The 55,470-nt window shown below is 64.8% G+C and carries 55 protein-coding genes (2 of these 55 cut by a window edge); 30 read left to right on the plus strand and 25 right to left on the minus strand.

The window, feature by feature from the left end:
* The 4 genes in view from ACE10X_RS07095 to uca are tightly spaced (at most 3 nt apart) and all read left to right on the plus strand, a layout consistent with a single transcriptional unit that may run on beyond the window.
* A protein-coding gene (locus ACE10X_RS07095) for an ABC transporter ATP-binding protein (RefSeq protein ID WP_038384323.1) crosses the window boundary here: on the plus strand, positions 1–443 show its 3' portion. Its footprint begins 391 nt before the window's first position; only the last 443 of its 834 coding nucleotides appear in the window; the start codon falls outside the window, past its left edge; the stop codon is at positions 441–443.
* Complete coding sequence (locus ACE10X_RS07100; protein WP_038384322.1) at positions 440–1,285, plus strand: urea amidolyase associated protein UAAP1; 846 nt, start codon at positions 440–442, stop codon at positions 1,283–1,285. Before ACE10X_RS07095 ends, ACE10X_RS07100 begins: the two co-directional genes overlap by 4 nt.
* Positions 1,282–1,935: an urea amidolyase associated protein UAAP2 gene (locus tag ACE10X_RS07105; protein WP_038384321.1), complete on the plus strand. Its 654-nt coding sequence runs from the start codon at positions 1,282–1,284 to the stop codon at positions 1,933–1,935. Before ACE10X_RS07100 ends, ACE10X_RS07105 begins: the two co-directional genes overlap by 4 nt.
* A gap of 3 nt (positions 1,936–1,938) precedes the next feature.
* Positions 1,939–5,481, plus strand: coding sequence for an urea carboxylase (uca, locus tag ACE10X_RS07110; protein WP_038384320.1), 3,543 nt, complete (start codon positions 1,939–1,941; stop codon positions 5,479–5,481).
* Here the strand turns inward: uca and ACE10X_RS07115 are convergent.
* Positions 5,478–5,714, minus strand: coding sequence for a hypothetical protein (locus tag ACE10X_RS07115; protein ID WP_038384319.1), 237 nt, complete (start codon positions 5,712–5,714; stop codon positions 5,478–5,480). The two genes, uca and ACE10X_RS07115, sit on opposite strands and share 4 nt — an antisense overlap.
* Before the next feature lie 369 nt (positions 5,715–6,083).
* Here ACE10X_RS07115 and ACE10X_RS07120 point away from each other — a divergent pair, with 369 nt between their 5' ends.
* A complete protein-coding gene (locus ACE10X_RS07120; RefSeq protein WP_244435770.1) occupies positions 6,084–7,139 on the plus strand; it encodes an AraC family transcriptional regulator in 1,056 nt (351 codons plus the stop codon).
* A gap of 282 nt (positions 7,140–7,421) precedes the next feature.
* On the opposite strand, the gene ACE10X_RS07125 is transcribed toward ACE10X_RS07120, so the two are convergent.
* From ACE10X_RS07125 to ACE10X_RS07150, 6 genes are all read right to left on the minus strand, one after another.
* A complete protein-coding gene (locus tag ACE10X_RS07125) occupies positions 7,422–8,117 on the minus strand; it encodes an ABC transporter ATP-binding protein (protein ID WP_038384318.1) in 696 nt (231 codons plus the stop codon).
* Positions 8,117–8,866 (minus strand): ABC transporter ATP-binding protein, encoded by a 750-nt coding sequence (locus ACE10X_RS07130; RefSeq protein ID WP_028332917.1) that lies wholly within the window; start codon positions 8,864–8,866, stop codon positions 8,117–8,119. The genes ACE10X_RS07125 and ACE10X_RS07130 overlap by 1 nt, the downstream gene beginning before the upstream one ends.
* A complete protein-coding gene (locus tag ACE10X_RS07135) occupies positions 8,863–10,155 on the minus strand; it encodes a branched-chain amino acid ABC transporter permease (RefSeq protein ID WP_375764121.1) in 1,293 nt (430 codons plus the stop codon). Before ACE10X_RS07135 ends, ACE10X_RS07130 begins: the two co-directional genes overlap by 4 nt.
* Positions 10,152–11,099: a branched-chain amino acid ABC transporter permease gene (locus tag ACE10X_RS07140; RefSeq protein ID WP_028341315.1), complete on the minus strand. Its 948-nt coding sequence runs from the start codon at positions 11,097–11,099 to the stop codon at positions 10,152–10,154. The genes ACE10X_RS07135 and ACE10X_RS07140 overlap by 4 nt, the downstream gene beginning before the upstream one ends.
* 118 nt (positions 11,100–11,217) lie before the next feature.
* Positions 11,218–12,456, minus strand: a complete 1,239-nt coding sequence (locus tag ACE10X_RS07145) for a branched-chain amino acid ABC transporter substrate-binding protein (protein ID WP_038384316.1) — start codon at positions 12,454–12,456, stop codon at positions 11,218–11,220.
* Positions 12,457–12,862: 406 nt separating this feature from the next.
* Complete coding sequence (locus ACE10X_RS07150; protein ID WP_162136649.1) at positions 12,863–14,089, minus strand: TetR/AcrR family transcriptional regulator; 1,227 nt, start codon at positions 14,087–14,089, stop codon at positions 12,863–12,865.
* Between the two features lie 246 nt (positions 14,090–14,335).
* Here ACE10X_RS07150 and ACE10X_RS07155 point away from each other — a divergent pair, with 246 nt between their 5' ends.
* Entirely contained in the window at positions 14,336–15,400 is a 1,065-nt protein-coding gene (locus ACE10X_RS07155) for a ketopantoate reductase family protein (protein ID WP_016847022.1), read from the plus strand.
* A gap of 139 nt (positions 15,401–15,539) precedes the next feature.
* Positions 15,540–15,734 carry a hypothetical protein gene (locus ACE10X_RS07160; RefSeq protein ID WP_038384315.1) on the plus strand — a complete coding sequence of 65 codons (195 nt, stop codon included), beginning with the start codon at positions 15,540–15,542 and terminating at the stop codon, positions 15,732–15,734.
* Positions 15,735–16,014: 280 nt separating this feature from the next.
* Here the strand turns inward: ACE10X_RS07160 and rnk are convergent, their stop codons facing one another.
* The 3 genes from rnk to ACE10X_RS07175 all read right to left on the minus strand — a co-directional run bounded on the left by rnk (position 16,015) and on the right by ACE10X_RS07175 (position 17,829).
* The gene (rnk, locus tag ACE10X_RS07165; RefSeq protein WP_038384314.1) at positions 16,015–16,434 is read right to left on the minus strand and encodes a nucleoside diphosphate kinase regulator; all 420 of its coding nucleotides are present in this window, start codon (positions 16,432–16,434) and stop codon (positions 16,015–16,017) included.
* Positions 16,435–16,735: 301 nt separating this feature from the next.
* On the minus strand, positions 16,736–17,266 hold the full coding sequence (locus ACE10X_RS07170; RefSeq protein ID WP_038384313.1) for a chromate transporter: 531 nt from the start codon (positions 17,264–17,266) through the stop codon (positions 16,736–16,738).
* A complete protein-coding gene (locus ACE10X_RS07175; RefSeq protein ID WP_028341310.1) occupies positions 17,263–17,829 on the minus strand; it encodes a chromate transporter in 567 nt (188 codons plus the stop codon). The genes ACE10X_RS07170 and ACE10X_RS07175 overlap by 4 nt, the downstream gene beginning before the upstream one ends.
* Positions 17,830–17,942: 113 nt before the next feature.
* On the opposite strand from ACE10X_RS07175, the gene ACE10X_RS07180 reads away from it, so the two are divergent.
* The gene (locus tag ACE10X_RS07180; RefSeq protein ID WP_193375412.1) at positions 17,943–18,860 is read left to right on the plus strand and encodes a LysR family transcriptional regulator; all 918 of its coding nucleotides are present in this window, start codon (positions 17,943–17,945) and stop codon (positions 18,858–18,860) included.
* A 22-nt stretch (positions 18,861–18,882) separates the two neighbouring features.
* Here the strand turns inward: ACE10X_RS07180 and ACE10X_RS07185 are convergent, their stop codons facing one another.
* Positions 18,883–20,853 carry a WD40 repeat domain-containing protein gene (locus tag ACE10X_RS07185; RefSeq protein WP_375764122.1) on the minus strand — a complete coding sequence of 657 codons (1,971 nt, stop codon included), beginning with the start codon at positions 20,851–20,853 and terminating at the stop codon, positions 18,883–18,885.
* A 411-nt stretch (positions 20,854–21,264) separates the two neighbouring features.
* Between ACE10X_RS07185 and ACE10X_RS07190 the strand changes: the two genes are divergently transcribed.
* Entirely contained in the window at positions 21,265–21,813 is a 549-nt protein-coding gene (locus ACE10X_RS07190) for a carboxymuconolactone decarboxylase family protein (protein WP_038384310.1), read from the plus strand.
* A 52-nt stretch (positions 21,814–21,865) separates the two neighbouring features.
* Here the strand turns inward: ACE10X_RS07190 and ACE10X_RS07195 are convergent, their stop codons facing one another.
* A complete protein-coding gene (locus tag ACE10X_RS07195) occupies positions 21,866–22,861 on the minus strand; it encodes a GlxA family transcriptional regulator (RefSeq protein ID WP_051002952.1) in 996 nt (331 codons plus the stop codon).
* A gap of 64 nt (positions 22,862–22,925) precedes the next feature.
* Here ACE10X_RS07195 and ACE10X_RS07200 point away from each other — a divergent pair, with 64 nt between their 5' ends.
* A complete protein-coding gene (locus ACE10X_RS07200; RefSeq protein WP_038384309.1) occupies positions 22,926–23,639 on the plus strand; it encodes a DJ-1/PfpI family protein in 714 nt (237 codons plus the stop codon).
* 7 nt (positions 23,640–23,646) lie between these two features.
* On the opposite strand, the gene ACE10X_RS07205 is transcribed toward ACE10X_RS07200, so the two are convergent.
* Positions 23,647–24,126 carry a hypothetical protein gene (locus tag ACE10X_RS07205; RefSeq protein WP_038384308.1) on the minus strand — a complete coding sequence of 160 codons (480 nt, stop codon included), beginning with the start codon at positions 24,124–24,126 and terminating at the stop codon, positions 23,647–23,649.
* 222 nt (positions 24,127–24,348) lie between these two features.
* On the opposite strand from ACE10X_RS07205, the gene ACE10X_RS07210 reads away from it, so the two are divergent.
* The 5 genes from ACE10X_RS07210 to ACE10X_RS07230 all read left to right on the plus strand — a co-directional run bounded on the left by ACE10X_RS07210 (position 24,349) and on the right by ACE10X_RS07230 (position 30,194).
* Positions 24,349–25,413: an amidohydrolase family protein gene (locus tag ACE10X_RS07210; RefSeq protein WP_304557898.1), complete on the plus strand. Its 1,065-nt coding sequence runs from the start codon at positions 24,349–24,351 to the stop codon at positions 25,411–25,413.
* A 67-nt stretch (positions 25,414–25,480) separates the two neighbouring features.
* Positions 25,481–26,593, plus strand: a complete 1,113-nt coding sequence (locus tag ACE10X_RS07215; RefSeq protein WP_016845317.1) for an amidohydrolase family protein — start codon at positions 25,481–25,483, stop codon at positions 26,591–26,593.
* A 231-nt stretch (positions 26,594–26,824) separates the two neighbouring features.
* Positions 26,825–27,238, plus strand: coding sequence for a Rieske (2Fe-2S) protein (locus ACE10X_RS07220; RefSeq protein ID WP_173638671.1), 414 nt, complete (start codon positions 26,825–26,827; stop codon positions 27,236–27,238).
* A 205-nt stretch (positions 27,239–27,443) separates the two neighbouring features.
* Positions 27,444–28,058 (plus strand): glutathione S-transferase family protein, encoded by a 615-nt coding sequence (locus ACE10X_RS07225; RefSeq protein ID WP_038384302.1) that lies wholly within the window; start codon positions 27,444–27,446, stop codon positions 28,056–28,058.
* A 60-nt stretch (positions 28,059–28,118) separates the two neighbouring features.
* Positions 28,119–30,194, plus strand: coding sequence for a pyridoxamine 5'-phosphate oxidase family protein (locus ACE10X_RS07230; RefSeq protein WP_038384301.1), 2,076 nt, complete (start codon positions 28,119–28,121; stop codon positions 30,192–30,194).
* 264 nt (positions 30,195–30,458) lie between these two features.
* Here ACE10X_RS07230 and ACE10X_RS07235 read toward each other — a convergent pair whose 3' ends face one another.
* A complete protein-coding gene (locus ACE10X_RS07235; protein ID WP_038384300.1) occupies positions 30,459–30,815 on the minus strand; it encodes a hypothetical protein in 357 nt (118 codons plus the stop codon).
* Between the two features lie 143 nt (positions 30,816–30,958).
* Positions 30,959–31,534 (minus strand): TetR/AcrR family transcriptional regulator, encoded by a 576-nt coding sequence (locus ACE10X_RS07240; protein WP_038384299.1) that lies wholly within the window; start codon positions 31,532–31,534, stop codon positions 30,959–30,961.
* A 125-nt stretch (positions 31,535–31,659) separates the two neighbouring features.
* On the opposite strand from ACE10X_RS07240, the gene ACE10X_RS07245 reads away from it, so the two are divergent.
* Positions 31,660–32,637: a zinc-dependent alcohol dehydrogenase family protein gene (locus tag ACE10X_RS07245; RefSeq protein WP_038384298.1), complete on the plus strand. Its 978-nt coding sequence runs from the start codon at positions 31,660–31,662 to the stop codon at positions 32,635–32,637.
* Positions 32,638–32,732: 95 nt separating this feature from the next.
* On the opposite strand, the gene ACE10X_RS07250 is transcribed toward ACE10X_RS07245, so the two are convergent.
* The 3 genes from ACE10X_RS07250 to ACE10X_RS07260 form a co-directional block, all read right to left on the minus strand.
* Positions 32,733–34,733: a hypothetical protein gene (locus ACE10X_RS07250; RefSeq protein ID WP_375764123.1), complete on the minus strand. Its 2,001-nt coding sequence runs from the start codon at positions 34,731–34,733 to the stop codon at positions 32,733–32,735.
* A 328-nt stretch (positions 34,734–35,061) separates the two neighbouring features.
* Entirely contained in the window at positions 35,062–35,802 is a 741-nt protein-coding gene (locus tag ACE10X_RS07255; RefSeq protein ID WP_038384297.1) for a sulfite exporter TauE/SafE family protein, read from the minus strand.
* 138 nt (positions 35,803–35,940) lie between these two features.
* On the minus strand, positions 35,941–36,225 hold the full coding sequence (locus ACE10X_RS07260) for a hypothetical protein (RefSeq protein WP_038384305.1): 285 nt from the start codon (positions 36,223–36,225) through the stop codon (positions 35,941–35,943).
* A 304-nt stretch (positions 36,226–36,529) separates the two neighbouring features.
* On the opposite strand from ACE10X_RS07260, the gene ACE10X_RS07265 reads away from it, so the two are divergent.
* Positions 36,530–36,901: a cupin domain-containing protein gene (locus ACE10X_RS07265; RefSeq protein WP_038384296.1), complete on the plus strand. Its 372-nt coding sequence runs from the start codon at positions 36,530–36,532 to the stop codon at positions 36,899–36,901.
* Between the two features lie 27 nt (positions 36,902–36,928).
* Here the strand turns inward: ACE10X_RS07265 and ACE10X_RS07270 are convergent, their stop codons facing one another.
* The 3 genes from ACE10X_RS07270 to ACE10X_RS07280 form a co-directional block, all read right to left on the minus strand.
* A complete protein-coding gene (locus tag ACE10X_RS07270; protein WP_085970584.1) occupies positions 36,929–38,062 on the minus strand; it encodes an acyl-CoA desaturase in 1,134 nt (377 codons plus the stop codon).
* Between the two features lie 232 nt (positions 38,063–38,294).
* A complete protein-coding gene (locus ACE10X_RS07275; RefSeq protein WP_028341292.1) occupies positions 38,295–38,504 on the minus strand; it encodes a cold-shock protein in 210 nt (69 codons plus the stop codon).
* A gap of 299 nt (positions 38,505–38,803) precedes the next feature.
* A complete protein-coding gene (locus tag ACE10X_RS07280) occupies positions 38,804–39,406 on the minus strand; it encodes a TetR/AcrR family transcriptional regulator (protein WP_038384294.1) in 603 nt (200 codons plus the stop codon).
* Positions 39,407–39,518: 112 nt separating this feature from the next.
* On the opposite strand from ACE10X_RS07280, the gene ACE10X_RS07285 reads away from it, so the two are divergent.
* The 8 genes from ACE10X_RS07285 (at position 39,519) to ACE10X_RS07320 (ending at position 46,258) form a co-directional block, all read left to right on the plus strand.
* Complete coding sequence (locus ACE10X_RS07285) at positions 39,519–40,214, plus strand: PspA/IM30 family protein (RefSeq protein WP_028341290.1); 696 nt, start codon at positions 39,519–39,521, stop codon at positions 40,212–40,214.
* A 56-nt stretch (positions 40,215–40,270) separates the two neighbouring features.
* Positions 40,271–40,546 (plus strand): YiaA/YiaB family inner membrane protein, encoded by a 276-nt coding sequence (locus ACE10X_RS07290; RefSeq protein ID WP_038384293.1) that lies wholly within the window; start codon positions 40,271–40,273, stop codon positions 40,544–40,546.
* A 177-nt stretch (positions 40,547–40,723) separates the two neighbouring features.
* On the plus strand, positions 40,724–41,791 hold the full coding sequence (locus ACE10X_RS07295; RefSeq protein WP_375764124.1) for a hypothetical protein: 1,068 nt from the start codon (positions 40,724–40,726) through the stop codon (positions 41,789–41,791).
* Entirely contained in the window at positions 41,788–42,663 is an 876-nt protein-coding gene (locus ACE10X_RS07300; protein ID WP_375764125.1) for a ThiF family adenylyltransferase, read from the plus strand. Before ACE10X_RS07295 ends, ACE10X_RS07300 begins: the two co-directional genes overlap by 4 nt.
* Positions 42,660–43,859 (plus strand): hypothetical protein, encoded by a 1,200-nt coding sequence (locus ACE10X_RS07305; RefSeq protein WP_038384290.1) that lies wholly within the window; start codon positions 42,660–42,662, stop codon positions 43,857–43,859. Before ACE10X_RS07300 ends, ACE10X_RS07305 begins: the two co-directional genes overlap by 4 nt.
* Positions 43,856–44,977 carry a hypothetical protein gene (locus ACE10X_RS07310; protein WP_038384289.1) on the plus strand — a complete coding sequence of 374 codons (1,122 nt, stop codon included), beginning with the start codon at positions 43,856–43,858 and terminating at the stop codon, positions 44,975–44,977. The genes ACE10X_RS07305 and ACE10X_RS07310 overlap by 4 nt, the downstream gene beginning before the upstream one ends.
* Complete coding sequence (locus tag ACE10X_RS07315) at positions 44,974–45,969, plus strand: hypothetical protein (protein ID WP_304557492.1); 996 nt, start codon at positions 44,974–44,976, stop codon at positions 45,967–45,969. The genes ACE10X_RS07310 and ACE10X_RS07315 overlap by 4 nt, the downstream gene beginning before the upstream one ends.
* An 82-nt stretch (positions 45,970–46,051) precedes the next feature.
* Complete coding sequence (locus tag ACE10X_RS07320) at positions 46,052–46,258, plus strand: hypothetical protein (RefSeq protein ID WP_038376311.1); 207 nt, start codon at positions 46,052–46,054, stop codon at positions 46,256–46,258.
* A gap of 313 nt (positions 46,259–46,571) precedes the next feature.
* On the opposite strand, the gene ACE10X_RS07325 is transcribed toward ACE10X_RS07320, so the two are convergent.
* Positions 46,572–47,147, minus strand: a complete 576-nt coding sequence (locus tag ACE10X_RS07325) for a DUF2478 domain-containing protein (protein ID WP_304557493.1) — start codon at positions 47,145–47,147, stop codon at positions 46,572–46,574.
* A 75-nt stretch (positions 47,148–47,222) separates the two neighbouring features.
* Positions 47,223–48,632 (minus strand): aldehyde dehydrogenase family protein, encoded by a 1,410-nt coding sequence (locus ACE10X_RS07330; protein WP_038384283.1) that lies wholly within the window; start codon positions 48,630–48,632, stop codon positions 47,223–47,225.
* Between the two features lie 414 nt (positions 48,633–49,046).
* On the opposite strand from ACE10X_RS07330, the gene ACE10X_RS07335 reads away from it, so the two are divergent.
* Positions 49,047–49,355, plus strand: a complete 309-nt coding sequence (locus tag ACE10X_RS07335; RefSeq protein WP_338132071.1) for a hypothetical protein — start codon at positions 49,047–49,049, stop codon at positions 49,353–49,355.
* Between the two features lie 262 nt (positions 49,356–49,617).
* Here the strand turns inward: ACE10X_RS07335 and ACE10X_RS07340 are convergent, their stop codons facing one another.
* Positions 49,618–50,469, minus strand: coding sequence for an SDR family oxidoreductase (locus tag ACE10X_RS07340; RefSeq protein ID WP_051002950.1), 852 nt, complete (start codon positions 50,467–50,469; stop codon positions 49,618–49,620).
* 349 nt (positions 50,470–50,818) lie between these two features.
* Here ACE10X_RS07340 and ACE10X_RS07345 point away from each other — a divergent pair, with 349 nt between their 5' ends.
* Positions 50,819–52,315 (plus strand): aldehyde dehydrogenase family protein, encoded by a 1,497-nt coding sequence (locus ACE10X_RS07345; protein ID WP_038384280.1) that lies wholly within the window; start codon positions 50,819–50,821, stop codon positions 52,313–52,315.
* A gap of 547 nt (positions 52,316–52,862) precedes the next feature.
* On the opposite strand, the gene ACE10X_RS07350 is transcribed toward ACE10X_RS07345, so the two are convergent.
* Complete coding sequence (locus ACE10X_RS07350) at positions 52,863–53,246, minus strand: winged helix-turn-helix domain-containing protein (RefSeq protein WP_038384279.1); 384 nt, start codon at positions 53,244–53,246, stop codon at positions 52,863–52,865.
* Positions 53,247–53,406: 160 nt separating this feature from the next.
* Here ACE10X_RS07350 and ACE10X_RS07355 point away from each other — a divergent pair, with 160 nt between their 5' ends.
* The 3 genes from ACE10X_RS07355 to ACE10X_RS07365 all read left to right on the plus strand — a co-directional run.
* Positions 53,407–54,534: an alkene reductase gene (locus tag ACE10X_RS07355; protein ID WP_038384278.1), complete on the plus strand. Its 1,128-nt coding sequence runs from the start codon at positions 53,407–53,409 to the stop codon at positions 54,532–54,534.
* 126 nt (positions 54,535–54,660) lie between these two features.
* A complete protein-coding gene (locus ACE10X_RS07360; protein ID WP_051002949.1) occupies positions 54,661–55,176 on the plus strand; it encodes a GFA family protein in 516 nt (171 codons plus the stop codon).
* 130 nt (positions 55,177–55,306) lie between these two features.
* Positions 55,307–55,470, plus strand: partial view of a thiamine pyrophosphate-binding protein gene (locus ACE10X_RS07365; RefSeq protein WP_304557494.1) — the 5' end (the start) only. Its footprint extends 1,501 nt past the window's final position; 164 of the gene's 1,665 nt are visible here — the first part of the coding sequence; the start codon lies at positions 55,307–55,309; the stop codon falls past the right edge of the window.

Genomic DNA, 55,470 nt, shown 5'->3' on the forward strand with positions numbered 1-55,470 from the left:
CCGGCCAGGAGAGCAAATATCCGTCGGCGCTGTCGGGCGGCATGCAGCAGCGGCTCGCGCTGGCGCAGGCGATCATGCGCGGCCCGAAGATCCTGCTGCTCGACGAGCCGTTCGGTGCGCTCGATCCGGGTATTCGTGCCGACATTCACCTCCTGATGAAGCGGCTCTGGAACGAGACCCATCTCACCGTCGTGATGGTGACGCATGACCTCAGTGAAGCCTTCGGACTCGCGACGCGTGTGATCGCGCTGGAGCGGCAGCGCAACCGGCCGGAGGAGCGCGACCGCTACGGCGCCACGGTGTCGCGCGACCTCGAGATATTCCCACGCCGCAGCGCAGAGCTGCGGTCGTCAGTTCAACCAGCTCCGACCGGGACGACCCGGTCAGGCAAGGAGCATCAGCCGGGACGGCCCGGCGCTCTCGTCTTGAAGGAGCAACCATGATCCTCACAGAGGAACAGAAGGCCGAGATCGCGGCGCATACCCGGCGGTATAACGAGCTGAAGGCGGCGGGGCAGGAGCACGCGCCGCGGGCACTGCCGGCGCCGACCGCGCGCAACGCCGCGCCGATCGATGCCGACGCGGTCATTCACCGTGAGACGATCCCGTCCGGCTGGTACTGGACCACGCGGCTGAACCGCGGCGATACGCTGCGTATCGTCAACACGTCGGGGGCGTCGACCGTCAGCCTGCTCGCCTGGAACAGCGCCGACACCACCGAGCGGCTCAACCACGCCGACACCATCAAGGTGCAGTGGGCGGCGCGGCTGCAGAAGGGACGGGTGCTGCTGTCCGACATGGGGCGCGCGCTGCTTGGGATCACCGAGGACAGCAGCGCCGCGCATGATGCCGTCGTCGGCGGCTCGACCGCGGCGACCAACCTGGCCAAATACGGCGAAGGCAATTTCCGCAACACACGTGACAATTTCATTCTCGCCGCGGCCAAGCTTGGCCTTGATCGCCGCGACGTCCATCCCTGCGTCAGCTTCTTCGCACCGGTCGCGATCGACGCCGACGGCAAGTTTGTCTGGTCGGAGCAGCGGCGGCAGCAGGGCGATTTCGTCGATCTGCGTGCGGAGATGAGCCTTCTGATCGCGCTGTCGAACTGCCCGCATCCGCTCGATCCCGCCAAAGCCTATCCGCAAGCGAGCGTGGAAATCGTGCGTTATCGCGCCGACGCGCCCGCGGCCGACGATCTGTGCCGGACCGCGACCGCGGAAGCGGTCCGCGCCTATGACAACAACGCGCTGTATCTCGGCGAAACCCTGGAAGGAGCAGTGCGATGACCGTTCAATCTGTTCGCACCGGCGGCCGCATCGTCCTCGATGTCGAAATTCCCGCGCGCAAACCGTGGTCGGCGATCATCCGCAAGGGACAGACGTTGCGGATCACCGATAGCCATGGCCAGCAGGCGGTCGACACGCTGTTCTATTGCGCCAGTGATTTCGGCGAGCGCTACAGCGGCCAGGATACGCTGCGCGCGCAGGGCTCGGCCTATGTCGGGCTGGGCACCAGGATCATGTCCAACGAAGGCCGCGTGATGCTGCGCGTGACGGCAGACAGCTGCGGCCTGCACGACACGTCGGCGGGCGCCTGCTCCTGCGAGAGCAACACCGTGCGGTTCGGGCACCAGACCCGCTATCAGCACGCCTGCCGCGAGAATTTCGTGATCGAAGCCGCGAAATACGGCATGTCGAAGCGCGACATCGTGCCGAATCTCAACTTCTTCATGAACGTGCCGATCGATCCCGCCGGCAATTTCACCGTGGTCGATGGCGTCTCCAGGCCCGGCGACGCCATCGAGCTGGTGGCCGAGATGGACGTGCTGTGCCTGATCTCGAACTGTCCGCAGATCAACAATCCCTGCAACGGATTCTTCCCGACGCCGGTGCAAGTCACGATCTTCGACGCGACGATCGTCGATCCGGAGGCGTGAGGCATGTTCAGCAAGGTCCTGATTGCCAACCGCGGCGAGATCGCCGGGCGGATCGGCAGAACATTGCGCCGCATGGGCATCGGCTCGGTCGCGGTCTATTCCGACGCCGACCGCTTCACCCGGCCGGTGCTCGACACCGACGAGGCGGTGCGGATCGGTCCTGCGCCCGCCGCGGAGAGCTACCTCAATGTCGATGCGATCATGGCGGCGTGCCTTGCCACCGGTGCGCAGGCGGTGCATCCAGGTTACGGCTTCCTGTCGGAGAACCGACGTTTCGCTGAACGGCTCGCCGAGCACGGCATCAAATTCATCGGGCCGCGGCCGGAGCATCTCGACGCCTTCGGTCTCAAGCACCGCGCGCGTGAGATTGCCGAGCGCAGCGGCGTGCCATTGTTGCCGGGCTCCGGCCTGCTGGAGACCATCGACGAGGCGGTGCAGCAGGCCGAAACGATCGGCTTCCCGGTGATGCTGAAGAGCACGGCGGGCGGCGGCGGCATCGGCATGCAGCTGTGCCACGACATGGCGACGCTGCGCGAGCGCTTCGAATCGGTGCAGCGCACCGCGCGGGCAAGCTTCGGCGATGCCCGGGTCTATCTCGAACGGTTCGTCGCCCGGGCCCGCCATATCGAGGTGCAGATCTTCGGCAATGGCAAGGGTGACGTGGTTGCGCTCGGCGAACGCGATTGCTCGCTGCAGCGGCGCAACCAGAAGGTTCTTGAGGAGACGCCTGCGCCGGGGCTGTCCGCCGGCATCCGCCGGCGGCTGCATGCGGCCGCGGTGTCGCTTGGCAAGGCCGTGTCTTATGAATCTGCCGGCACGGTGGAGTTCATCTACGACGTCGAGCGCGAGGATTTCTACTTCCTCGAGGTGAACACTCGCCTGCAGGTCGAGCATCCCGTCACCGAGCAGGTCACCGGCGTCGATCTCGTCGAATGGATGATCCGGCAGGCGGCCGGAGAGGACGTGCTCGGCCAGGCGGGCGCGCTCGCGCCAAAGGGAGCTGCGATCGAGGTGCGGCTCTATGCCGAGAATCCGGGTGCCGGCTTTCGCCCGAGCGCGGGCCGGCTGACGCAGGTCAGCTTTTCGCCGGATGCGCGGATCGACGGATGGATCGAGACCGGCACCGAAGTGTCGCCGTTCTACGATCCGATGCTGGCCAAGATCATCGTTTCAGCCGAGACGCGCGAGGCCGCGATCGCGCGGCTTTCGAAGGCGCTGGACGATACGGTCGTAGCCGGCATCGAGACCAATCTGGACTATCTGCGCGCCATTGCAGCCTCCGACGTGTTCCGCGGCGGCCAGGTGGCAACCAGTGTGCTCGGCGCGTTCGCCTACCGCCCGCGCACCATCGATGTCGTCGCGCCGGGGGCGCAGAGCGGGGTGCAGGAATTGCCCGGCCGGCTGCATCTCTGGCATGTCGGCGTGCCGCCGAGCGGCCCGATGGACGAACGGTCGTTTCGCCTCGCCAACCGCTTGGTCGGCAACCCGGAAGTAACGACGGCGCTGGAGCTGACGGTCAACGGACCGACCTTGCGCTTCAACACCGACGTGATCGTCGCGCTCTCCGGCGCGCGGATGAAGGCGTCGCTCGACGGTGCCGATGTCGCGTATGACGAGCCGCTCGCCGTGCGCGCGGGCCAGACGCTTGCGATCGGCAGCATCAAGGGGCCGGGCCAGCGCAGCTATCTCGCGGTGCGCGGCGGCATCGACGTGCCCGAGATTCTCGGGTCGCGGGCGGTGTTTGCGCTCGGCGCCTTCGGCGGCCATGCGACGGGCTCGCTGAAGGCCGGCGACGTCTTGCATATCGGCGCCGAGCGGCCGGGCCTTGTCGCGCCGCGGCGCGCCACGGAGGACGAGCGGCCACAGCTCACATCGGCATGGCAGGTCGGAGTCGTCTACGGCCCGCACGGCGCGCCGGACTTCTTCCTCGACGAGGATATCGAGACGCTGTTCGCGTCGAGCTATGAGGTGCATTTCAACAGCGCCCGCACCGGCGTGCGGCTGATCGGGCCGAAGCCGCGCTGGGCCCGCGCCGATGGCGGCGAAGCTGGGCTTCATCCGTCGAACATCCACGACAACGCCTACGCCGTCGGCTCGATCGACTTCACCGGCGACATGCCGATCATCCTGGGGCCCGACGGACCGAGCCTCGGCGGCTTCGTCTGTCCGGCCGTCGTCGCGCGCGAAGATCTCTGGAAGGTTGGCCAGCTCCGGCCCGGCGACACCGTCCGCTTCGTGCCGGTCAAACGCGACGATCCGGTTGCCGGCCCCACGGTGCTGCGCGCGCCTGAACTCGGCTCGGCCGTGGTCGGACGCAACGAGGACGGCCCGATCCCGGTGGTCTATCGGCGCGCCGGCGACGACAATCTCCTGGTCGAATATGGCCCGATGGAGCTCGACATCGCGCTACGGCTGCGCGTGCATGTGCTAGCGCAGGCGCTGGAAGAGGCGAAGGTCGCCGGCCTGATCGATCTCACGCCCGGCATCCGCTCGCTGCAGATCCATTATGACGGCACAGCGTTGTCGCGAACGAAGCTGCTCGACGTGCTCAAGCGGATCGAGCGCGAATTGCCGCCGGTCGACGCGATGCGGGTGCCGAGCCGCACCGTGCATCTACCGCTGTCGTGGCGCGATCCGGAGGCCGAGCTTGCGATGCGCAAGTATCAGGAGCTGGTGCGCGCCGATGCGCCGTGGTGTCCGTCGAATGTCGAGTTCATCCGGCGCATCAATGGCCTCGCCGGCGAGGACGATGTCCGCCGCATCGTGTTCGACGCCGACTATTTCGTGCTCGGCCTCGGCGACGTCTATCTCGGCGCGCCGGTGGCAACCCCGCTCGACCCGCGGCATCGGCTGGTGACCACGAAATACAACCCGGCGCGGACCTGGACGCCGGAGAACGCGGTCGGGATCGGCGGCGCCTATATGTGCATCTACGGCATGGAGGGGCCGGGCGGCTACCAGTTGTTCGGCCGCACCATCCAAGTCTGGAACACCTGGCGCACCACGCGGGTGTTTGCAAAAGGTCATCCCTGGCTGCTGCGGTTCTTCGACAGGATCCGCTTCTTCCCGGTCGGTGCAGACGAGCTCCTGGACGCACGCGCCGCATTCCCGCACGGGCAGTACGACATCAGGATCGAAGAGGGCGAATTCTCCTACGCCGACTACGCGAAGTCGCTGGCCGATGCGCAGCCGTCGATCGCCGCGTTCAAGGCAACGCAGCAGGCCGCGTTCGACGCCGAGCGGCAGCGCTGGCGCGAGATGAAGCTCGACGAGGCGCCGGCGGAATCGGTCGATGCGAGCGTCGCCGCGACCGGTATTCCCGATGGTCAGCTAGGGGCCTTCTCGGAAGTGCCCGGCAACATCTGGAAGATCCTGGTCGAGGAGGGCGCCGAGGTCGCAGCCGGCGACACTCTCGCGATCATCGAGTCCATGAAGATGGAGATTTCGGTGCTCTCGCCCGCGGCAGGCCGCATCGCGTCGGTGCCGGTGAAGCCCGGCCAGACGCTGCGCGCGGGGGATGTCGTGGCGTTGCTCCGGCCGCGCTAGTCCTTGGGATCGGCCGGCGGGACGAGTGGAGAGGGCGTCTCGCCCTCTTTCTCCGGCCGCTGCCGACCTTGATGATCAATTGACGCGTTTTGCCTTAACATTCGATCGATCTTCATTCTTACGCGGCGTGCCGCCAGCAATCCCAGGACCGCCTGAACCGTTCCCGAGAAGTTGCGATCGCCGATGGAAAACGAGTAACGCCAGGTGCCCGCAGCCTCGCCTTCAATGATCATGTAATGAATTGAACGATGAATGCCGCTATGCTGGGCACGTGTTTCTCCAACCACGACCTAGCTCATATGGCTGTTCGCTTCGGCGCCAATCGCCTGTCCCAGCGAGTTTGCATGCTTGACCAAGCCCATGACGAGTTCGCCCCCGCTCGGGCCCATTGGAAGCCGACTGCCGTCGTTTAAGGCAGAACTGGAGTGGCCGCGAAGCAATCGGCTAGATGATTTGCGTCCGTTGCGTCTTGTGATCCTGGGTCTTTAACTTGCGAGATGGTGTCAGACCGGATGCCTCGAACCCATGAGCTCGTTTGACATAGGTCAAAATACGATTCCGGAAGCTCCCGACGCTGAGCCACGAACACAGTTCGGTGCCGAATGAAAACCGCCACACGCCTTGCAAGCGCCTTGCCGTCGATACCGAGCTCTGCCGGGGGGATCGCGCGTCTCACATGTGCCCGGCTGCGGGATGCGCAGGTTGATCCGGCCCCGATCGTGTCAGCTGCAGGCCTGGCAATCGACGACGTCGAGGACCGCAAGCGCCGCATCGATGCGCGAGCGCAGGTCAGGCTGCTCGAACTCGCCGCAAGGGAATTGCAGGACGAGTGCTTCGGACTCCATCTGGCTCAAGGCTTCGAGCTGGGCGAGATCGGGCTTCTGTACTACGTCATGGCTTCATCGGAGCATCTGGTTGACGCCTTGCGAATCGGCGGACGCTACTGCGCGATTAACAACGAGGGTGTGCGGTTGCGGAGCTCTCTGGATCGCGGCTTCGCCATCGGGTTCGAATATGTCAACATCGATCGGTCGTCGGATCGTCACCATGCGGAATTCTGGCTGGTTACGTTGATCCGTATTTGCCGCGCACTGACCGACGGCAGGCTGGTCCCGAAGCAAATCAAGTTGAGGCACGCCAGACGAGAAACGCCGTTGGATGTGAGATCTCTTCTCGGATGCGAGATCGAATTTGCAGCGGACAGGGACGAACTCTTGTTTCCGTCCCGGATCGGCGTATTGCCTGTCGTGGGTGCGGATCTGCATCTCAACAGGATGCTGCTCCAATATGCCGACGAAGCGCTTCGGAACCGGGCATCACGACGAAGCAGCGTGCGGTCTCGCGTCGAAGGACACATCGCCCAGTTGCTTCCGCACGGCAAAGCCAATGCCGAGGCGGTCGCGCGTCGTCTTGGCATGAGCCGGAGGACTCTCGCTCGATCATTGTCGTCGGAGGGGGTAGGCTTTTCAGACGTTCTCGAGGCGTTTCGAACCGCACTTGCCCGCCATTACCTCGAAGATGAGGAACTGCCGATTTCCAAGATCGCATGGCTGTTGGGCTACAGCGAGGTCTCTTCCTTCACACATGCGTTCGTCCGTTGGACCGGCCTGACGCCGAGGGGCCTATCGCAGTTCGAATGGCGATCGGTGATCGGCTGACACGAGGTATCAAGTAGCTGGCACAGACTAGCAAGACCTGGCGGATCGTCCTCCGCTAGGGCAGTTCCATGCGGTCGAACCTCCTTTCCCAGCTCGCGCGTCGCTGTCGCCGCGCTTCGGCCGAGGTCTTCGGCCCGATGACCAGAGACGACTGGCTATTCCTGGCTTCGATAATTTGTTTCCACAGTCTCTTGGTCGCGCTGGTCTGGATCGTGTTCGCGAACTGACTGATGGCGCTACTAGGCCGACGTTCGATTGCTTTGTCGATCCGCCGCTGCCCGCCTACACCTCGAGCCATTCCTCGCGAACGGCGGCATTCGCCTTGAGCTGGTCGGGGGTGCCTTCGAACACGACGCGGCCGTGGCCCATGATGTAGACCCGGTTCGAGATCTTCATCGCGATCGACAGCTTCTGTTCGACCAAGAGGATGGCGACGCCGGCCTTGGCGATCCGTGCGATCAGCTCGCCGACCTGCTGCACGATCAGCGGCGCCAGGCCTTCGGTCGGCTCGTCGATCATCATCAATTCGGGGTCGCCGAGCAGCGTGCGGCAGGTGGTCAGCATCTGCTTCTCGCCGCCCGACAGCACGCCCGCCGGCGTGTCGGCGCGCGCGGCGAGGTTGGGAAACATGTCGAGCATCTCCTGCAGCCGCCACTTGCCTGGGCGGCGCGGGTCCTTGATGCCGAGGATCAGGTTCTGGCGCACCGTCAGTCCGGGGAAGATGTCGCGATGCTCCGGCACGTAGCCGAGCCCGAGGCGGGCGATCTTGTGGCTCGGCAGGCCTGCGATGTCCTGGCCCTTGAAGCGGATGGTGCCCTGCGGCGGCACCTCGCCCATGATCGCCTTGACGGTGGTGGAGCGGCCGACGCCGTTGCGGCCGAGCAGGCTGACCACCTCGCCGGCCGCGATGTCGAGATCGACGCCTTGCAGGATGTGGCTCTTGCCGTAATAGGCGTGAAGATTCCTGACCTCGAGCATCAGTCGACCTCCTCGCCGAGATAGGCTTCCTTGACCTTCGGGTTGCCGCGGATCTCCTCGGGCGTGCCGGAGGCGATGATGTGGCCGTAGACCAAGACCGAGATGCGGTCGGCGAGGCCGAACACCACGCTCATGTCGTGCTCGACGATGACGAGCGTGCGCCCTTCGGTGAGGCGGCGGATCAGCGCGACGGCGCGCTCGGTCTCGGCGTGGCTCATGCCCGCGGTCGGCTCGTCCAGCATGATGACGCTGGCGCCGCCCGCGATCGTGATGCCGATCTCGAGCTCGCGCTGCTCGGCATAGGTCAAGAGGCCCGCCGGCACGTCGCGGCGGTGGCTGAGATGGATGTCGTCGAGGATCTGCGCGGTGCGCTGCTTCACCTCGGGCAAATTGTCGACGTTCTTCCAGAACGCGTAGCGGTGGCCGGTCGCCCACAGCACGGCGCAGCGGACGTTCTCCCACACCGTCATGCGGGCGAACACGTTGGTGACCTGGAACGAGCGCGACAGCCCGCGCCGGTTGATCTCGAAGGGCCGCAAGCCCGAGGTCACCTCGCCGTTGAGGCGGATCTCGCCCGAGGTCGGCTTGATGTGGCCGCTGATCAGGTTGAACGTCGTCGACTTGCCGGCGCCGTTGGGGCCGATGATGGCGTGGCGCTCGCCCTTGGCGACGCTCAGGTTGAGGTCGCGGATGATGGCGACATTGCCGAAGCTCTTCTCGACGGCGTTGACTTGGATGGCTGCGGTCATGCGAGATACCCCCGGTCACGGGCCACCGTCGCGGCACGATCCCAGGCTTCCGCAACGCGCCGCCAGGTGATGCGCGCGACCAGGAAGCCGCCGACGAGCAGGACTGCCGCAGCGACCCAGGTCGTCGGCGCCGTGGCGATGAACGGGATGCCGAGCAGATTGATCGCGTCGCCGCCCGAGAAGCGCGCGACGGTCTCGATGGTCAGGATGATGCCGAGCGCCAGCGCCAGCGTCGGGATCGCCGCGACCAGATAGGACGGGATCACGGAACGAAGCGTTCCGGCGCGGATCAGCGGACGGTGCTTCATCAGGATGCCGGCGATGCCGCCGGGCGCGAACATCACGATCCCGATGAAGATGATGCCGAAATAGAGCTGCCAGACCGAGGTGACGCTGGTTAGCCCAAGCTGCAGATAGGTCACCAGGATGGCGCCGAGGATCGGACCGAAGAAATAGGCGGTGCCGCCGATGAACGCGGAGAACAGCACGAGGCCCGATTGCGTCGCGCCGAGATAGGCGGAATTGGCGATCTCGAAATTGATCGCGGTCAGCCCGCCGGCGATGCCGGCGAAGAAGCCCGCGAACATGTAGGCGAGATAGCGCACCACATGCGGATCGTAGCCGATGAACTCGACGCGCTCCGGATTGTCGCGCACCGCGTTGCAGATCCGCCCGAGCGGCGTGCGGGTCAGCGCGTACATCGCGATCGCTGAGACCATCACCCAGAACGCGATCAGGTAATAGACCTGGATTTGCGGCCCGAAGGTCCAGCCGAACATCGGCATCAGCGAGGTGCGGTCGGTGGTGATGCCGGACTCGCCGCCGAACACGCTGCGCAGGATCAGCGACGACGAGGCGACCAGTTCGCCGATGCCGAGCGAGATCATCGCGAACACGGTGCCGGCGCGCTTGGTCATCACCCAGCCGACGAGGACGGCGAACGCCATGCCGCCGATGCCGCCGACCAGCGGGATCACCGGCAGCGGGATCGGCCAGTTGTGGCTTGCGACTGCGTTCATGACGTGCACGGCGAGGAAGCCGCCGAGGCCGTACTGCACCGCGTGTCCGAACGACAGCAGCCCGGTCTGACCAAGCAGGATGTTGTAGGACAGCGCGAAGATGATCGCGATGCCGATCAGGCAGAACGAGGTCAGCGAGCCGCCGGCGCCGAAAACCAGCGGCAGCGCGACCAGCGCGACCGCGGCGAGCAGCCAGACGGCATAGAAGCTCAGGGCGCTGCCGGGCTCCTGCTTGGCCGCAGCGATGGAGGGCGTGGAAGCGTTGGTCATGACTCGCGCGTCCCCAGCAGGCCCATGGGGCGGAAGATCAGGACCAGCACCAGCAGCACATAAGGCAGGATCGGCGCGATCTGCGCGATCGTCACGTTCCAGATGTCGGTGAGCGGCGAGGGGCCAAGGCTCGGATCGAGCGGGCCGAATACGCTGGCGAGCGACCCGTTCAGCGCGACCGCGAAGGTCTGGATCAGTCCGATCAGGAGCGAAGCGATGAAGGCGCCGGGCAGCGAGCCGAGGCCGCCGAACACGATGACAACGAACAGGATCGGGCCGAGCAGCGCGGCCATGTCGGACTGCGTCACCAGCGAGGGACCGGCGATGACGCCGGCAAGGCCGGCGAGCGCGCTGCCGACGCCGAACACCAGCATGAACACGCGTCCGACATTGTGGCCGAGATGGCCGACCATGCTTGGATGGGTCAGCGCGGCCTGCACGATCAGGCCGACGCGCGTCCTCTTCAAGGTGACCAGCAGCGCGATGAAGATCACGACCGACACGACAAGCATGAAGATCTTGTAGGCGGGGTAGTTGGTCGAGAACACGGTGAAGGCGGGGAAGTCGAGCGCCGCCGGGACGCGGTAGTCGACCGGGCTCTTGCCCCAGATCATCGAGACGATCTCTTCGATCGCGAACGCAAGTCCGAAGGTCAGCAGCAGTTCGGCGACATGGCCGTGCTTGTGGGTGTTGCGCAGGCCGTAGCGCTCGACCGCCATGCCGACCGCGCCGACCAGCAGCGGCGCCAGCACCAGGGCCGGCCAGAATCCGATCCAGCGGGTGAGCTGAAAGCCGAAAAACGCGCCGAGCATGTAGAAGCTGGCATGCGCGAAGTTCAGCACGCCCATCATGCTGAAGATGACGGTGAGCCCACTGGACAACAGGAACAGCAGCATGCCGAACAGGACGCCGTTGAGCGTCGAGATGACGATCAGCTCAGCCACGGCGCACTCGCTTGAGACTGGAACGGTTCACGTGATCAAAACCTGTCGAACGAAAGGAACTTACCCGTCATTCCGGGTTCGATGCTACGCATCGCCCCGGAATGACTGAGACGGCCGATCAGGGCCGCTTCATGTTGCAGGTGGTCGGAAGCATCGTCTGCGCGGTGTCGATCTTGGACACTATGCGCCAGCCCCAGCCGGTGTTTTCCTCGTCGAACGGCTCCTTGGTCTTGTCGGCCAGCGAGCCGAACGAGGAGATGTAGATCGGCTGGAAGAACTGGTGGTCGTCCTTGCGGATGAAGCCTTCGCCGCCGTCGAACACTTCGAACTTCATGCCTTCGAGCGCGGCCGCGACCTTCACCGGATCGATCGAATTGGCCTTCTCGGCGGCCGCCTTGAACATCCGCATCTCGTTGACCGCGCGCGGATACCAGACGGAAATGCCGGTCTTGGCGCGGAAGTCCTTCTCGAAATCCATCGCCGCCTTGTTGCCGGAGTTCGGGACGCCTTCGCTGATCTGGAACACCTGGCTTTCGAGGCCGGCCTGCTTGATCGCGGTCGGTCCACCGGCGCCGCCGGCATAGTAGGTGTACCAGTTGACCTTGAGGCCAGCGTCGGCCGCCGCCTTCAGCAGCAGCGCGAAGTCCTGGCCCCAATTGCCGGTCACGACGGTGTCGGCGCCGGACGCCTTGATCTTGGCGATGTAGGGCGAGAAGTCGGTGACCTTGAGCATCGGGTGCAGCTCGTCGCCGACGACCTGGATATCCGGCCGCTTTTCGCCCAGCATCTTACGCGCCGTGGTGCGCACCGACTGGCCGAACGAATAGTCCATGTTGATCAGGTAGACCTTCTTGATGGACGGATGGCCCTTCATGTAGTTGGTCAGCGCTTCCATCTTGATGTCCGAGTTCGCATCCCAGCGGAAATGCCAGTAGCTGCACTTCTCGTTGGTCATCGCCGGATCGACCGCGGCGTAGTTGAAGTAGAGCACTTCCTTGCCGGGGTTGCGCGAATTGTGCTTGGTGACGAAGTCTTCCAGCGCCGCGCCGACTGACGAGCCGTTGCCCTGGGTGATGTAGTGGACGCCGGCGTCGACCGCCTTCTGCGCCTGCACCAGGCTTTCCTGCGGATTGGTCTTGTTGTCGAGCGGGACGATCTCGACCTTGTGGCCGAGGATGCCGCCCTTGGCGTTCAACTCGTCGGCGAGATACTGAAACGTCTTCAGGCCGCCTTCGCCAACGCTGGCACCGCCGCCGGAGAGCGGATCGATATAGCCGATCTTGATGGATTCCTGCGCGGACGCCGCGCCTCCCAACACCGTCAGCGCTGCCGCGGCGGCAACGATCAGCCTATGCATCCTGCGTTCTCCCTTGCTCGTGTTTCTTGATCTTTAGCGATCGAGGCCGTCTCATAACCCCAATCGCCGAGCCTTCGCAACTTTCGCTTTGAATACTGCGTCAAGTTTTAGCGGAAGGTATCATGATGTTATAGGCTATCTATCGTCGAAATCGGGCGCTGTTTTGAATTGCAGGTAAACTTTTGGATGAAGCGCGGCCGCTCTCGCGCCGGTTCACCTTTGGAACTGACGTCGGCCGGGACCTGCCTCGAAACCTCCCCTTGAAAAGGGGGAGGTCGCTTCGCTCGTCAGAGCGAAGCGGGCGGGGATCGGCTCTCTCCGCATCCATCATAGCCTGCCGCTGACCCCCATCCCGACCTTCCCCCTTTCAGGGGGAAGGAGAAAACTGGATCGCTACCGTGGCGTTCTAGCCCGGATGTCGGCGCGGCTTGAGGCCCGCGAGGAAGAGCCGCGCGAAATGATCGGCGATCTCGGCTGGAGACCAGTCACGCCTGGTCTTGAACCAGATCGGATACCAGTGGCCCATCCCGGTGAGAATGCGCTCCGCGAAATAGGTATCGATGCGGCGGAAACGGCCCTCGTCGATCCAGCGCTGATAGCTGTTCTGGTCTTGCCGGATCGTCGCCAGCACGTCTCCGACATAGGCTTTTCGGTCTGCGTCGTTGAGATAGTTGATGTTGTGGTAGGTCGCCTTTGGGCCGCAGGGCGTGTCGTGCAGCATCAACAGCAGGCGGATTCGCTGAACGATGTGATCGAATGCCCCAAGGCTGTGCTCTTGCAGATGCTCGCGAATGGCGACCTCGCCGGCGAGCCCGCGTCGCAGGCAGGCCAGCAGCAGGCTCTCCTTTTCGCTGAAGTGATAGTAGATGCCGGCGCGGGTCATGCCCGCATCCACGGCGATGCTCTCGAGCGACGTGCCCGACGCGCCCCTGCGATTGAAACTGTCCGAGGCAATCGACAGCATCCGGTCGAACTTTGCGGCCCGCTTGTTCAGCGCTGTGCGAGCCTCGAGGAACGGGGCGAGGCTGAGCGCCTCGGGCATTTTGGGAAGCGCGATCTCGCGGCGGTAGACTCCGTGCGTGATGATGTCGTCGATGGCATCGATCGCCTGTTGCCGCGTGTAGTAGTCGCGTTCGGACAGCCAGAACGGAACCCAATCCAGGATGGAGATCAGCGCCACCGCCGTGAGCAGCGGCTCGTCGCAGGCGATCGAGCCGTCCGCCATGCCCCGATCGAGGATGTCCGCGAGCAGCGCGGCGTTCTGCCAGCGCCTGGCATGAACCTCGCTGCTGTAGGGCGCGGCCAGTGCATCGATATCGCTGAACAGGATCATGCGCTGGCCTTCGGGCCGCAGCCTGCCGCGCACGAAGCGCCTGATGATCTCGAGCCCGTCGATGCCGGGTTCGGCGGCCGCCTCGATCTCGTGCCGATAGATTGCAAGGCCGCGCAGATAGCAGTGGAAGATGAGATCTTCCTTGTCGCGGAAATAGTGGTACAGCGCGCCCGGTACGGCCTGCACCGATGCTGCGACCTGCTCCATCGTCACGTTGGCATAGGAGTGACGGGCAAACAGCCGGGAAGCTGAGACGAGGATTTCTTCAGCCCGATCCGTCGGGTCGGCGGCGACTTGCAAGCTCGAATGCCCTTCCTGATCGCGGAACGAAAATCCGCACGCGAGATAATCCCCTTGGCAGCCGCTTGTCGATCTGCGATAGACGGTGGCATACCATACACCAGCGGTTCTTGATTGTCTGGTGATGTGGCGACCGTCGGCCCGTGGATGCGGGACGGCCAATATCGACCGGGCATCGGTTCGGCAGCAGCTTCGGACAGGATTTTGGAGAGCAAGCCTTTCGTGAGGAGGGCTATTGGAGAGAGCATGGCGCGCAACATTCTGATTTTGGGAGCTTCCTACGGCTCCCTGCTGGGGACCAAGCTGCTGATGGCGGGTCACAACGTGTCCCTGGTGTGCCGCAAGAACACCGCCGACCTGATCAACCGCGAAGGCACCGAGGTGCGGATCAAGCTGCGCGACGAGAAGGAGCACCGCTCGATCTTCTCGCGCGATCTGCCGGGCAAGCTCGATGCCGTCACGCCCGCCGATGTCGACGTGTCGCGCTACGACATGGTCGGCCTTGCGATGCAGGAGCCGCAATACACCAACCACACGGTTCGCGTACTGATGATCAAGATCGCGGCGGCGAAGCTGCCCTGCCTGTCGATCATGAACATGCCGCCGCTGCCGTATCTGAAGCGGATCCCGGCACTCGCCGGCATGGACCTCGAGGAGGCCTACACCAACGCGCAGGTGTGGGAGCGCTTCGAACCGGGCCTCGTCACGCTGTGCTCGCCCGATCCGCAGGCCTTCCGTCCGCCGGAGGAGAAGGCCAACGTGCTGCATGTCGGCCTGCCGACCAACTTCAAGGCCTCCGCCTTCGCCGACGACAAGCACAACAAGGTGCTGCGCGAGCTCGAAGCCGACATCGACGCGGTGACGCTCGACGGCCAGGACGTTCCGGTGAAGCTGAAGGTGTTCGACTCGCTGTTCGTGCCGCTGGCGAAGTGGTCGATGCTGCTGACCGGCAATTATCGCTGCATCACGCCGACCGAGCCCCAGTCGATCCGCGACGCCGTGCACGGCGACCTCAAGCGCTCGCAGGCGATCTATGATCACGTCGACGCCATCGCGCGCAAGCTCGGCGCCGACCCCGCGGATCAGGTGCCGTTCGCGAAATACGCCAAGGCCGCGGAAAGCCTGCTCAAGCCGTCATCGGCGGCCCGCGCGGTCGCCGCCGGCGCGCCCTTCATCGAACGCGTCGACCTGCTGGTGAAGCTGATCTCGCACCAGCTCGGCACGCCGAGCACCGAGATCGACCGCACGGTCGAGACCGTCGATCAGAAGCTGAACGAGAAGATCGTGCAGGGCGGCTCCGGCGCGGAGTGACGGAATGGGGCTGGCGAGGGCATGCGTGCCCTCGCCATGCATCGGCGATCTGCAATGTGCGCAATCGCGGTTGCCGGACGCATGGCTCGACCTGTCCAGATGAGATAGACTCGCCCAGCTGCGGTTGGGAGCAACGGACATGCCGAGCAAATCGCTTCCTCTCCTTGCAATCTACGGCGACCTCGATCGCGCGCGCGACATCATGCGCGCCTGGCAGCCGCTCGATCATCTCTCTCCTGAAGACGCCGAGATCGTCGTGAAGGCGATCGCCGAGGGCATCGCGCGCGGGCGCCGGCACGGGCTCGAGATGGGGCAGTGTCATCAGGCGGCGTGAGCTACGCTTGCGCGGCGCTCGGATAGCGCATGTGAGGTGAGCACGCCGGACAGGCTCCCTCTCCCCTTGCGGGAGAGGGTGGGGAGAGGGGTGGCTCCGGGCGAGAGGATCGACGTGAAGTCAGCGCTCGTAATCTCGGCTACTCGTCGTGTGTGCTCGACTGAATGGAGAGAGCGTGCCGTGTGGCACCCCTCTCCCCAGCCCTCCCCCGCAAGGGGGGAGGGAGCCCTTCCGCCAGTGACTCCCTTACGAGAGGTTAGTCACCAACGCGAAGCGACCGCTAGCCCTGATGCCCCACGGCCAAAATCGTCACCGAACGGGTCTGGTGGCTCGGCGTCTGAAAATCGATCGTCTGGCCGACCGACAATCCGATCAGCGCGGCGCCGACCGGCGTCAGCACCGAGATGCGCCGCAGCGCGATGTCGGCTTCGTGCGGGTAGACGAGCACGACCTCCCTGACGTCGCCGGTCTCGTCGTCACGGTAGCGCACAAGCGAGCCCATGCGGACCACGTCATGCAAATCGGCGTCGTCGGCAACGAGCTGGGCGCGGTCCGTCTCGCGCGCGAGGAACTGGGCGACGCGGGGAAACACCGCCATGCTGGAATCGGCCAGCGCGCTGAGGCGATGCGCCTCGCTCGCGGTGATCACGATCGGCGGCAATGCCGGGGCGGTAAAGCTGCTCTGAATGGTTCGGGTCATGTCGGTTGATCTTTGTGGTTGATCGGAGGCGCACGAACGCCGGCGCGCGGATATCTCGCGACGCGACGGACTGAAATGATTTGATGGCGTCGAGGAATCCGGACGGCGTGCGATCGCCGGCCGGCTAATTGCCTGCGTGCAAACGTCCGGCGCGCAATTCGCGGCGCGCAATACGGGTGTCGATGCGGAGCGTGTCGATCATGGCACCATCAACATAGCCGCTGGCGACGTCGCATCCATTGCGGCGAAAGCGCGCACGCGGGCCGCGTGGAACGATGCGCCATCGCCGACGGGCCGAGCGTCAGGGCTGTCCGATGCCGGACAGGCCGAGCACTGCGCCGGCAGCAAGCGCGACAAGCGGATGGATGCGGGTCGTGGTGGTGGCGATCGCGACCATTGCTGCGATCAGGATCGTGCCCCAGCTCGAGGCCGATGCGTGGGTGATGACGATGGCGCTGGCGGTGACGAGCCCGGCGGTGACCGGAACCAACCCGGCCTGCACGGTGCGGCGCCAGGGCCGGTCCTTGAAGCGTTCCCAGAGCCGAAGCGCGAAGCCTGTCACCAGCGACGACGGCCCGAACTTGGCGAGCGACGTCACCAACACGCCGGAGAAGCCCGCGACATGCCAGCCGACCAGCGGCACCACCATCATGTTCGGCCCGGGTGCTGCCTGCGCCAGCGCGAACAGCGCACCGAATTCCTGCGCCGTCATCCAGTGATGGACGTCGACCACCTGACGCTGCATCTCCGGCAGGATGGTATTGCCGCCGCCGAAGGCGAGCAGCGAGAGCTCGGCGAAGATCAGCGCGAGCGTGACGAGAGTTGCGCTCATGACGCCTGCCTCGACCTTAGGAAGATGCTGAGCGGCGCCAGCGTCAGCAGGGTCGGCAGCAGCGGCAAGCGGAGCACGGCAATCGCCAGCACGCAGAGCGCGCCGATGAACAGGCCGAGCACATCGCGCCGCAGCGGCCAGGCGATCTTGATCGCGGTGGAAATCAGCAGTCCGGCTGCCGCGGCGGCGAGACCGCCGAACAGATGACGGACGACCGGGTCGTCGGCGAAGCGGCCATAGATCACGCCAAGGCCGATCACGACCGCGGTCGGCACCGCGATCAGGCCGAGGATCGCCGCGAATGCGCCGGGAATGCCGCGAAACTTCAGCCCGACCGCGACCGACATGTTGATGATGTTGCCGCCGGGCAGGAACTGGCACAGCCCGAGCAGGTCGGTGAACTCCGCGCCGGTGAGCCAGCCGCGCTTCTCCACCATCATGTGGCGTGCCAGCGGCAGCACGCCGCCGAAGCCGGTCAGTCCGAGGATGAAGAAGCCCGTGAACAACTCGCCGACATCAGGTGCGTGATGCTTGGTGGTTTGCGCGGCGGGGATGGCGTCCATCGGCGGGGCGGCTCCGGTTCGATTGTTCTTTGCGACGACTCTAGTTGGCCGCGTGCCAAATATCCAATATATGGATATGGGAATTCGCATATCTTTCAGATATGGATTGCCCGATGATCGAACTGCGCCATCTCCGCTATGCCGTCGCGGTGGCCGAGGAAGGCCATATCACCCGCGCCGCCGCGCGGCTCGGCATCCAGCAGCCGCCGCTGAGCCAGCAGATCCGCGCGCTGGAAGCCGCGATCGGTGCGCCGCTGTTTCGCCGGCAGCCGCGCGGGGTCGAGCTGACCGCCGCCGGCCGTGCCTTCGTCGGCAAGGCGCGCGCGATCCTGCGTGACGCCGACCTCGCGGTGGAGGCCGCGCGCCGCGCGAGCCGCGGCCAGGAAGGCCAACTGGCCATCGGCTTCACCTCTTCGGCCGCGTTCCATCCCTTCGTCACCGGCGTGATGCGCGAAATGCGCGAGCGCGCGCCGGCGATCACGCTGTCGCTCGAGGAGGCCTCGACCGGCGAGCTGATCGAAGCCGTCGAGGCCGATCGGCTCGATGCCGCATTCGTGCGCGCGCCAAGCGAGCGGCTGGAGAACCTCACGATCACCCATCTGCTCGACGAGGAGATGGTGGTCGCGTTGCCCGACCATCATCCGCGCGCCCGCAAGGACACGCGGCGGCGGATTTCGCTGGCCTCGCTCGCCGACGAGCCGCTGATCCTGTACCGCCGTCCGACCGGACCGGGCCTCTATGACAGCATCATCGCCGCCTGCCGCGCCGCGGGCTTCAGCCCGAAGGTGGCGCAGGAGGCGACGCGGATGGTGTCGACGCTCAGCCTGGTCGCGGCGGGGCTCGGCATTTCGATCGTGCCGGAATCGATGGCGCGGCTCGAGACCGCCGGCGTGTCCTATCTCCGCCTCGACCGCGCCACGGGCCTCGTCGCGCCGCTCGCGCTGGCGCGCAAGAAGGGCCCCGCCGGCGGCACGCTCGGCCGCCTGCTCGGGATCGTCTCGCGGCGGGTGAAGGACCGCGCCGGCGGTTGAGGCTATCGCGTCATCACTGCGGTCAGAGGTTGACCCGATAGAGCCTCAGCGCATTGCCATAGATTGTCACGGTCATCAGCCAACGACCATCGGAGGACATTTGCAACGGCCGTTGCGCAACCGCGACGATCCGTTGGCGCTCGCGGCCGGTCGCACTGTCGCGCACGACGATCTCACCAGCCTTGCTGTTCTCCTGCCAGAATGCTTCGACGCTCAAGCCGCGATCGGACATCACGCTGTTCGGCCGACCCGGCGACCGGAACGGAGCGCGGCGATCACCGGCGTCGACGCTCCCGATCAGCGAACCCGTTCGTGTGTCGAAGGTCAGCGTTCGGCATATCGACGATGCGGGCGCGGCGCCGGCTGGCACGCGCGGCGGTATGCCGCAGAATTCGTGGCGGATGCTGTTCTCGTCCAGCTGGCAGCTTCCGGCCGTCTGGCTCGTCAGATTGCCGATCAGCTCCAGCGGCATCGACACCGTGACGACCTGGCGACCGTGCGTCAGATCATAGATCCTGAAAGGCTTCCGGCTGTACGGAGATTGGCACGCCCACACGGCATCGCCGATCCGCTTCAGCCCGTGGGCGAGGCCGCTCTCGTTGCCCGCGCCGTAACGCCTGACGTCACGCATGCGCATCGCGGGGACCTCGATCCGGATGGCGATCGGATCGTCAGGCTTCGGAGCCAGATATTGGCTGCAGATCAGCCAGAGGCTGCCGCTGTCGGCGGAGAACATCAGGGATTCGCTTGCGTCAGATTCAAAACAGGTCTGTTCGCTGCCCGCGAATTCTCCGGCCAGGCTCAGATCAGGCAACGCATAGAGCCGCACGCGGCTGTCACGATGCCTGTAGTTGGTGTTTGGAATCGGCGACGCGGCACCGCCACTGCGAAGGGCCAGATAGCGGCCATCCGGGCTCCAGGCGATGGCGTAACGATCGTACGGGTCCAATGGACCGGCCAGTTGGCGCAAGCTGCGGCCGGTGGCGATATCGACCTGCACCAAAGCGTTGTCCGCGGTGCGAACGATCGCGCTTTGCCCGTCAGGGGCCATCCTGACCGCCGATGTCGGGGCGATCGACAACGCGACGTCGTGCGAGTAGGTGAGAACCGCCTCGCCCTGCGAACTGTCCTTCGATGGTGTGGGCGATACGGTCCGGCGCAACTCCGGTGCGCCGGCAACAAGGCCACGCGGCCCGGCGAGGTAGCCGGCGAACGGCGCCAACAGGGCAAACAGCAGCGGGGCGCAGAGCACGCAGGCCAATCTGCGACGGCGATGGATGGCGAAGGTCCAAGCGCTGGGTGCACTTGTATCGTCCCGGAGGCGCGTTACCAGCACCATCGCGATCGCGGTGGTCGCGCCCCAGACCGCGCCGATCCCGGCACGGCCGATCAGCACATGAACACGGTCGATCCACGACAGGCCGTTGAGCGGCGCCGCCCAGTCCTTGAAAAGATGACGATCGTAGCTCAGGCCGTAGAGCAGTTCGACGACCGCAGAGACAAGCGCGGCGACGATCGCTGCGATCAAGAAAATCATCGTCGCGCCGCGCCGGCGGGATGCCATTCCCAGCGCCAGGCTCGGGATGAGCGATGTCACCGCGCTGCTCATGAAGACCCATTGCAGGAATGAGGTCCAGGGCAGGCTGAAGATGTCGAATGTGCCGGCCCGCATTCGGCTCTCTGCAACAAGCTGAAGCTGGCGCTGGATCCGCGCACCAGCCTGGATCAGCGTCACTCCTTCGCCGAATGCCAGCACAAACCACAGGACGGCCGACAGCAGGATGCAGAAGAACCAGGCCGTCACGCTCAGCCTCGGCAGGACGCGCTTGAGCACGAAGCCCTGCATGAGCGGAGGGGCGATCAAGGAGAACGCGACGAGGAGGAAAAGACCTAATACGATCAACTTCGGATACCCGGCGCTCCGGGTCACCGGCTTGCCGATGGCCGATGCTGCAATCGTGCAGAAGACCGGGACCGATGCGGAGACAAGCACCCAGGCGAGCCAGGTCGACCAGGTCATGGGCCGCAGGCACGGAGACGTCGGTTCTGTCGGAGTGACCATCAAGGACTTTCGGCGATGTGTTTTCGTGAGTGCGGGCGGGCCAAATCCTCAGCCACGCGCCGACACGCGGCAAGCGTCATTGCCGGCAAAGTCAGGCACTTCACCAGCGACAGCGTGCCGATATGTGCTGATTTGTGAGCATTTGTGCGGTTGATGAACCGGCATGAGCGCGGATCCCGGCGCCGCTGCCGGTGGCGCGGAATGTGGGGAGTTTGGCGAACGCGCGCGTCACGGCGCGGCTAGATAGCCTTCATCGAATCCGGTTGCCCGCGCGTGGACCGCGACAGCTCAGTTGCGTCCGGAGGCTTCGGGTTCAATCAACACCGCGAAAGGCATTCTCCGATGGCACGTTTTCCTGTCCATACGCTCGACTCCGCTCCTGAAGCCTCGAGGTCTGCTTTGCGCGAGGTCGAGGCGCGGTTTGGCATGATCCCGAACCTTGCGGCGGCGATGGCGACCTCACCCGTGCTGATCCAGAGCTTCATCGGCATCTTCGACAAGGTTCACGGCGGCAGCTTCACCGAGCAGCAGATCCAGACCGTGCTGCTCACCGACGCGGTGACCAATCGCTGCACCTGGGCGGTCGCGCTGCATTCCGCGCTCGGCTTGCAGGCCGGCCTCGATCCGGCCGATGTCGATGCGATGCGTGCCGGCCGCTCGCCTGCCGACAAGACCCTCGGTGCGCTCTCGACCCTGGCGCGGTCGCTGATCGAGAAGCGCGGGCGGCTCGACGAAGAGGAGATCGAACGATTCCTGGCGGCCGGATTCTACAAGGACCTCGTGCTCGAAGTCATCACCATCGTGGCGGCGTCGACCATCACCAACTACGCCGGCAGCGTCACCAATCCGCCGTTGGAGGCGGGATTGCAGGACCATGCCTGGAACGGCTGACCGGTTTTCGCCCAAGCGACAATGCACGTCGGCCATGCGGCCGGCGTGCGCTTTAGACCGCAAATCTGGCGCGGTAGTCCTGCGGCGTGGTCGAGAGCAGGCGCAGGAAGCTGCGGCGCATCGTCTCCTCGGACCCGAAGCCGCAGCGCTGCGAGATGCGCTTGATCGGCAGGCGCGTTTCCGAGAGCAGATGCCGCGCGCCCTCGACCCGGAGCCGCTCGATCGCGCGCGCCGGCGTCAGGCCGGTCGCTTCAGCGTAATGGCGGCTGAAGCTGCGCTCGCTCATGCCGGCCTGTTTCGCCAGCGTCGACAGCGAGAGGTCGCCGGCCAGATGGTTGCTGATCCAGTCGTGCAGCGCGCTGAACCTGTCGTCGGTTGCCTGCAGCGACAGGATTTCGCTGAATTGCGCCTGTCCGCCCGGCCGCTTGAAAAACACCACGAGATAGCGGGCGACGGCAAGCGCCGCCGTGCGGCCGAGATCCTCCTCCACCAGCGCCAGCGCCAGATCGATGCCGGAGGTGACGCCGGCCGACGTCCAGAACGAACCGTCGCGCACGAAGATCGGATCGGGCTCGACGCGGACATCGGGAAAGCGCTCGGCGAGCTCTGCGCAAAATTGCCAATGGGTCACGGCGCGGCGGCCATCGAGGGCGCCGGACGCCGCGAGCAGGAACGCGCCGGTGCAGACCGATGCGGTGCGGCGCGCTTGCCCGGCGCGCTTGCACACCCAGTCAACCAGCATGCGATCGTTCGCCGCCGCGTTGACGCCGTCGCCGCCCGGAATCACCAGCGTGTCGACCGCGGTGCCGATGGCGGGCAGTGGATGCACCGCGAGCCCGACGCCTGCGGACGACTCGACGTTCGGGCCAGCCTTGGCAACGACGCGGACGTCATATGGCTCCGCGTTGCCTGCCTTGGCCGCCAACGCATTGGCGGACGCGAACACCTGCAATGGCCCGGTGACGTCGAGCAACTGCACCGCCGGATAGGCCAGCACTTCGATCGAGCGGCGGCGGTTTGGCGAAAAACGTGGGCTGGTTGGCGTCATCGCCGAAACCTGCCGCGCTAGATTCGCTTTGTCCATAGCGCAAGGGAAGTTCGAGGGAAGTTCGATGATTGCTCACGATGTTCATCTGCGGATCGGTTCGCTGCTGTTCGAAGGCGTCGATCAAATCGATTTGACCGGGCCGTTTGAGGTGCTGTCGCGGATTCCGAATTCGACCTGCCGCATCTATGCCAGGACCATGGCGCCGGTGCGGGATCTCAAGGGATTGCAGCTGCTGCCCGACGCGACGCTGGCCGATGCGCCGCCGCTCGATGTGTTGCATGTGCCCGGCGGGTTCGGTCAGGAAGCCTTGATGGAAGATGCGGAGGTGCTCGGCTGGATCAGCCGGCAGGCGGCGGGCGGATGCCGCATCTTCTCGGTCTGTACCGGCGCCCTGCTGTGCGGAGCAGCCGGCCTGTTGAAGGGGCGCAGGGCGACGACGCATTGGGCATCGCTGCATCTGTTGCCGTTCTTCGGCGCTGTTCCCGTGAATGAGCGTGTGGTGATCGACGGCAGCTACATCTTTGCCGCCGGCGTGACCTCAGGCATCGACGGAGCGTTGCGACTGGCCGCTGAATTGCGTGGCGACGATGCCGCGCGGGCGATCCAGCTCTACATGGCCTATGCACCGGAGCCGCCGTTCGACAGCGGCACGCCGGAGACGGCGCCGCCCGCGATCCTTCAACAAGCCCGGCAAGCCGTGCGCGCGATCACGGCGCAGCGGGAGGAGACAGCGCGCCGCGTGGCTGCGAGGCTGGGCGTCGTCGTGCAGGGAGTCTGAGCGTGGACTAGTTTCCCGGCTCGAAGCTGCAGTCGGCGCCACCGCCGGTCTTGTCCTTGATCACCGTTGGATCGAGCGTGCAGGACAGTTTCGACAGCGCCTCGTAGATCGTGCCCGCGGCGCCGTCGGGCGGCACGCCGGCCAGCGCCACGGTCGCGAACATCGCGTTGGCTTCGCTGCCCCTCACCGTGTGGGTCCTGCTGCCGAAGCTCAGTTCGCATGAACGCGAGGTGATGGCGACATTGCTGGCGCGGCAGACGACCTTGTCGGCGGTGACGGTGATCTTGCTGGTGATGGGGACATCGCTGTCGCCGCCAAAGAACGCGGCGACCGCCTTCTTCTCCTTGGCCGGCAACGGCGAGTAGGGCGCCACGACGCCGGCGAGCGCCAGCGCGACCGAACCGGAGGTGGTCGCGGGCGCGGCCCATGCGGCTGACGAGGCCAGCGACAATGAACATGCGAGGATCGTCAGTCGGCCCAGTCTCATTCCCATCTCCTGTGTCTGCGCTTTCCGCGGCGCGGAATCGCTAGCACGTCTCGCGGTCTGATTCACACGCGATCCCGCAACTTCACGTGAGGCGCGGATGCGCACAGGGCAGGGCGGCCCCGCGTGGACCCGCTTGCACGATCGCGCCATCGGCGGCACAGTCCGATCCGTGGCAGCGATGCCGCCAACAATGACGACAAGAAGATCAATCCGGGGAACGCCATGGCGGCCACGCGCATCGACTGCGATATCCATCCCGCGGTGGGGGGAACGCGCACCACGCTGCTGCCCTATCTCAGCGATCACTGGAAGGAACAGGTCGTCAGCCGCGCCATCGACGGGCTCGACCTCAATTCCTATCCGCCGTCGATGCCGCTGTCCGGCCGCGCCGACTGGCGGCCGGCCGACGGCAGCAAGCCCGGCAGCGATCTCGCCATGGTGCAGCGCGGCGCGTTCGACCAGCTCGGCGCCAGCCACGCGATCTGCAACGTCGTCTATGGCGCGCAGGCGGTGTTCGATTCCTACATGGCGGCGGACTTCTGCAGGGCGATCAACGACTGGATCGCGGCCGAGTGGCTTGCCAGGGACAAGCGGCTGCGCGCCTCGATCGTGGTGCCGATCCAGGCGCCGGACCTTGCGGTCGAGGAGATCGAGCGCAGGGCCGGCGACAATCGCTTCGTCTCGGTGCTGGTGCCCTCGCAAGGCGAGACACTGCTCGGCCGGCGGCATTTCTGGCCGATCTATCAGGCCGCGGAGAAGCACAAGCTGCCGATCGCGATCCACGCCGGCAGTGCCTACCGCGGCGCGCCGAGCTCGATCGGCTGGCCGTCCTATCGCTACGAGTATTATCTCGCCGAGGCGCAGGCGTTCCAGGCGCAGACATTGAGCCTGATCTATGAGGGCGTGTTCGGGAAGTATCCCGGATTGACCGTCGTGCTGATGGAGTCAGGCGTCAGCTGGTTGCCGGCCTTCATGTGGCGCGCCAACAAGACCTGGCGCGGCGTGCGCGTCGAGGTGCCGTGGGTGGAGCGCGAGCCCACCGCGATCATCCGCGACCATTTCCGCGTCACCATGCAGCCGTTCGACGCGCCGATGGATGCAACAAGCGTTGCCGACATCATCGACCAGATCGGCTCCGACAAGATGTTCCTGTTCGCATCCGACTATCCGCACTGGCAGTTCGACGGCGACGATCCGATCCCGCCGCATCTGCCGAAAAGTCTTGTCGGGCGGATGTGTGCCGACAACCCGTTGGAAACATTTCCGCGTCTCAAGCTGAATTCGTAGCGCATGATCCGGAAAAGTGGAAACCGGTTTTCCGACAAGATGATGCGCAAACAAGAAGGAGGATCGCATGAGTGACGTCATCGACCGCCCGATGCTCGACCAGGAGAAGACCGCCGCGTCGCGGCTCAGAATCATCGATTGCGACATCCATCCGAGCATTCACGCGCACAGCGACCTCAACGAGTTCCTGCCAAAACGCTGGCAGCAGCATCTGAAGGAATATGGCAGCCATCTGCGCACGCCCTATATCGGCACCACGCCGTATCCGCGCTCCTCGCCGCTGATCGCGCGGCGCGATGCCTGGCCGCCGACCGGCGGCGTGCCCGGCTCCGATCTCGATTTCATGCGCAAGCAGCACCTCGACCCCTTCGACGTCGAGTTCGGGATTTTGCAGGTGCTCGACCTCTTCATCTTCTCGCAGCAGAATCTGGAATTCGGCGCCGCGATCCAGCGCGCCATCAACGACTGGCAGCTGGCGTTCTGGGCGCATCGCGATCCGCGCCTGAAGGCCTCGATCCTGGTCGGGCAGGATGGCTCCGACCTCGGCCTCGCCGAGATCGAGCGCTGCGCCAAATCAGGCGAATACATCCAGATCAATGTCTCGCCGCGTGCCAACGAGCCGCTCGGCCGCCGCCGCTACTGGCCGATCTATGAACGCGCGCAGGAGCTCGATCTGCCGCTAGGCATCCATGTCGGCGGCTATGGCGGGCATGCGCCGACCGGCGGCGGCTGGCCGTCCTATTATTGCGAGGAGCATCAGTCGAACGCGCACACGGTGGCCTCGAATCTCACCAGTCTTGTGCTGGAGGGTGTTCCCGAGCGCTTCCCGAAGCTGAAGATCGTGTTCATCGAGGGTGGCTTCGGCTGGATCCCCGCGACGATGTGGCGGATGGATCAGCACTTCGAACGCTTCCGCAGCGAGGTGCCGCATCTGAAGCGCAGGCCGAGCGAATATGTGAAGCAGCATTTCTGGTTCACGACCCAGCCGATCGACGAGCCGGATGAAGCCAGGCACCTGCGGCAGCTGATCGAATGGGTCGGCATCGACCGGCTGTTGTTCTCGTCGGACTATCCGCACTGGGACTATGACGACGCGCGCTACGCCTTCAAGACACCGCTGACGGACGCCGAGCGTCGCAAGATCTTCAACAGCAACGCCCGCGCGGTTTACAAGTTCTGAGTATGATGAGATTGGATCGAGCAGCAACCGCGACGGAATTGCGCTCCCTCTCCCGCTTGCGGGGGAGGGCTGGGGTGGGGGTGTCGCCGCTCGCGACACTCTTCACGTGGGGAGAGCCCCCACCCGTATCGCATCTAACGATGCGATACGACCTCCCCCGCAAGCGGGAGAGGTGCAGGGCGCCTGTTGCGAGACCGTTTCAACCTGACCTCACCCCGCTCCAGGATTCCGATGACCCGTCACATCGTCGCGCGCACCAGTGAGATTCCGGCCGGCGGCAACAAGGTGTTCGGCCTCGAGGGCCGCGACATCGTCGTGTTCCACGTCAATGGCGAGTTCTTCGCGCTGCTCAATCGCTGTCCGCATGAAGGCGCGCCGCTGGAGAAGGCGGCCTGCGTCGCGCGCCTGACCTCGCCGGAGCCCGGCATCTATCAGCGCGACCGCGTCGGCGAGATGCTGCGCTGTCCGTGGCACGGCTGGGAATTCGACATGCGCAACGGCCAGTCCTGGTTCGATCCCAAGCGGTTCAGGATCCGCTCCTATCCGGTCGCGGTCGAGAGCGGCGCCGAGTTGCAGAAGGGGCCGTATGTCGCCGAGACGTTCCCGGTGCATATCGAAGACAATTACGTGATCGTTGAGGTCTAGCCGGCGCGTTGGCGCAGTTCGTTCGACCGTGCGCGTTGCCGCGGCCCTCGTCGTGGCCGGGACAAGCCCGGCCATGACTCAGATAAGGTTATTGCGGATTATGCAATAATGAAGTGCCGTCAACGGCAATTATAATAACCGCTGCAATGGGCCACCTTGAGCTGGCGGTCGGGAATGAACCCGTCCACCACATCAGGAACGGCACATGAAGCTCTATCACTTCGCTCTCTCCGGCCACGCGCATCGCGCGCGGCTGTTTTTGTCCCTGCTGGGAATTCCGCACGAACTTGTTGACGTCGACCTCAAGTCCGCCGCGCAGAAGCGGCCGGAATATCTCGCGCTCAACCCGTTCGGCCAGGTGCCGGTGCTGGACGATGACGGCGTCATCATCTCCGACTCCAACGCGATCCTGGTCTATGTCGCGACCAAGCTCGGCCGCACCGACTGGCTGCCGCAGGATGCAAAGGGCGCTGCCGCGGTCCAGCGCTGGCTGTCGGTTGCTGCCGGCGATCTCGCGTTTGGGCCCGCTGCGGCACGCCTCATCACCGTGTTCGGCGCAAAGCACAATCCGGACGACGTGATCGCGCGGGCGCATGTCCTGCTGAAGCGGCTCGAGGCCCATCTCGCCGGTCGCGACTGGCTGGTCGGTACGGCGCCGACAATCGCAGACGTCGCGCTCTACAGCTATCTGTCGAGTGCGCCCGAAGGCAATGTCGATCTCTCCGCCTATGCGCGCGTCAACGCATGGCTGCGCCGGATCGAGGCGCTGCCGGGCTTCGTGGCCTTCGCCAGGACCCCTGTCGGTCTGGCGGCTGCGTGACCTGCTGACCGGGCGTGCCGTCGGGCGCGCCCGTCCAACCCCGAAGGGGAGGGCGATACGATGAGCGACAGACGAACCAAGCGCAAGCTCGCGACCTGGCATGCCGGCGAAAAGGCGATCCAGCAAAAGGTCGGCGTCGCCGAGAAGATGGACGCCGTCGGCCAGCGCGCGGTGCGCGACTTCATGCCTGACCAGCACCGCGATTTCTTCGCGCAGATTCCCTTCATCGTCGTCGGCAGCGTCGACCGAAGCGGCGACGCCTGGGCCTCGCTGCTGGCCGGCAAGCCCGGCTTCATCTCTTCGCCGACACCGCGCAGCCTCGAGATCGTTGCGCGGCCTGACGCCAGCGATCCCGTCAGCGAAGGCATGCGCGAGGGCGATGCGATCGGACTGTTGGGAATCGAACTGCACACGCGGCGGCGCAACCGTGCGAACGGGTTGCTGCGCGCGGCATCAGGCAAGGCACTCAGCTTCGAGCTCGATCAGAGCTTTGGCAATTGCGCGCAGTATATCCAGCTGCGGGATTTTGCCTTCGTGCGCGCGCCGGATGAACCTTTTGCGGGAGAGATCGAGGCGAGCACGACGCTCGATCAAGCCGCGCGCGACACGATCAAGGCGGCCGACACGTTCTTCGTGGCGTCCTATGCCGAGCGTGAGGACCGTCGCCAGGTCGACGTCTCGCATCGCGGCGGCCGGACGGGCTTCGTCCGCGTCGCCGACGACGGCACGCTGACGATTCCCGATTTTGCCGGCAATCTGTTCTTCAACACGCTCGGCAACATCCTCGTCAACGGCAAGGCCGGGCTGGTATTCGTCGATTTCGAAACCGGCGACTTGCTGCAGCTGAGCGGTGACGCCGAGGTGACGCTGGACTCGCCGGAGATCGCGGCGTTTCAGGGCGCCGAACGGCTCTGGAGTTTCCGTGCCCGCCGCGTCGTGCGCAGGCGCGGTGCGCTGCCGCTGCGCTGGGCGTTCCGGGCCGAAGGCTGGTCGCCGAATTCGCTGATGACCGGCGACTGGGCGCAGACCGCCGAGCGGATCCGCGCGGCCGAGCGCGCGACGCAGTGGCGGCCGTTCAAGGTGACCAGGATCGTCGACGAGAGCCGATCGATCCGCTCGTTTCATTTGCAGCCGGACGATGGCGCGGGGCTGCTTCCGCACCGGGCGGGACAGCATTTGCCGATCCGTCTCTCGTTGCCCGGTATCGACAAGCCGGTCATCCGCACCTACACCCTGTCGGTCGCGCCGTCGGATGGCATGTACCGCATCAGCGTGAAGCGCGATGGTGTCGTATCACAACATCTCCACGACACCATCCATGTCGCCGACGTCATCGAAGCGCGCGCGCCGGCTGGTGGCTTCACGATCGATGCGCGCGAAAAGCGGCCCGCGGTGCTGCTCGCCGGCGGTGTCGGCGTCACGCCGCTGCTCGCGATGCTGCGCCACGTGGTCTATGAAGGGCTGCGCACCCGCGGCATCCGGCCGACGACCCTGATCCAGGCCGCGCATGCGAAGCAGGACCGCGCGTTCGGCGATGAATTGCAGCAGCTGGTGGATGCCGCCGGCGGCGCGGTGCGGATCATCCGCGTCCTCGGCGATGTCGACGGCGCCGAGCAGGGCACAGACTACGACGCTGCGGGACGGATCGACATGGCGATATTGTCGCGCGTCCTGCCGTTCAACGACTATGACTTCTATCTGTGCGGACCGCCGCAGTTCACCCAATCGCTCTATGACGCCCTGCGCGGCTACAACATTGCCGACGGCAGGATTCACGCCGAAGCCTTCGGTCCTTCATCGCTGGTCCGGAAGCCCGACCTCGTCACCGCCGCGCCGCCGCGGCGGCCGCCGGCGACGATGCCGATCCCGGTCGCCTTCACCACTTCGTTGAAGGAGGCGCGCTGGACGCCCGAGGCGGGGACGCTGCTCGAACTGGCGGAAGTGCGCGGCCTCAGCCCCGCCTTCAGCTGCCGGGAAGGCAATTGCGGAACCTGCCGAACCAGATTGCTGGCAGGTGCCGTGACCTATGTGAAGCAGCCCACCGCAGAGGTGGCCGACGACGAGGTGCTGATCTGCTGCGCGGTGCCGGCGAAGCCGGAGGCCGACGGCGAGGATCGGATCCAGCTTGATCTCTGATCAGCCGCGCTGGGACTGCGCGGTGGTTAAAGCCTGATGAGATTGGGTTGAGCTGGAACGGCGTCGAAATTCACCTCTCCCTTGGGAGAGGTCGATTTGCGCAGCAAATCGGGTGAGGGGTTACGGTCTATCGAGAGAACAAGAGCCCTCACCCGGATTGCACTGGACGATGCTTCGCATCGCCAGGCGCAATCCGACCTCTCCCCAACGGGGAGAGGTGAACCGAGACCGCGCCAAGCAGATTCAACAAAAACTCATCCCGCTTTAGCCCGTGCTGCCCGGCATGAAGCAGCGTGGCCTCGGGTGTCCGTCGAGGTAATACGGCCAGACCATGGTGCGGCCGGCGCGGTTCGGTCCGGCGACGACGGCGTCATCGGGAACGTCGACCCACTCACCCTCGAGGCGCACACGATAGTGGCCGTCCCTGGTGTCCCAATCGGCGTCATCGACACGCTTCGCGTCGCTGCCGTCGCAGCAGGGTCCCTTGACGCTGCGCAGGCTCTCATACCAGCCGTTCAACTCGGGCTGCTGGTGATCATGGGCCTGCGCCGGCCCGATCGCCGGCTTCGCCAAGAGGGCCGTGACTGCAACGAGCGTCGCACGCCAAAACCGTTTGTTCATCTGATCCTCAAATCCGGAAAGCCCATGACAGCCAACCCGGACATGGTCATCGAGATCAGGACATCAATCAGATGATGATCGTCATTTTATCACATTCGTGAGAGGCGCGCGGGGCACTGCCGGAAGGCCGGGAGCTGACAAGCTCAGGCGAGCAGGCTCATCACCTGGTCGATCACGGCCTTCACCTGTTTCGAATCCGGCCTCTGGTGCGCAAGCGCCAGCAGGCCGGCATGCACCACCATGATGGTGTGGGCGGTGACGTCGGGGTCAAAGCCCTTGCTGAACTGGGCGCGATCGGTGCGCAGCCGCGTGCGCAGCAGCTCTTCAAGCCGCCGGTTGTAGCGCACGATGCTCTTGCGGAGCTCGACCTGGTCGAGCGAGCCATCGGTCGCGGAGTTGATCGACAGGCAGCCGCGCTGTCCCTTCTCGCCCGAGCAATAGGGAATGAAGCCGGTAAGCCACTGCTTGATGATGTCCCGCGCGGGCCCCGGCTGCGCCAGCACGCGCTCGGCCCAGCCGAGGATGCCGTCGTGATAGCGGTCCAGCACCTTCAGGAACAACGCGTTCTTGTCGCCGAACGCCGCGTAAAGGCTGGGTTTCGCGACGCCGCTCGCCGCCGTGATCTCGTCGAGCGAGGTCGCCTGAAAGCCCTTCTGCCAGAACATCTGGCGGGCGATTTCCAGGACATCGTCCGGATCGAAGCTGCGCGGCCTTGCCATATCCGTCTTTTATGTACTCTCGCGTCGGATGTGAACCCTTCACCTTGCCGTGAAGGCAGGTCCGGCTATTGACGTAATCTCTATTCTGTACTTAGAAGTAAACAATGAAATCGGGAGGTCACGCTATGAAAGCTGTTCAGGTCGTTGCGTTCGGACGTGCTGCGGAGGTGGTCAAGCTCAACGAGGTGCCGGACGTGGGCAGCCCCGGCCCCGACGAGGTTGTGGTGGCGGTGGAGGCCGCGCCGATCAACAATTCGGATTTCATGATCATCGCCGGGCGATACGGCTATCTGCCGTCGCCGCCGGCCACGCTCGGGATCGAGGGCGTTGGAAGGGTCGTCGCCAGAGGATCACAGGTGAGGAACCTGAAGGAAGGCGACCGCACGCTGATTCCGTTCACAGTCCCGACCTGGACCGAGCGGGTCAAATTCACGGCGTCATGGCAGCGTCCGCTGCCCGAGAATGCGGATGTCCGGCAGCTCTCCATGATCGGGGTCAACCCGGCCACCGCCTATTTGCTGCTGACCGATTTCGTGAAAGTCGCGCCCGGCGGCTGGGTGATCCAGAACGGCGCCAACTCGGCGACGGCCCGCGCCGTGATCGCAATCGCCAGATCGCTCGGGCTCAAGACCGTCAACATCGTCCGGCGCGAGGAGGTCGTGGATGAGGTCAAGGCGATCGGCGGCGATATCGTGCTGCTCGACGGGCCGGATCTCGCCAAGCGCGTCGCCAGGGAAACGGGTCGGGCGCCGATCCAGCTGGCGCTTGACGTCGTTGGCGGTTCATCCGCCTTGAACCTGATGAACTGCCTCGCGCCAAAGGGCGTGCTGGTGATCTACAGCGCGATGAGCGGCCAGCCGTTCTCCGGCTCGGCCTTGAGCGTGATCTTCAACGAGGTGTCGGTGCGCGGCTTCTGGCTCGGCCATTGGGGCAAGACTGCGACGGATGAAGCGTTGGCCAGAATGTACGACCATCTGGTGCCGATGGTCGCATCGGGCGCGATCAGCGCGCCGGTGGTCGGGACTTATCGCCTGGAGGATTTTTCGCAGGCGATCGCGCAGGCAGCGGCATTCAAGGGCAAGGTGATCTTCACGCCAAGCTAGAGCACGATGAGATTAGGTTGAGCTGTAAACCGCGTCGAAGGTTCACCTCGCCCCGAGGGGGAGAGGTGGACCGAAATCGCGGCAAGCCGGGGCAGCTAGACGATGGTCGAGAGCGTGAACGCGTGCCACGCACCCCAGTCAATGCCATCGTACGCGCGCACATACATCGTTTCACTGCCGGTGGCGGCGCCGCCACGCATCCAGACATCATCGAGGTCGGCGGCGCTGACGTCGATCACGGTGCTGGCTGCCCAATGGGAATTCGCAGAGGTCCAGAAATAGCCGCTGTTGGCGTTGCCGCCGCCATCCCAAAACTGATAGGCGGCCGCGGGATTCGCGTCAGCGTCAGCATAGGACACCAGGTTGCCGACCTGGCTCCACTCGTTGACGTGCAAGGTCTGATTGCTGACCGAGGCATCGGGTGCGTGGTTTGGCAGCGACGTCAGGGTAAAGCTGTCCCAATTGCTCCAGGCGGTGCCGTCGAACGCCCTGACCCACATGGTCTCGGAGCCGCCGGCGGTGCCGCCTTGCACCCAGATGCTGGACAGATCGGACGCCGGAACGTCGATCACCGTGTTGGCTGCCCAGTGTGAATTGGCCGGCGTCCAGAAATAGGCGCTGGTCGCAGCCCCACCACCGTCCCAGAACTGGTATTGGGTGATTGCATCGCCGTCGGCGTCGGATGCCGTCGTCCAGTTGACGAGCTGCGCCCACTGCGCGGCGTTCAAGGTATGATCGTTGATCGTCGCGGTCGGAGCCGTATTCGTCGACGTCAGAGTAAAGCTGTCCCAATTGCTCCAGGCGGCACCGTCGAACGCCCTCACCCACATCGTCTCGGAACCGGTGGTCGAGCCGCCTTGAATCCACAGATTGGCCAGATCGGATGCCGAAACGTCGATCGTCGTGTTGGCAGCCCAGTGGGAATTGTCGGGCGTCCAGAAATAGGCGCTGGTCGTCCCCGCGCCGCCGTCCCAGAACTGGTATTTGGTGATCGTGTCACCTTCGGCATCGGTGGCAGTGAGCCAGCCCTGGGGTTTGATCCATTGATTGACGTGCAGCGACTGGTCGTTGACGGTCGCGACCGGCGCCGTGTTCGGCGTCGACGTCAACGTGAAGCTGTCCCAGTTGCCCCAGTTCGTTCCGTCGAATGCTCTGACCCACATCGTCTCGGAACCAGTCGTCGAGCCACCTCGCACCCAGACGTCGGCCAAGTCGGCCGCCGAGACGTCGATCGTCGTGTTGGCGTCCCAGTGCGAATTGGTTGGAGTCCAGAAGTAGCCGCTGGTGGCAGACGTGCCGCTGTCCCAGAACTGGTACTTCGTGATCGCATCGCCATCGGCATCCGTCGCCGTCAGCCAGCTGCTGATGGTGACCCACTGATCGATGTGCGTGGAATGATCGCCGATCGTCGCGACGGGGGTCGAGTTCGTTGACGTCAACGTGAAGCTGTCCCAGTTGCCCCAGTCCGATCCGTCGAACGCCCTGACCCACAGCGTCTCGGAGCCGGTCGTCGAACCGCCGCGGATCCAGACATCGGCCAGCTCGGCCGCCGATACCTCGATCGTCGTGTTGGCAGCCCAGTGGGAATTGCTTGGAGTCCAGAAGTAACCGCTGGTTGCGGACGTGCCGCTGTCCCAGAATTGATATTTGGTGGCGGCATCCCCGTTGGCGTCGGTGTAATTCAGCCAATCCGAGGCCTGCACCCATGTGTTGATATGCAGCGACTGGTCGCTGATCGCGGCAACCGGCGTACTGTTTGGAATCGTCGTGAAGGTAAACGACGTCCAGGCACTCCAGGCAGTCCCGTCGAACGCACGTGCCCACAGCGTTTCCGAGCCGCTGACCGAACCGGAACGCAACCACACCTCGGAGAGGTCAGACGCCGCGACGTCGATGACGGTGTTGGCGTCCCAGTGGGAATTGGTTGGAGTCCAGAAGTAGCCGCTGGTCGCGGACGTACCGCTGTCGAAGAACTGATAGCTGACCGCGGAATTGCCATCGGCGTCGGAATAAGTGAGCCATGGCTGTATTTTTTGCCAGTGATTGGACAACAGGCTGTGGTTGCCAATCGTGACGACCGGTGCGGTATTGGCCATGGTTTGCGTCCTCGTGGGGTGCGCCGGTCGAATCCGGCTAATTTCCAAGGTGCAAGGCAATCAATTTGGCCCGTGAGGCGGGCCAGTCTTGGTCAAGTGTCGTTTGGCTGGGATCAGCGCCAAAGAAATCGTTAATATCAAATTCAGGATCGCAGAATTTCAATGCAGCATCTATGATGGGTGTCACACCCATCCTTCAGGTCGCGTGCGGCAAAATGTCATAGGTATCGGATCCGCCCGGCCTCGTGTGCTTCGTGCTGGCTTTGAAGCCGCAGCGGGGGATAGCGGCCGCAAATCGGTTTTACAAATCGCGGGTGGTCTCTGAATTTTATCCGAACCACGACTTGTGACCGGTGAAGAGCAGCAGTTGAATTCCTGCCGCGGCCAGGATGAAGGCCAAGACATATCTGGTAGCGGTTTGCGATAGCCACCGCAGACCTATCGTCGTCCCGATCATGGCGCCAGCCAGCGCTGCCAATGCGTAAAGCCATGTGCCGCTGGCAGGCATTTGGCCCGCATAAACAGCCCCGATCAATCCGACTGCCGAATTCGCGAGAATAAACGGCGCTGACAGCGCCGCTGTCTGCTTGGGTGACGCCCATTGTAATGCGACCAAGATGGGCGCGAGAAAGACCCCTCCGCCGACGCCAGTTAGCCCGGAGACAAGGCCGACACCCGCGCCTACTGCGCCCGCGCCCCATACCGGCGTCAGTCGATCCGGCTCACCAGCCTTAGGACGACGGAAGGGAAGGATAGCCGCAGCAGCGAGAAGAACCACTCCGGTCGCGACGTTATACAGACGTTCGTCAAGAACGATGAATCCGCCAACAAGAGCGGTCGAGAGCGACGCAATGAGGAGCAGCCTTAGCTTCGCCCAATCAACCAAGCCCGCGCGATGAAAGCGCCAGGTCGAATAGGTGGCTGCGATGATGTTGAGCAGCAGCGCCGTTGGACGCATCTCGTTCGAAGGGAACGAGGCGAACGCCATGAGAGCAAGAAATGCTGTCCCGCCAGCTTGACCAACCGTAGCATAGAGCAGCGAGACGCCGGCGAACATCAACGTCAGCATTGAGGTTCTTTCCCAAGCGTGGCGAGGCTAACAGAACGTCAGGACGAGCCAAGGGTGAAAAAAGTACCGATACGACAGGAGGTGCGATCGCGACCACGGAATGCTCGCGCGTCGCTTGTGCGGCGTGCGAGCGAGTGACTACTTGATCGTCGCGTGCACGGTGATGACCGAGGTGCCGGATGCCTTCGGCCCCTGGCCTGTTGCCTTGATGGCAAACGTGTCGCTGCCCTTGTACTTGGCCTTCGCCCTGTATTCGAAGGTCGATGCGTTGATCTTCTTCAGCTTGCCGTAGGCCGGCTTCTGCGAGATCGACGAGTCCGTCACCGTGCCGCGGATTCCGATCGGGATCTGGCAGCTTTGGCCTGACGCGACGTCGATATCGCCGGACGAATTCTCGCCCCAATCCGCCAATGTCACCGACATCGAGCATTCCGGCACGGGCTGCGCCGAAGACGCTGGCGTGACACTTGATGCCGCAAAGATGAACGCCGAAGCGGCTGCCGTCGACAACCGTGTCGTGACGATACTCGTTTTCATGCAAGGCCCACTGCTGAAGGTTCTCGGCGCAGGAATCCTGCAACGTGGGAGCAGGGGTGGCAAGGGCTTCGCCTCGCCCGCGCGACATGTGTTGAAATGCCTGGGCGCTTGTTGCGTCGCTGAAGCGCCCCCATAGTCATCGCAGCCTTGATCCGATCGGGGCAAAGGCGCGTGACAAGGAAGGGTTCCAATGGCTGAAAGCAACGACGGTCAGGCAAAAGCTCAACCAGCCGGATTTGCCGGCGTCACCCGCAAGACCCTTGAGCGTCTCGCTTTGCCCGGCGATGATCGCGAGCTTGTCGTTGCCGAGGTGACCTATCCGCCCGGCGGGGTTGCTCCGCTGCACCGCCACCCCGTTGGCGGCGTGGTCTTCATCGTCGAAGGCGTTGCCGAGTCCGCCTATGGCGACGAGGCGCCGCGCCAGTATCGGGCAGGCGAGACCTTGCAGGATCGACCCGACGTTCCGCACACGCTGTTTCGCAATTGCGATCCGGAACGGCCGCTGCGCTTCCTGACGATCTACGCGCTCGAGCCCGGGCGCGCCTACACGATGGAGCCGTGAGGTTGCGAAAAGGCCGGAGGCAAAATACTACCGCTGGCTCGCTTGAGGTTTCGGGTTTGCGCCAGCCAGCGGAGGTGGAACGGCGAGCAGGAGGCAAACCGATTCCACCAGGAGTTCATGTGCACGGTCGACAATGTCGTCCAACGAACTCGTCTTCGCGAACATGGCCTGGGCTTCAGCCAACAACCGGTCACGCGTTGGTATGCTGGGCAGATGCAAGTCGGCACGATGCTGCAACAAAGCAAGCGCTTCCCGCACCGACAGTCCGGTTTCGTGGACCGACGATTTGATAGCCAGCGCGATGTATTCGGGATTGAAGCGACCAGCGAGCTGCTCAGCCGTTCGCTTGATCACACGCGATCCCAAGCGCTGCTCGTTGCGGAGGACCTGCATGGGCGGCGCCTTCAGATCCCGGACAATACCGAGCCAGGACAAGGCCACCAAGACATAATAGGTAACGTCAATCTCCCACCACCGGAAGCCTTGCCGCGCACTACTTTGATAGGCGTGATGATTGTTGTGCCAACCCTCACCCATCGTAAACAGAGCCAGCAGCCAATTGTTGCGGGAGTCATCGCCCGTAACATACCGCTTGCGTCCGTGAACATGTGCGAGGGAGTTGATGCAAAACGTTGCGTGATACAGCAGCACGGTGCTCCAGAAGAAACCGACCACGAGCCCGGGCCATCCGGCAATGAGTAAGCACAGACCTGCGACCACGATCGCCGGCAAGACCTCCAATCTGTGCAGCCACATCAACTCCGGATATGAGGCGAAATCCGAAACTTTCGTCAGATCCGTTGCATCGTGCTGTCGATAAAAGATCCAGCCGAGATGACTGTGCACGAAGCCTTTATGCCCCGGCGAATGCACATCCTGCTCGGTATCCGAATGAAGATGGTGATGTCGATGTTTCGCGGCCCACCAAAGGACGCTTTTCTGAGCGCTGCTTTGGGCAAGGAATGCAAGGATGAATTGAAACGTCCGGCTTGTTGAGTAAGCCCGGTGCGAGAAGTACCGATGATAGCCGGCGGTGATCGCAAACATGCGCAGCCAGTACAGGGCGACGCAAATTGCAGTCGCCTGCCATGAGACGCCCGTCCAGACCGCCGCCAGACATCCTGCGTGCACCAGCAGAAACGGGAGGACCTGCGGGTACATGATGTCGTCGTGTTGCTGATCTAGATCGATATTGGTGGACACGCTCGCGACCTCGGCTGCTTCAATGCGCAGGCCGTTTCGCAGGCGGACGGTTCAAGTCCTGATCCTGGCGGGCATCACGCGCGGTGTTGACAAAGAGAACCCCGCGGCCGGGTGACCAGTCGCGGGGTCGCGTAACCAGAGGCTTTGCCAGTTCATCCGTGGTCAAAGCAGCATGGCCGATTGTCGCAGCTTACACCGCGCGCAGATTGTCCGCAGCAGATTTGCCGGTCCGGCGGTCTGCAACGATCTCAAAAGAGACCTTCTGTCCCTCGTTGAGGGTGCTCATGCCAGCGCGTTCGACTGCGCTGATATGAACGAAAACGTCCTGGCCTCCCTGGTCCGGCTGAATGAAGCCGAAACCCTTCTGGCTGTTGAACCACTTCACAGTTCCCATGCTCATGGAAAATCGTCCTATAGATGCGTGTTTGGAGCCGCACTGAAGAGCGCAGCAGGCGAATTCGAAGTTCAGGGGGTGAGGGTCGTCAGTCAGGCACGCTATCAGCGGCGAGGCCAAGTCGTTCGGCCGAAACTCCATCCGAGGTATATGGCTACAGTTCGATCATTCCGCAAGTGGCTTTCCTCCCTTTCTGACCTCGACCGCTCCATTCCCCTGTGAATGGTTGTAATTCATGGAGCGCAGCGGCAAGCCTGCCTGACCGCGCAGCAGGGACATCGCGGTTACGTGCACACGCCCTAATCCTACTTCGCCGTCAGCCCGTCGACCATCGCGCGCGTCAACGTTGCGATCTCGCTGCGCAAGGCGCCGATCGGCACCGCGATCAGCTTGTGCTCCAGCCCGAGCGCGACCATGCCATGCACGGCGGAGAACAGGCTGCGTGCGGTGACGCCGAGTTGCGCCGGCGAACGCTGCGGAAACAATGCGGCGAGCGGCTTGTAGATGTGGCGGAACAATTCCATCTGCTCGGTGATCGCCCATTCCGGCACCGGCTTGCCGGGCTGCATGCGATGCTCGAACAGCGCGCGCCACAGTTCGAGATTGTCGGCGGCGAAGTCGCAATAGGCGACCGCGATCCGCACCAGCATCTCGCGCGGCGCCGCAGCCCCGCCGATCTCGGCCAGCGACAGCGACGCATCGAGCCGCGCCAGCGTGCGCGAGCCGACGCGCAGGATCAGCTCGTCGACATCCTCGACCAGATTGTAGACGCCGCCATTGGCGACCCCGATTTCCTGGGCCAGTTCGCGGGTTTTCAGGCCACCGAGACCCTTTGCCGCAATCGCCCGTTCCGCCGCCTCGATCAGCGCTTCCCGTAGTTTTGCTCGTCGTTCCAATGCCTTGGACATCTTTGATCCTTCGTTAACCACCACCTTGAGCGATGCTCAAATAATTCTTGAGCGTCGCTCATTATGTGGTACAAGAGATTCATGAGCGATGCTCATAACAGGGAGCGACCAAATGTTCAAAACTGTTTTCACTCTTTTCCGCGGCAGCGTGGCAGCAGCGGAGGAGGAACTGCAAGACCGGACAGCGCTGGTCATCCTCGACCAGCAGATGCGCGATGCCGCCGCCGCCGTCGACCGCTCGAAGCGGACCCTGGCGTTGGCGATCGCCGGCGACCAGCAGGAGGGCCGCCGGCTCGACGCCACCAACGCCCGGATCGCCGATCTCGAGGTGCGCGCGTCGGCGGCACTCGAGGGCGGCCGGGAAGACCTCGCCCGCGAAGCCGCGCAGGCGATCGCCAATCTCGAAGCCGAGCGCGACGCCGCGATGACCGCACGCGCGCTGTTCGCCTCCGAGATCACCCGGCTGAAGCGCCATGTCGGCAACGCCGAGGCGCGCATCGCCGAGCTCGACCGCGGCCGGCGCCTCGCCCGCGCATCGGAAGCGGTGCGTTCGCTGCGCCGGAGCGGCATCGAGGCAGCGCGCCCCTACGAGTCGACGCTGCCGGAAGCGGAGGCGACGCTGAAGCGGCTGCGCGAGCGGCAGATGGAGATCCAGGCCGCCGACGAGGCGTTGATCGAGATCGACGCCGCCGCGGGACCATCAGCCACCGCCGAGAAGCTCGCCGAGCAGGGCTTTGGCCCGCGCATGAAATCGACCGCCGACGACGTGCTGGCGCGGCTGAAAGCCAAGCGCCCGAACGCAGCCTGAAACCTCAAGCCTGAAACTGATCCTTCGTCAAATTTCGCAACATCAAGGAGATTACCGTGAACCAGACCATCCAACCCCACAGCGGCAGCTGGGTTACCTTCACCTACGCGTCCTTTGCAGCCTCCGCCTTCCTCGTCGCCGTCGGCGTGTTCTTCCTGCCGATCGATCTCTGGATGAAGGGCTATCTCACGATGGGCATCGTGATGCTGATCCAGACCTGCGTCACGCTGACCAAGACGGTGCGCGACAATTACGAGAGCAGCAAGTTCGTGAACCGCATCGAGGACGCCAAGGCCGAGCGCCTGCTGATGGAAGTCTCCAAGGCAGGGTGAGCGGGCGGGCCGAGCCAACGCGACGCGGCGGGTGTCATGCACCCGCCGCTTTCGTCGTTCGGACCAACTTGTTCCGTTTCCGGAAGGCCTTGTTTACCCTGCGGCTAACAGCGTCAGGTTGCGCTCATGGCTCCTTAACAGGGGCGAGTGCAGAGATCGCGCCCGAGGGACAGAGAAATGGCGTCCACGGACAATCCCACGCCGGCTTCGCGCGGCGGCAAGAGCCTTGCCAAGAGTCTCGGCAAGGCGCGCGCCGCCTTTGACGGCTTGCGCAGCCATGGCGGCTTCTGGCTGAAGGCGCTGTCGCAGCCGACCATCGATCTCAGCTTGCGCACCCAGGCCGGCCAGCGCACCCGCATCGTTGAATCGCCGGGCCTGTCGCTGCCGAGGGACGAGCTCGACGCGCTGGTCGGGCAGCTGCGCATCGTCGCCGCCAAGACGCTGCCCGAGGAGAGCCTGACCTACGGCATCTTCTCCGGCGAACCCGAGCGGCTGTCGCGCGCCATCGTCACGCTGATCTCGGATGAAGACACCGGGCGGCCGATCGCTTTCAACGCGCTGTCGGTGATGGACGTGCCGCTCGACGGCGAGCCGGCCGAGGTCACCCATCTCGGCCTCGTCATGGTCGATCCCGATGTGCGCGGGCAGGGGCTCTCCTGGGTGCTCTACGGCCTGACCGCGCTGGTGCTGTTCGCCCGCGACGGGCTGCGGCCGAAATGGATCTCCAACATCACCCAGGTGCCGGCGGTGGTCGGCATGGTCAGCGACACTTTCTCGGACGTCTACCCGTCGCCCTTGCCGGGCGCGCGCCAGAGCTTTGCGCATCTCCAATTGGCGCGCGGCATCATGACGCGGCATCGCGCGGTGTTCGGCGTCGGCGAGGAGGCCGGGTTCGACGAGGCGCGCTCGGTCATCACCAACGCCTATACCGGCGGCTCGGACGCGCTGAAGAAGACCTTCGAGATCGCACCGAAGCACCGCGATGCCGTATACAACGAGTTTTGCGCGCGCGAGCTGGACTACGCGCGGGGCGACGACGTGCTGCAGATCGGCCGCGTCGATCTTGCCGGCGCGCGCCGCTATCTCATGAGTGAGGTGCCCTCGGGCTCGCTGCCGTCGCTGCTCGCGGCGTCCGCGATGCTGGCGCTGCAGCGGCTGGTGCTGCCGGTGGTCTACTGGATGGACGACAGCCGCGCCTTCGGCACGCTGCGTCCGCGCAAGCAGGATAGCGGGGCCGCGCGATGAATTTCGACTACTACTCCTTCACCGGCCGCAATATCGGCTTCATCGACGAGCACGAGCAGCAGCTGCTGCGTCAGGCGCGGGTGTTCGTTTGCGGCGTCGGCGGCATGGGCGGCGCAGCCTTCATGGCGCTGGCGCGCGCCGGCGTCGGCAAATTCGCGATCGCCGACATCGACCGCTTCGAGGTCTCCAACCTCAACCGCCAGGTGTTCGCTTTCGCCGACGAGGTCGGCCGTGAGAAGGCGGCGGTTGCCGCCGAAGCGGCGAGGCGCATCAATCCGACCATCGAGATCGAGGTGCTTGGCGAGAACTGGACCGGCGAGCTGGCCGAGATCGCCGCGCAGTGCCCGGTCATCGTCAACGGCATGGACGATATCGCCGCCGGCGTGCATCTGTACCGGACCGCGAAGCGCGCCGATGCAACCGTGATCGACGCCTATATGTCGCCGCTGCCGTCGGTGATCGTGGTACGCCCGCACGATCCGCGGCCCGAGCAGCGCCTCGGCTTTCCAACCCTTGGCAAGGACTGGACCGAGATCACCGAGGACGACCGCCGCGCCGCGATGCGCGCCGAGATCGAGCACGTGATGCTGCACTCCTCGTCGCGCAACTATGTCGACCTCGCCATCGCCGGCGAAGTCGCCGCCGGCCGCCGCAGCCGGATGTCGTTCGCGCCGATGGTGATCTCGACCGGCATGTTGATGGCCTATGAGGCGGTCGCGCTGATCCTGGGCCGCACCTCCGGCACCGATTGTCGCGGTTGGTTTCTCAACCCGCATCGGCCCGCGATCGAGAGGCCGCGCAATGCGCTCGTCGCCGCGCTGATGCGTCCGCTGGTGCGGCGGGCCATCGATGAACTGATTGGCAGCAAATGACCTCGGGGGTGATCGCCGATTCCATCGTCAATCTGTGCGGCGCCATCGGGCTCGCCGTGGCGATGATGACGTTCTACCGGCGCGATCCGAGGAGCCCGCTGACGCGCCGCCTGCTGCTCGCGCTCGGCGTGATCGCGATCCTGTTCCTCGACCGCGGCCTTGCCTGGTGGACCGCAAGCCGCCTGCTCGACCGCCTCTCGGTGATCCCGGCCTCGCTGGTTCCGCTCGGCGCCCTGATCGTCACCGAAGGCATTTTGCGGCGCCACGCGCCGCGCGCGGTCAAGATCGCGGCGCTCGCGGGCGGCCTCCTGCTCGGCCTTGGCGGCCTGTTCGGGCTGCAACGGCTGGCGATGCCTTACGCGATCGCGCTGGCGCTGTTCCAACTCTTGGGCTTCGCCACTTGCGCGTTCCTGCTGGCGACGCGGGATCGCGCCGCGCTGATGGCCTCGGAGAACCGCAGCATCGGCCGCATGGCGGTCGGCGCGCTGGTCGTGATCCCGTTCATCCTGACCGACTTCCGCACGCTATTTCCTGAAATCCCTGTGCGGCTCGGCGCGCTGGGCGCGCTGCTCACCGTGACCGTGATGCTGATCGCCGGCGGCGGCGCCGAGACGCGCCGGCACGGCCTTGCGATGATGGCGCTGCGGCTGATCTCGTCGGGCCTCTTGGGCCTCGCCGCTGCCTTCATGGCGCCCGACGTCGACGCCGCGCAGATGGTCCGTTTCGTCGCGGTTGCGATCGCCGGCGTCCTGACCATCGGGTTGATGACGGACGCGCTGCGCGCACTGTTCGAATCGCAGGAGCCGGGCGTGCTCAATTCGGTCGCGGCATCGCCGGCGCAGACCCGCGAGCAGTTGATCGCCGAGCTGGCGCGGCATCCGATCTTCGAAAGCGCGCGGCGCTTCCGCGAGAACGAGCTCGCGCTCTACGATCCGCCGCTGCTGCACGACTTCCTGTCGACGCGGCGCGTGCTGCGGCGGTCCGATGCGCCGTGGGGACTGGCGCCGACCGATCCCGCGGCCGAGCGCATGGTGTCGCTGATCTCAGCCAACAACGCCTCCCACGTCATCGTGCTCGGACATGATCCGCTCGACCTGATCGTGCTCGCGGTGCCCGTCACCGCGGCCGATCCCGCCACTGAAACCGCGCTGGCGCTGGTACGCCGGCTCTTGGCGTTGACCCCGGAGGCCAAATGACATCGGAGATCCGCGAGGGCGACCGCAGGGCGGCATTCGACGCCGCGCTCAATGCCTATGGGCGCGACAGCCTCTACGTGCCGCCGCTGTGGAGCGATTTCGACCGGATGTTCGATCCGGCGAAGAACCCGTTCGTCACCGAAGGCCACGGCCGCTACGCGCTGTTCTCCTCGCATCGCGATGGCCGGCCGGTCGGCCGCATCGCCGCCTCGATCCACGACGCGTCCAACCGCAAGCACGGCACCCGCCATGGCGCATTCGGCTTCTTCGATTGCATCGACGACGTCGAGGTGGCCGATGCGCTGCTGCGCGCCGCCGAGCAATGGCTGTCGGCGCGCGGCATGAGCCGCGTCGCCGGCAATTTCAATCTGACCGCCATGCAGCAGATCGGCGTGATGACCGACGGGTTCGACCATGCGCCGTTCACCGACATGATGTGGTCGCCGCCGCACATTGCAACGCATCTCGAACGCGCCGGCTATGCCGCGACCTTTCCGATGACGACGTTCGAGATCGCGCTCGATGGCGGCAAGCCGGAGCAATTGCTCGGCGACAAGCAGCGCGCGGTGCTCACCGATCCGGATTTCGTCTGGCAGCCGATCAAGCGTTCCGCCTTCAAGGTGCGGCTGGAGGATGCGCGGCTGATCCTCAATGACGGCTTTGCCGACAACCCGATGTTCGTGCCGCCGACCGCCGCCGAATATCTGTTCCAGGCCGGCGACATGATGTGGATCATCGACAAGCGGATTTCGACCGTGGTCTATCACCGCGGCCGGCCCGCCGGCGCGATCATCGCGATCCCCGACCTCAATCCGCTGATCAAGGCGATCGGTGGCCGGGTCGGACTGTCAGCGCCGGTCAAATTCGTGCAGCACCGCATCATGAACAGGCGCGCGGTGCTGATCTATCAGTCGGTCTGCCGCGACCTGCACAATCGCGGCCTCAACGGCGCGATGCTCTACCGCACCGCGCTGGCGTTGCAGGAGGCGGGCTACCGCACGCTGGGCGGCACCTGGATCGCCGATATCAACGGCCCCTCGCTGCGCCAGGTCGAGAAGGTCGGCGCAACGCCGCTGCACCGGCTGCATCTGTTCACCAAGCGGCTGGCCGCGGCATGAGCGAGCTGACGCCGGATTTGCTGCGCGAGCTGGTCGCCGAGGCGCGGCTGGCGCCGAGCGTCCACAACATCCAGCCGACCCGCTGGCGCTTGCTCGACGATGCGCGACTGGCGCTGGTCGACGCGACCGGCGTCCGCGCGCCGGTCGCCGACCCCGCGGGGCACGACGTTCGGGTGTCGCACGGCGCGGCGCTGGAGGGCATGAGCCTCGCGCTCAACCGCCGTGGCTTCGCAATCACGGGCATGACCACGATCGAGCAGCCGCTGTCGCCGCAACTCTCCGTGCTCTGCTCTTTTGCGATCAGGCAAGGAGCCGAGCCCGATCCGCTGGCGGACCTCGTGGCACGCCGCATGTCGTGGCGCGGCAAGTTCGTGGCGTCGGCTGACGATGCGGCGGCGCTGGCGCAGCTGGCTGCCGCGCGCGACGATGTGATCTGCATTGCCGATCGCGGGGCGATTGCCGATATCGCCGGCTGGGCCGACCAGGCCGAATTCTCCTTTGTCCACGGCGACGACTACCGGGCTGAGCTGCTCGCATGGATGCGGCTGTCGCCTGGCCATCCGCGCTATCCGCTCGATGGGCTCAACCGTGATGCGCTCGCCATGAATGCGGTCGAGGCCACCGCCGCGCGCTACGTGCTCGGCAGCCTGTTCAAGCCGCTCGATCGTCTCGGCCTCGCCGCGTCGTTGCTTGCCGACTGCGCCAAGACCGCGTCGGCGCCGGCGATCGTTCTGTTTTGTCGCCCCGTCGGTGAGGATCCACTCACGACCGGACGGCATTTCTACCGCGCCTGGCTGGAGATCGATCGCGCCGGTTTCGCGGCGTGCCCGATCTCGGCGCTATCAGATCATCCTGACTTCAACGACCGGCTGCGAAAGCTCGGCAAAATTGGCGCCGATCTGCGCCTCGTCAACGTGTTCCGCATCGGCCGGCCATCAAAACCGTTGAAACCGCGGCATTTTCGGTTGCCGGTTGACCGGCTCATTGTCTGAAAATTAAGCTGCAATCCCCGCTGTCAAAACTTCACGCGGTCGTGCTATGACGCCGCCCGCTAACCAACGACCGGTGGAGATGATGTCGAAGCAATCGCTGCGCGAGGAGGCCGAACGCCTCATCCGCGAGACCATGGAAAAGCGGAACCTCGTCATCAAGCAGGGCATGACCCGGATCGAGGCCGTTTGCGGCAAATGCGGTGCACCGAACCGGGTGCAGGCGGAAAAGGGCCAGTCCCGCGTCAAGTTCACCTGCAAGAATTGCGACCACAAGCAGGAGACGCTCTGAGCATTGCTGCTTTGCGGGTTGGGTTCAGGAAACGCTGTAAGCGCGTGCGTGGTCTGGAGGGTGGTTTGCGAATCCATCCTCCGATTCTGCTTGTACCGTCATCCTGAGGTGCGAGCGGAGCGAGCCTCGAAGGATGCACGGCCACCAGCCGGGCCGTCGATCCTTCGAGACGCGCGCAAGAGCGCGCTCCTCAGGATGACGGTGATAGCGTTGTAGTCGCGTAGGATGGGTGGAGCGAAGCGATACCCATCAATTGCGTCGGCGCGGCGAGATGATGGGTAGCGCTGCGCTCCACCCATCCTACGAAGCAGGTCTACTTGAATACTTCGCAGACCGTGCTGTGATCCGGTGCGGTCCGGGCCGCGGCCCGCAGCGAGATGCTGCGCCACCAGGCATCGAGCGCGTGGCGGTCGCAGGCGAGCTTCACGCTCATCCCGCCGGCGAACTTGATCCAGTCCGCAAAGCTCGCGCGCGACACCGCGATCACGACCGGAATGTCGGCGCCGAGCGCGCGCTCGATCAGGAAGCCAAGCCCCTTGCCGTCGCGCTCCCGCTTGCCGAAGCGGTTGATGATGACGAGATCGGCGCCTTCAGCCAGTGCGTCGGCGACGCGGACGCCGGCGGCCTGTAGCCGTGAGAGATCGAGCTTGCAGCCGGTGGCGCCAGGACTGGTAGGACTTTGGCTCGGCGGCTGCGCCAGCCGCAGCGTCTCGCCGCTATGCACCAGCACGGCCGACAGGCTGGAATCGGCGCATTGGCCTGATTGCACCATGCCAACGACGCGCGCGCCGTGGGCTCTCAGATCGCAGGCGAAGTCGCGCAGGATGGCATCGGGATCGTCAGTGGCGTCGTAGACCACGGCGGCAAGGTCGCATTGGGCATCGAACATGATGGGCCCTGTTCGTTGTGGGATGGGGCAGGCGACCGCGGCGCCAGCGCGTCGCGATCGCCTATTTCTTAGAGATCAGGCGGCCGGCGGGCCGTTGATGATCTGCAGCTGGGTGAATTCGGCGAGGCCTTCCTCGGCGAATTCGGTGCCGATGCCCGACTGCTTGGCTCCGCCGAACGGAATGTTCGGGGCCATGTCGAGATGCTTGTTGATCCACACCGTGCCGGCCTCGATCCGGGTCGCGATCTCGTGCGCGCGCTTGATGTCGGACGACCAGACCGATGCGCCGAGGCCGTAAGTGGTGGCATTGGCGCGGCGGATCACGTCATCCTTGTCGGAGTACTTGATGACAGGCAGCACCGGACCGAACTGCTCCTCGTCGACCAGCTTGGAGCCTTCCTTGATGTCGCGCACGATGGTCGGCTCGATGAAATAGCCGGGGCGATCCATCGCAGCGCCGCCGGCGATCACGTTGCCGTTCTTGCGGGCGTCGTCGAGGAACGCCTTCACCTTCTCGTACTGCATCTTGTTCTGCAGCGGCCCGAGCTTGGTGCCTTGCTTGGAGCCGTCGTCGACCACGGTGTTCTTTGCGATCGCGACCAGCTCGTTGCAGATCTCGTCATAGACGGATTCATGCACGTAGAGCCGCTTGATGGCGAGGCAGACCTGCCCGGAGTTCTGGAACGCGCCCTCGAAGATGCCGGGCGCGACCTTCTTCGGATCGACGTCGTCGAGCACGATGCCGGCGTCATTGCCGCCGAGCTCGAGCGTGATCCGCTTCAAGGTCTGCGACGCGCTCGCCATCACCTTCTGGCCGGTGGCCGAGGAGCCGGTGAAGGAGATCTTGCGGATGTCGGGGTGCTTGGTCATGTGGTCGCCGAGATCGTTGGCGTCGGCGATGAAGTTGAGCACGCCCTTCGGCAGGATGTCCTTGACCAGTTCGGCAAAGCGCAGCGAGGCGAGCGGCGTGGTAGGCGCGGGCTTCACCACCAGCGCGTTGCCGGCGAGCAGCGCCGACGGCAGCTTGAACGCCAGGATCAGCAGCGGATAGTTCCAGGGAATGATCGCGCCGACCACGCCGAGCGGGCGGCGATAGGCCTCGACCTTGCGGTCGCCGGAATTCTCGATCACGCGCATCGGCAGTTCGAGCGAGCCGAGATAGCGGAAGAAGCCGGCCATGCCCATCACCTCGCCGGTGGCGTCGGCGAGCGGCTTGCCCTGTTCGCTGGTCAGGATATGCGCGAGCTCGTTGGCGTTGGCCTCGATCACCTCGGCCATCTTGATGATCAGCTTGCGGCGCTCCTCGATCGGCGTGGCGGCCCAGGCCGGGTAGGCGGCCTTCGCGGCGGCGACAGCCTTGTCGAGCTGTTCCCTCGAGGCGCGCGGGCATTGCGCCACCACCTCTTCGGTCGCCGGATTGAGCACCGGCATGGTCTGGTCGCCGGGTACCATCTTGCCGTCGATGATAAGCTTGTAATCACTCATTGGCCTTGCTCTCCCTGGTCAAACGGGCCCTTCGCGGACCTCGCTATATTCATGTGTATATCACGGCTGCGGCACGGACGCCACGGCCATTCAGGGCACGCGCGCGGCACTGCCGAACCGAATGAATTCTCTGGAAAATCGTGAAGAAAAATCAGCCTGGGCTTCGTGCTGATTTATTCGCGGTTGCCCGCCCGGCGTCAATCGGGGCACCGCGGGCTTCAATAGATTCTAATGCCGCGTGCGCCTCTGCCGGTCGCCGCCGCGGCTATACTTTTAAGGGCTGGACGCTGGTCGTCTTCGCGATATATTGAACGGAATATAACGGCGATCCGGAGTGCCGGCATACAGATCGAAACCCAGGAGCTCACCACCTGCGAAGTCGCGTCCGATGGCTGCGCCATTTCGCTTGGCTTCGTGGACGGCAAGGGTGAGCCCGCAACCATCCGCCTGTCGATCAACCAGGTCGGTGCGCTGGTCATGACCTTGCCCGGGCTGATCAGCAAGGCGCTGCAGACGCGCTTCGGCGACCAGACCTTGCGCTACGCCTATCCGCTGGATTCATGGGTGATCGAGCAGTCGACCGATCCGGCCCAGGGCATGATGACGCTCAAGACCTCGGACGGATTCAGCGTCTGCTTCTCGATCCCGCGCGCGCAACAAAGCGAGCTCGGTGAAGCGCTGGTGGCGACGCCGGCAGCGCCGCTGCGGGTGCGCGCGAATTAGCTTGTAGGGTGGGCAAAGCGAAGCGTGCCCACCATTCTCTCGGCGATGAGCAGAGTTGGTGGGTTTCGCTGCGCCAACCCACTTTACGCAGTGTCTGCCATATATTCCGCTGTCATGCCCCGCTTCATGCGGGGCATCCAGTACGCCGCGGCCCCTCGGTTCAAGCACTGAAGTCTCTGGAATACTGGATCGCCCGGTCAAGCCGGGCGATGACAGCACGAATGGGGAAAGTCCGTAGAGTGGGTTAGCCCATCCTACAAATTCACTTCCCCTTCACGAACGCGGCGAACGCGTCGCCGTAATCCGGATGCCAGCGCGACAGCGGCGGGCGGTTCTCGACGATGTCGCCGGCGGCCCACAGGATGCGGCGTTCGTCGAGCGCGCGCGGCACGTCGTTGTCGGGGCAGAGGATGTAGAAGTCGCCGGCTTCGAGGCGTTCGATCATGAAGTCGACGGTCTGCTCCGCCGTCCAGGCGCCAGCCGGCTTCTCGGTGCGGCCGCGGGCGGTCAGCCCGGTGAAGACAAAGCCCGGGATCAAGAGATGCGCCGATATCTTGCAGCCGTCGGTGTTGCGCAGCTCGTGCTGCAGCGCCTCGGTGAATGCCTTCACGCCGGCCTTGGAGACGTTGTAGGCGGGATCGCCCGGCGGCGTGGTGATGCCCTGCTTGGAGCCGGTGTTGATGATCAGCCCTGGCCGGCCGCGCTTGATCATGTTGGGCGCGAACGCCTGCGTGCCGTTGATCACGCCCCACAAATTGACGCCAAGGATGCGCTGCCAATTGTCCGCGGGCCCGAACATCGCGCTGCCGGGCTGGATGCCGGCATTGTTCATCAGGATGTCGGTGCCGCCGAACTTTTTCGCGACCGTGTCCTCGAGGCTTGCGACCGCGTCGGCGCGGCTGACATCTACCGCTGCTGTCATTATGTCATCAGCGCCGCCGGGTGCTGCAGATGACAGTTTTGTCGCAGCCGCCTTCAGCCGGTCATCGCCGAGGTCTGCGATGCAGACCTTCATGCCGGCCTGCGCGAACCGCAATGCGGCGGCAAGTCCGATTCCAGAGGCGCCGCCGGTGATCACGGCAACATGATTGGTTGATATCACGGGGTGGGGCATCGGTGGTCTCCGGACACATATATGGCTGAGGGCATAGTGCAGTTCGGTGGATTCATCCTTCGAGACGCCGCTTCGCGGCTCCTCCAGCGACAAAGGCAAAGCCTTTGCGCGGGGATGAGGCCTTATATCAGACCCTCATGGTGAGGAGCGCGGTAACGCCGCGCGTCTCGAACCACGAGGCCGTGATCGAGCATACCGCACGCACCATGCACGCGCGTGCATGGGAGGTTTCCGTACGTGCCGTCCTGATCAACGCCGGCTCGGCTTTACGGTTTCGCGCCTGCGCTGTAGAATTCGGCATATAACGCCTCCAAAAGACCTCAGCCGACATTTTACAGGGAGTGCAAACATGGCTGTTTCGCAGGCTATTCCGATCACGCGCCATCCTTATGCCGATGGCTCCTACAAGAAGATGCTGATCGACGGCAAATGGGTCGACGCCGCCTCCGGCAAGAAATTCGAGACGCATAATCCCGCCACCGGCGAGCTGCTCGCGTCGGTCGCCGAGGGCGATGCCGAGGACATCAACCGTGCGGTCGCGGCGGCGCGCCGCGCGTTCGAAGGGCCCTGGAGCAAGGTGAAGCCGTTCGAGCGGCAGAACATGCTGCTCAAGCTCGCCGAACTCGTCGAAGCCAATTTCGAGGAACTGTCCCAGCTCGACACGCTCGATATGGGCGCGCCGATCAGCCGGACCCGCGGCAACCGGCTGCGCGCGCTCGGCATGCTGCGCTACTATGCCGGACAGGCGACCGCGATCCATGGCGAGACCATCGAGAACTCGCTGCCCGGCGAGATCTTCTCCTACACGCTGAAGGAGCCGATTGGCGTGGTCGGCGCGATCATTCCCTGGAACGGGCCGCTGACCGCCTCGATCTGGAAGATCGGCCCGGCGATCGCGACCGGCTGCACCGTGGTGCTGAAGCCGGCCGAGGAATCGCCGCTGACCTCGCTGCGCATCGGCGAGCTCTGCATGGAGGCCGGCATTCCGCCCGGCGTCGTCAACGTCGTGCCGGGATATGGCGAGACCGCGGGCGCCGCGCTCGCATCGCATCCGGATGTCGACAAGGTCGCCTTCACCGGCTCGCACATCACGGGACAGTCGATCATCCGTGCGTCGGCCGGCAACCTCAAGCGCGTCTCGCTCGAGCTCGGCGGCAAGTCGCCGGACATCGTGTTCGCCGACGCCGATCTCGACGCCGCGGTGCCGGGAGCTGCGATGGCGGTGTTCGCCAATTCCGGCCAGATCTGCAGCGCCGGCACGCGACTGTTCGTTGAGCAGAAGGTCTATGACGAATTCGTCGGCCGCGTCGCCGAGTTCGGCAAGAAGCTGCAGGTCGGCAACGGCCTCGACCCCAACACCCAGATTGGTCCCCTGGTGTCGCAGCAGCAGATGGACCGCGTCTCAGGCTATCTCGACATCGGCCAGAAGGAGGGCGCCAAGGCGCTCGCCGGCGGCGGCCGCCTCACCGAGGGCGCGCTGTCGAAGGGCTATTTCGTGCAGCCGACCGTGTTCGCCAATGTGCAGGACAACATGCGCATCGCGCAGGAGGAGATCTTTGGCCCGGTGATCTCGGCGATCTCGTTCAGGGATCCGGAAGAGCTGATCAAGCGCGCCAACGCCACCACCTTCGGCCTCGGCTCGGGCGTCTGGACCACCAATGTCAGCAAGGCGCACCAGGTCGCCAAGGCGCTGCGCGCCGGCTCGGTCTGGGTCAATTGCTACCAGGCGATGGACCCCGCGGTGCCGTTCGGCGGCTACAAGATGAGCGGCTACGGCCGCGAGTCCGGCAAGCAGCACGTCGAGGAATATCTCAACGTCAAGGCGGTCTGGATCAAGACGGGTTAGGGCTGGTCCCGCTGTTTCTCTTCACCTCTCCCCGCCTGCGGGGAGAGGTATCGCATCTACCGTCTTGGCGACCGCGCAAGCGCTCGGCCTCGTGGTTCGAGACGCGCCGCAAGCGGGCGCTCCTCACCATGAGGGTCTACTATTTTGCCGCAAAACCAGACCTCATCCTGAGGAGCCCGCCGAAGGCGGCGTCTCGAAGGATGGCCACGAGGGCACCGCCACGAAATGCGACAGCCCTGCGCTTGCGGGGAGAGACATAGGCCGCCTTCGGCGGCCGTCCATGAAATCGACGCCGAAGCTAAGCTTCGGCTATGTTGCATCGAAGATGCAATCCGGGTGGGGGGTACAGGTCTCAACGCTCGGCGCGCTCGCGGAGGGAAGCCCTCGCCCCAACGCCTGCACGATTTCGGAATATTAGAAGAGTACCCCTGATTTGCCCGACGCGTCAAGTTGCCTCGTCGAGCGCCGGCCACCGCCGGCTCCTTTGCATGGGGTTGTTTTCGATATTTTCGTAAGCGCCCCTTGCTGCGGCCGCCGGTCCCTGCGTTTACCGCCCGGCGGCCTTCTTCGGCTTGCCGATGTCGCTGCGCAGCGCCTCGAGATCCTTGCGCACGGCGCTTGCCGCATCGCGCTCGATCTTGCGGTAGCGCGCCACCAAAGAAAGGCCGAACGGGGTCAGCACCGCGCCGCCGCCATTCTTGCCACCGGTCTGCCGTTCCACCGCCGCCTGCCGGCAGATGCGGTTGATCTCGTCGACCAGGTCCCAGGCGCGCTTGTAGCTCATGTCCATGGCGCGGCCGGCGGCGGAGATCGAGCCGCATTCCCTGATCCGCTCAAGCAGCAGGATCTTGCCCGGCCCGATCCGGTCCTCGGCATCGAGGTCGATGCGGACGCTGAGGGAGGGGAGCGATGAGGCGCTCGATTTCGACATGGGAGACCTGTTCTCGTGGCAACAGATTGCCACTACCCGCTTTCATGAACAAGATGAACCCGTTAGATAACGGGCATGATCCGGAAAAGTGGTAACCGGTTTTCTGGGCGGATCGTGCCCACACCATAACGGAAACCACATAAGAATATTTGGGGCAGGCATGAATCCTCCGTCGCTGTTCTCTCCGCTCAAGATCGGTCCTTACCAGCTCGAACATCGCGTCGTGATGGCGCCGCTGACGCGGATGCGGGCGGCGCGGCCGAGCCTCGCGCCGCGGCCGATGAACGCGGAATATTATGCGCAGCGCGCCACGCCCGGCGGCTTGCTGATCGCGGAGGCCTCGCCGGTGGTTGGGACCGGCTTCGGCAATCCTGGCGTTCCCGGCATCTACAGCGAGGCCCAGATCGCGGGCTGGCGCGAGGTGGTGGATGCCGTGCACGCCAAGGGCGGCTTGATCTTCCTGCAGCTCTGGCACGTCGGCCGCGTCTCGCATTCCTCGTTCCAGCCGGGCGGCGCGCTGCCAGTGGCGCCGTCGGCGGTCGCGATCCCGTCCGAGTTCAAGTGCATGACGGCGGACGGCAAGGTGGTCGACTACGAGACGCCGCGCGCGCTCGAGACCGACGAGGTCGCCCTGATGGTCGAGGCCTACCGGCAAGGCGCGAAGAACGCGCTCGCCGCCGGTTTCGACGGCGTCGAGATCCACGGCGCCAATGGCTATCTGATCGAGCAGTTCCTGCAGTCGCGCAGCAATCTGCGCACCGACCGGTATGGCGGCTCGATCGAGAACCGCGTCCGCTTCCTGATGGAGGTGACGCAGGCGGTGACCGAGGTCTGGGGCGCGAGCCGCGTCGGTGTGCGGCTCTCGCCCTACGGCATCGCCAATGGCAGCGGCGAGGCCGACCCGATGCCGCTCTACAGCCACGCCATCACAGCGCTGGACAAGCTCGGGCTCGCCTATCTGCATTTCATCGAGCCGCGCGCCTCGGGCACCGGGCGCGCCGAGGTCGACTGGCAGAACGTACCGTCCGCGATGGTGCTGTACCGTCCGATGTGGAGCGGCGTGCTGATCACCGCCGGCAATTTCGTCGGCGAAACCGCCGCGAGCGCGGTCGCCGAAGGTCATGCCGATGCGATCGCGTTCGGCCGCTACTTCATCTCCAACCCGGATCTGCCGCGCCGCCTGCAGCGCGGCTATCCCCTGACCAAGTACAACCGCGCCACCTTCTATGCAGGCGAGGAGAAGGGCTACACGGATTATCCGGTGCACGACGAATTGGCGCAGGCGTAGGTCTTCGTAGCCCGGATGCAGCGCAGCGAAATCCGGGGCCTTGCAATCAGCGGATCAAGCATCCCCGGATTACGCTTCGCTGCATCCGGGCTACGATAGCTCGGCCAGCAAAACCGGGAGACCGCGATGTTTCCGGACGACGAGTTCGAGTCGACCAAGAAACCAAAACCCGTGGCGTTGGCGAAGCCCGCGGCCGGCCAATGCCTGTGCGGCAAGGTGCGGTTCGAGATCGATGTGCCGGCGCGCTGGGCCTGGCATGATCACACCGCCGCCAGCCGCCGCGCCCATGGTGCGGTTTATGCGACCTATGTCGGCAGCTGGAAGAAGCGCTTCCGCATCACGCAAGGCGAAAGCGAGCTGTCGCGTTACGAGGACGCGAAAAGCAAGACGGCGCGCAGCTTCTGCGCCAATTGCGGCACGCCGATTTCTTACGAGCGCGCGCGGTCGCCGCACATGGTCAACATCCCGCGCGCGCTGTTCTCGGGGCGCACCGGCCGGCAGCCGCTCTATCACATCGCGATCGAGGAACTGCAGGAATGGGCCTATACCGGCGAGCCGCTGGTGCCGCTGAAGGGCTATCCCGGCGTGGTCTGGCAGCGCTCGAAAAAGAAGAAGCGCAGCGCGCGCGAGGGGATGTTCTAGCGAGCGCTTCGCCTCAGGCGCGCGCCTGCGGAATGCGGCCATGACCGCTCGCTCGATTGCCCCAGCTGCGCAAGTTTGGTCATCTCCCTTGATCCCCGTCGGCCAACGCGCCGACAGGCCTGGAGGGAACATGAAGAATCGCATTACCGGCCGCTCGGCATTTTTGGCGCTGCTGAAGGATGAGGGCGTCACCCATCTGTTCGGCAATCCCGGCACCACCGAACTGCCGATCATGCACGCGCTGAAGGATCATCCGGATCTCACCTATGTGATGGCGATGCAGGAGAGCCTGGT

The organism is Bradyrhizobium sp. Pha-3, assembly GCF_042258325.1.
Lineage (GTDB): Bacteria > Pseudomonadota > Alphaproteobacteria > Rhizobiales > Xanthobacteraceae > Bradyrhizobium > Bradyrhizobium elkanii.

Excerpts from the sequence above, each read along its gene's own strand:
- ACE10X_RS07100 (WP_038384322.1), top strand. The coding sequence starts at position 440 with ATGATCCTCACAGAGGAACAGAAGGCCGAGATCGCGGCGCATACCCGG.
- ACE10X_RS07105 (WP_038384321.1), top strand. The coding sequence starts at position 1,282 with ATGACCGTTCAATCTGTTCGCACCGGCGGCCGCATCGTCCTCGATGTC.
- uca (WP_038384320.1), top strand. The coding sequence starts at position 1,939 with ATGTTCAGCAAGGTCCTGATTGCCAACCGCGGCGAGATCGCCGGGCGG.
- ACE10X_RS07115 (WP_038384319.1), bottom strand. The coding sequence starts at position 5,714 with ATGATCATTGAAGGCGAGGCTGCGGGCACCTGGCGTTACTCGTTTTCC.
- ACE10X_RS07120 (WP_244435770.1), top strand. The coding sequence starts at position 6,084 with ATGAAAACCGCCACACGCCTTGCAAGCGCCTTGCCGTCGATACCGAGC.
- ACE10X_RS07125 (WP_038384318.1), bottom strand. The coding sequence starts at position 8,117 with ATGCTCGAGGTCAGGAATCTTCACGCCTATTACGGCAAGAGCCACATC.
- ACE10X_RS07130 (WP_028332917.1), bottom strand. The coding sequence starts at position 8,866 with ATGACCGCAGCCATCCAAGTCAACGCCGTCGAGAAGAGCTTCGGCAAT.
- ACE10X_RS07135 (WP_375764121.1), bottom strand. The coding sequence starts at position 10,155 with ATGACCAACGCTTCCACGCCCTCCATCGCTGCGGCCAAGCAGGAGCCC.
- ACE10X_RS07145 (WP_038384316.1), bottom strand. The coding sequence starts at position 12,456 with ATGCATAGGCTGATCGTTGCCGCCGCGGCAGCGCTGACGGTGTTGGGA.
- ACE10X_RS07155 (WP_016847022.1), top strand. The coding sequence starts at position 14,336 with ATGGCGCGCAACATTCTGATTTTGGGAGCTTCCTACGGCTCCCTGCTG.
- ACE10X_RS07160 (WP_038384315.1), top strand. The coding sequence starts at position 15,540 with ATGCCGAGCAAATCGCTTCCTCTCCTTGCAATCTACGGCGACCTCGAT.
- rnk (WP_038384314.1), bottom strand. The coding sequence starts at position 16,434 with ATGACCCGAACCATTCAGAGCAGCTTTACCGCCCCGGCATTGCCGCCG.
- ACE10X_RS07170 (WP_038384313.1), bottom strand. The coding sequence starts at position 17,266 with ATGAGCGCAACTCTCGTCACGCTCGCGCTGATCTTCGCCGAGCTCTCG.
- ACE10X_RS07175 (WP_028341310.1), bottom strand. The coding sequence starts at position 17,829 with ATGGACGCCATCCCCGCCGCGCAAACCACCAAGCATCACGCACCTGAT.
- ACE10X_RS07180 (WP_193375412.1), top strand. The coding sequence starts at position 17,943 with ATGATCGAACTGCGCCATCTCCGCTATGCCGTCGCGGTGGCCGAGGAA.
- ACE10X_RS07190 (WP_038384310.1), top strand. The coding sequence starts at position 21,265 with ATGGCACGTTTTCCTGTCCATACGCTCGACTCCGCTCCTGAAGCCTCG.
- ACE10X_RS07195 (WP_051002952.1), bottom strand. The coding sequence starts at position 22,861 with ATGACGCCAACCAGCCCACGTTTTTCGCCAAACCGCCGCCGCTCGATC.
- ACE10X_RS07200 (WP_038384309.1), top strand. The coding sequence starts at position 22,926 with ATGATTGCTCACGATGTTCATCTGCGGATCGGTTCGCTGCTGTTCGAA.
- ACE10X_RS07205 (WP_038384308.1), bottom strand. The coding sequence starts at position 24,126 with ATGAGACTGGGCCGACTGACGATCCTCGCATGTTCATTGTCGCTGGCC.
- ACE10X_RS07210 (WP_304557898.1), top strand. The coding sequence starts at position 24,349 with ATGGCGGCCACGCGCATCGACTGCGATATCCATCCCGCGGTGGGGGGA.
- ACE10X_RS07215 (WP_016845317.1), top strand. The coding sequence starts at position 25,481 with ATGAGTGACGTCATCGACCGCCCGATGCTCGACCAGGAGAAGACCGCC.
- ACE10X_RS07220 (WP_173638671.1), top strand. The coding sequence starts at position 26,825 with ATGACCCGTCACATCGTCGCGCGCACCAGTGAGATTCCGGCCGGCGGC.
- ACE10X_RS07225 (WP_038384302.1), top strand. The coding sequence starts at position 27,444 with ATGAAGCTCTATCACTTCGCTCTCTCCGGCCACGCGCATCGCGCGCGG.
- ACE10X_RS07230 (WP_038384301.1), top strand. The coding sequence starts at position 28,119 with ATGAGCGACAGACGAACCAAGCGCAAGCTCGCGACCTGGCATGCCGGC.
- ACE10X_RS07235 (WP_038384300.1), bottom strand. The coding sequence starts at position 30,815 with ATGAACAAACGGTTTTGGCGTGCGACGCTCGTTGCAGTCACGGCCCTC.
- ACE10X_RS07240 (WP_038384299.1), bottom strand. The coding sequence starts at position 31,534 with ATGGCAAGGCCGCGCAGCTTCGATCCGGACGATGTCCTGGAAATCGCC.
- ACE10X_RS07245 (WP_038384298.1), top strand. The coding sequence starts at position 31,660 with ATGAAAGCTGTTCAGGTCGTTGCGTTCGGACGTGCTGCGGAGGTGGTC.
- ACE10X_RS07250 (WP_375764123.1), bottom strand. The coding sequence starts at position 34,733 with ATGGCCAATACCGCACCGGTCGTCACGATTGGCAACCACAGCCTGTTG.
- ACE10X_RS07255 (WP_038384297.1), bottom strand. The coding sequence starts at position 35,802 with ATGCTGACGTTGATGTTCGCCGGCGTCTCGCTGCTCTATGCTACGGTT.
- ACE10X_RS07260 (WP_038384305.1), bottom strand. The coding sequence starts at position 36,225 with ATGTCGGTGACATTGGCGGATTGGGGCGAGAATTCGTCCGGCGATATC.
- ACE10X_RS07265 (WP_038384296.1), top strand. The coding sequence starts at position 36,530 with ATGGCTGAAAGCAACGACGGTCAGGCAAAAGCTCAACCAGCCGGATTT.
- ACE10X_RS07270 (WP_085970584.1), bottom strand. The coding sequence starts at position 38,062 with ATGTACCCGCAGGTCCTCCCGTTTCTGCTGGTGCACGCAGGATGTCTG.
- ACE10X_RS07275 (WP_028341292.1), bottom strand. The coding sequence starts at position 38,504 with ATGAGCATGGGAACTGTGAAGTGGTTCAACAGCCAGAAGGGTTTCGGC.
- ACE10X_RS07280 (WP_038384294.1), bottom strand. The coding sequence starts at position 39,406 with ATGTCCAAGGCATTGGAACGACGAGCAAAACTACGGGAAGCGCTGATC.
- ACE10X_RS07285 (WP_028341290.1), top strand. The coding sequence starts at position 39,519 with ATGTTCAAAACTGTTTTCACTCTTTTCCGCGGCAGCGTGGCAGCAGCG.
- ACE10X_RS07295 (WP_375764124.1), top strand. The coding sequence starts at position 40,724 with ATGGCGTCCACGGACAATCCCACGCCGGCTTCGCGCGGCGGCAAGAGC.
- ACE10X_RS07300 (WP_375764125.1), top strand. The coding sequence starts at position 41,788 with ATGAATTTCGACTACTACTCCTTCACCGGCCGCAATATCGGCTTCATC.
- ACE10X_RS07305 (WP_038384290.1), top strand. The coding sequence starts at position 42,660 with ATGACCTCGGGGGTGATCGCCGATTCCATCGTCAATCTGTGCGGCGCC.
- ACE10X_RS07310 (WP_038384289.1), top strand. The coding sequence starts at position 43,856 with ATGACATCGGAGATCCGCGAGGGCGACCGCAGGGCGGCATTCGACGCC.
- ACE10X_RS07315 (WP_304557492.1), top strand. The coding sequence starts at position 44,974 with ATGAGCGAGCTGACGCCGGATTTGCTGCGCGAGCTGGTCGCCGAGGCG.
- ACE10X_RS07320 (WP_038376311.1), top strand. The coding sequence starts at position 46,052 with ATGTCGAAGCAATCGCTGCGCGAGGAGGCCGAACGCCTCATCCGCGAG.
- ACE10X_RS07325 (WP_304557493.1), bottom strand. The coding sequence starts at position 47,147 with ATGTTCGATGCCCAATGCGACCTTGCCGCCGTGGTCTACGACGCCACT.
- ACE10X_RS07330 (WP_038384283.1), bottom strand. The coding sequence starts at position 48,632 with ATGAGTGATTACAAGCTTATCATCGACGGCAAGATGGTACCCGGCGAC.
- ACE10X_RS07340 (WP_051002950.1), bottom strand. The coding sequence starts at position 50,469 with ATGCCCCACCCCGTGATATCAACCAATCATGTTGCCGTGATCACCGGC.
- ACE10X_RS07345 (WP_038384280.1), top strand. The coding sequence starts at position 50,819 with ATGGCTGTTTCGCAGGCTATTCCGATCACGCGCCATCCTTATGCCGAT.
- ACE10X_RS07350 (WP_038384279.1), bottom strand. The coding sequence starts at position 53,246 with ATGTCGAAATCGAGCGCCTCATCGCTCCCCTCCCTCAGCGTCCGCATC.
- ACE10X_RS07355 (WP_038384278.1), top strand. The coding sequence starts at position 53,407 with ATGAATCCTCCGTCGCTGTTCTCTCCGCTCAAGATCGGTCCTTACCAG.
- ACE10X_RS07360 (WP_051002949.1), top strand. The coding sequence starts at position 54,661 with ATGTTTCCGGACGACGAGTTCGAGTCGACCAAGAAACCAAAACCCGTG.